This window comes from Mesorhizobium sp. B2-2-4, assembly GCF_006442375.1.
In the GTDB taxonomy this organism is placed as follows: Bacteria; Pseudomonadota; Alphaproteobacteria; order Rhizobiales; family Rhizobiaceae; genus Mesorhizobium.
In genome coordinates this window covers 446123-501445 of sequence record NZ_VFWB01000005.1, presented here as the reverse complement: position 1 = coordinate 501445, position 55323 = coordinate 446123, and the positions used below count along the sequence as shown (strand labels likewise).

Genomic DNA, 55323 nt, shown 5'->3' with positions numbered 1-55323 from the left:
TCCTTGTTCCATTTCTCGCAGCCCTGGTGGATCGCCTCGAAGAACGGATTGTCGAGACCTTTCACCACGATGACGAGCTGCTTCTTGGCCAAAGCCGGCCCGGCGCCCAACGCCATGGCGGCGACGGCGGCGAGCAAAACTGTTTTCCTCATGTCAGTCCTCCCTTGGAAACAGACGGACACGGCGTGCCCGCCACACAGATCGGCCGAATGCGAGATGACAGAAGCAAGCGCTCGTGCCGCCAGGCCAGGCCGATAAGTATTTTCAGATGCGACCAGCCCGGCAACGATGCCGGCACGATCGATAATCCTCTACCGGTTGCCCCGTCAAACGACGTCGTCAAAGCCGGCATATCTTCCTCCGACGCTCAACTAATAACGGCTTGCTGCCAACGTCAATTGCTATTTGTCCTACAAAACGGATTTTTCCCGAAAAGCGGGATCTCATTCGTCCGACAATTGCCCAAATCTTATTCGTCAGACAATTGACGCCCGCGCAGGCATTTGCGTAAATGACCGGGTCGCTGCTTCCGGGAGGAGCTGGGGTAGCGAACCGAAGCCGTCGCCCCTTCCGGGACAGACGGCCAGACATGGGAGGCAAAAGGCTGGTGGCGGTTCTCGAACTCACCAACATCTCGAAGCATTTCGGCGCCATCCAGGCGGTGAACGACGTGTCGCTGTCGATCGAGCCCGGCCAGGTCGTCGGCCTAATGGGTGACAACGGCGCCGGCAAGTCGACGCTGGTCAAGATGATCGCCGGCAATTTCCGCCCGAGCCACGGCACCATGCAGATGGACGGCAAGGATCTGATCCTGCACAAGCCGGTCGAGGCCCGCCAGCACGGCATCGAGATCGTCCACCAGGATCTGGCGCTGTGCAATAATTTGACGGCGGCGGCCAATGTCTATCTCGGCCGCGAACTGCGCCGCGGCGTCGGGCCCTTCCGTATCCTCGACTATGCCGCCATGTACAAGCGCGCCGGCCAGATATTCGCCGAGCTCAAATCCGAGACGCGCCCGCGCGACCTCGTCAAACAGATGTCCGGCGGTCAGCGCCAGGCGGTGGCGATCGCCCGCACCATGCTGTCGCAGGCCAAGATAGTGCTGATGGACGAGCCGACGGCGGCGATTTCGGTCCGTCAGGTCGCCGAAGTCCTCAACCTGATCCGCCATTTGCGCGACCAGGGCATCGCCGTGGTGCTGATCAGCCACCGCATGCCCGACGTTTTCGACGTCGCCGACCGCGTCATCGTCATGCGGCGCGGCAGGAAAGTCGCCGACAAGGCGATCGCCTCGAGTTCGCCCGAGGAAGTGACAGGGCTGATCACCGGCGCCATCGAGCAGGTGGTGTGAGAGCGGCAAAACCGGATTTCATTGCGCTGGCGCGTTTCGCTCCCGGCAGGAAAGGTCGATAATGGCAGTCACCCTTGATCAGACGATCGCGCAGAAACAGCACAGTTTTCTGTCGCGGCTGCTCTCCAGCCAGACGTTCTGGGTGGTGATCGCCGTCATCCTCGCCTGTATCTTCCTGTCCTTTGCCACGGATGCCTTCGCCACCCCGAAGAACCTCTTCAACATCACCCGCAACGTCACCTTCGTCGCCATTGTCGCGCTGGGCATGACCTTCGTCATCATCACCGGCGGCATCGACCTCTCGGTCGGTTCGGTGCTGTGCCTGTGCTCGATGGTGCTGGCCGTTACCATGCATGCCGGGTTTTCGATCGAAGTCGGCATCCTGGCTTCGATCGTCACCGCACTCGTCATCGGCGGCTTCAACGGCATTCTGATCGCCTATCTCGGCTTTCCGCCCTTCGTGGTGACGCTCGGCATGCTGTCGATCGCCCGCAGCCTCGCCATGGTGGCCTCCAACAACACCGTCGTCTTCCAGTTCGGGCCCGATCACGACAAGCTGCTGGCGCTGGGCGGCGGCGCCTGGCTGTTCGGGATCGCCAATCCGGTGCTCTACATGATCCTTTTGGCGCTGATCACCGGCTTCGTCCTGCGCTGGACCAAGTTCGGCCGGCACATCTTCGCCATTGGCGGCAACGAGCATGCGGCGACGCTGACCGGCGTTCCGGTGCGCCAGATCAAGGTCGCGGTCTACATGATCTCGGCGTTGTCGGCGGGAATAGCCGGCATCATCCAGACCGGCTGGCTGGGCGCCGTCACCACCAATCTCGGCAACGGCATGGAGCTGCAGGTCATCGCCGCCACCGTCATCGGCGGCGCCAATCTCGCCGGCGGCGTCGGCACCGCCTTTGGCGCCATCGTGGGTGCCGCCCTCATCGAGGTGATCCGCAACAGCCTCGGCCTGCTCGGTATTAACGCCTTCTGGCAGGGCACCTTCATCGGCGGCGCCATCCTGCTGGCGGTGCTGTTCGACCGCATCCGCAACTTCAGGCGAAGCGACTAAAAGCCTGTCTTCGCCGAAGCGGCGTTCATTTCGGTCCTATCGCTCAGTCTGAAAATCGGCTGAAGCGGCCTGCCGCGAATACCGGGCGTGCGGCTATGCCTTGACGGACACGGAAAACCGGCCGCACAATCCCCAAGCAGGCGAAGGGAGGCCAGTCGCCTGCGGGAGGATATACCCATGACGGAAGCGATCAGGCTCTACTGGGGCCGGTTCGGACATGTTTCTGTCCTGAATGTCGCGAGCGACTTCGTCACCCATGCCCATGTCGAGGCACATCTCATCATCTGGCTGGAAGGCACCGCCGGCGAGATGACCATCGGCCGTGAGACGGTCCTGCTTGGACCTGGCACGGCTGCCGGCATCAACTCGCTGCAGCCGCATAGCCATGTGCTGTCGCACGACGGCACCCCAGGCCTGTTCCTCGCCTTTTACATCGACCCGGACTGGGCACGGCGGCGCCGTGACCTGCCCTCGTCCGCGCCGCTTTTCGCGCAGGCGGCAATCACGCTCGAACCCTGGCTGCACCAGGCTGCTGCCGGCCTGCTCGATCATCTGACCGACAATGAGAGCATCGACGATGTCGCCAATTACGAGATCGAGCGCTTCATCGACTCGGTGCTCGATGCCGCCGACGCTTCAGCTCCGCAGGAGCCGCGTGGCCGCGTGAACACCATGCAGGATTTCCGCGTCCGCAAGGCGATCCAGCTGATGAAAGCCAATGTCTGCGAGCGTATCTCCTTCGATGACGTGGCGCGCAGCGTCGGCCTGTCGCGGCCGCATTTCTTCGCCCTGTTCAAGGAACAGACCAGTTTGACGCCCAACGTCTACTGGAACACGCTGCGCATGGAGGAAGCGGTGCGCCAGCTCCAGTGGTCGCATGAGCCGCTGATATCGGTCGCCTGCAATCTCGGCTTCACCACCCAGGGCAATTTCTCGCGTTTCTTCCGCGACCATGTCGGCGTGCCGCCGACGCTCTATCGCGAAGCGGCGCGAGCAGTGTCCTGACGGGCCGGAAAGCGGCTATTTTCAGACTGATTGATACGTGCCCAAGACGCATTGATAAGCACCGCGACCACGATCGGCCTACCGTCCCAAGCAGAACGTTTGCAGGGGAAAGAGCATATGGCTGATGTCACCATCTCCACCGTCATCGACGCGCCGGTCGAAAAGGTCTGGGCGCGCATCCGCGACTTCAACGGACTGCCGAATTGGCATCCGCGCATGGTCGAAAGCCATATCGAGGACGGCAAGGACGCCACCACGATCGGCTGCGTGCGCAACTTCCAGCTGGCCAGCGGCGCGCGGCTGCGCGAAAAGCTGCTCGATTTCTCCGATGAGAATTTCCTCGTCAGCTATTCGATCCTGGAAACGCCGCAGCCGCTCACCAACCACAGGGCTACGCTGCAATTGCGGCGCGTCACCGACGGCGACCGCACCTATGCCGAATGGACCGCCAGCTTCGACGCAGCACCCGAAGAAGCCGACAAGCTGGCCGAGGGCATGGGCGCCAATGTCTTCCAGGGCGGCTTCAACGCCCTGAAGAGCCATTTCACCGGCCAGGGTTGAGGAGCGGGCCATGGCGCTGGCATTGCAGAGTTTTGCAACGGTGAAAGACGCCAGCGCGGCGCTGAAAGCCGCCGGCACGCGCTATCTCGGCGGTGGCACGCTCGTCTTGCGCGCCGCCAATGAGGGCGACGTTTCGGTCTCCGGCCTTGTCAGGTCGACCGACCCGGCCTTGTCGGTCATCACGGTCTCCGGCGGCACGATCCGCATCGGCGCTTCGGTGACCATGGCGGCGATCGCCCGCCATCCCGAGCTCGGCCAGCTTGCCAAGGCCGCGCGTGCCGTTGGCGGTCCGGCGATCCGCAACATGGCGACCGTCGGCGGCAATCTGTTTGCGCCAAGCCCCTATGGCGATTTCGCAGTCGCCCTGCTGGCGCTGGACGCCATGGTGAGCACCAATGACGGCGAAATGCCGATGGAAGCGTTTCTGGCCAAGCGGGGCGGGAGCCGCGCGATCGTCACCTCGGTCAGCTTCACGCGGCCGGCGCAGGGAAGCTTTCGATTCGTGAAGGTCTCGCGGGTAAAGCCCAAGGGCGTCTCGGTGCTCAGTATCGCCGCTATCCTGGAACAAGCCGGCGACGGCACGATATCCTCGGCGCGCATCGCGCTCGGTTGTATGGCCGACCGGCCGATGCGAGCCAAGACAGCCGAAAAAGCGCTGCTCGGCAGGACACTGGACGCGGACGGCATCGCTTCGGCACTGGCCGCCGCGGGCGACGGCACCGCACCAATCACCGACCCGATCGCCAGCGCCTGGTATCGCGCGCAAGTGCTGCCGGTTCATCTCGGTCGGCTGCTGCTCAGCTAGTCACATTCGGGGCGCGCGCTTGCCCTGCGGGGCAGGCGCGCAAGGAGGAAGAATGGCAAAGGTTCCCGTCCAGTTCACGCTCAACGGTTCTGAGAAGGCCGAATTCGTCGAAAGCGGCACCACGCTGCTCAACGCCTTGCGCGACAAGATCGGCGACACTTCGCCGAAGGGCGGCTGCCATCAAGGCACCTGTGGCGCCTGCTCGGTGATCGTCGACGGTGAGCTCCGGCTGTCCTGTCTGACGCTCGCCGAAACCTGCAACGGCGCTGCCATCACCACCACATCGGGTCTTGCCGAAGGCGGCGTCCTGCATCCGCTGCAGCGCGCCTTTCTCGACGCCTTCGCCACCCAATGCGGCTTCTGCACGCCGGGCATGCTCATGGCGGCCAAGGTGTTGCTCGACCACACGCCCGATCCCAGCCGCGACGATGTCGTCGAAGCGCTGTCGGGCAACATATGCCGCTGTACAGGCTACGAGCCTATCATCCAGGCGGTGCTCACCGCCGCTCGCGCCAACTCGCAGAACGCGGCCTGAGGGAAGCAAGATGGAACTGCGCAAAAGCTATTTTTCGGACGTCCGCAAGGATGACCTCAACGAGATCGGCCAGCCGAGGCCCCGCTCGGATTCGCCCGGCCATGTCACCGGCAAAACCGCCTATTTCGCCGACCGCAACTTTCCCGGCATGCTGCATCTGAAGATGGTGCGCAGCCCGCACCATCATGCCCGCATCCGATCGATCGATACGTCCGAAGCGGAAAAACATCCGGGCGTGGTGAAAATTCTCACCGCCAGGGACGTCCCGCACAATGTCTACACCATCCTGATCCTGATCCAGATCGGGCCGGAGGACGAGGCGGTTCTGGCCGACGGCAAGGTGCGCTGGAAGGGCGAGGCCGTGGTGGCGGTGCTGGCCGAGACGGAGCGCGCCGCCCAGGAAGCCGCGGCCAAGGTCAAGGTCGACTACGAGGTGCTGCCGGCCGTCTTCGACATGGAGGAAGCGCTGAAGCCCGGCGCGCCCCTCGTCAACGAGTATCACGGCCAGAACTACTATCTCTATGACAGCGGCGAGTGCCGCAAGGTGCGCTTCGGCGATGTCGAGGCGGGGTTTGCCGAGGCCGACTACGTCCTCGAACAAAGCTACCAGTCCTCGCCGATAGAGCATGCGCCGACCGAGACCACCGGCTGTATCGTGGCACCGGAGGGCAATGACCGCTTCACCTGCTATACCAACACGCAGGCGATGTTCTTCACCCTCGACAACACGTCGATCATTTTGCAGATGCCGGGCAGCAAGCTGCATTTCGTCGGCGGCACGGTCGGCGGCGGCTTTGGCGGCAAGGTCGATGTCATCGTCGAACCGATCGCGATCCTCGGCGCCAAGCTAACAGGGCGACCGGTCTGTTTTACCTACAGCCGCGAGGAGGAGATGCAGATCTCGTCACCTCGCGCGGCCGAAAAGGTCGTCATCAAGGACGGCGTGATGAAGGACGGCCGCATCGTCGCGCGCAAAGTCACCGGCTACACCGACGCCGGCGCCTACTCCCGCCATTCGCCCTATGGCGCCCAGAAGGGCGCGGGGCACTATCCCGGCCCCTACACCATCCCCAATGTCTGGATCGACACGTACTGCGTCTACACCAACCGCACCCCCTCCTCCGCCATGCGCGGCTTCGGCGTCACCATCGGTGACTTCGCGCTGGAGGTGCAGATGGACAAGCTGGCGCGGCTGATCGGCATGGATCCGCTCGAATTCCGCTTCATCAACGCCTATCGCGACGGCGATATGAAGGCGCATCGCCAGCCGACCGAAGGGGCGGCCCTCATAGAGTGCATGCAGGAGGCTTCGCGGGCGGCCAACTGGCCCGTGGCCGAGAAATACATGGCGATGTCCTCCTACGCGAAGGGAGCTTGACATGGCGATCAGGCACGGACGCGGCGTTGCCGCGATCAATTATCCCACGGGCATGAACCTTGGCGGCGATCCCACCCAGGCGCTGGTGCATTCGACCCCAACCGGCAATTTCATGGTGACCCTATCATCGGTCGATCTCGGCCAGGGCATGAAGCAGATCATGGCGCAGATCTGCGCCGAGACAATTGGCGTGCCGACCGACCGCGTCGTCGTCGACACCGCCGATACCGACACCGGCCCGCACTGCATGGGCACTTTCGCCTCGCGCGGCACGCACCGCGCCGGCAACGCCGTCATCCAGGCGGCGAGGGAAGCCCGCCAGGTGATGCTGGAAGTGGCCGCGGAGGAGTTGGAGGTCAACGCCTCCGACCTCGAGACCGACGGTCAGGGCAACATATTGGTGAAGGGCGCGCCGCAGAAATCGATCTCGATCTTCGACGTCGCTCTGTCGGCGCATTTCAAGCGCGGCCGCTCGATCTCGGGACGCGGCATGTTCCTCATCCCGCGCTCCTATCCGGAGAAGGAGACCGGCGCGATGAAGCCGTCGACCTGTTACGCGCATGCCTGCACGGTGGCCGAGGTCGAGGTCGATGACGAGACCGGCGAGGTGACGGTGCTGACGGTGAAGAACGTCTTCGAGATCGGCCGTGCGCTGAATCCCAAGATGGTCGAGCAGCAGCTGGTCGGCGGCTCCTGGATGGGCATCAGCCATGCGCTCTACGAAACGACCGAGCCCTATTATCCTAACCGTGACCACGGCGGCACCGACTTCAACCAGTATCTGATGCCAGGTCCCGGCGACCTGGCCGAAACCGAGATTATCGTGCTGGAGCGGCCCTCGGCAGATGGTCCTTACGGCGCCAAGGGGCCCGGCGAAATGTGCGCCAATCCACAGATTCCGGCGGTCGCCAATGCCGTTTTCGACGCTGTCGGCGTGCGCATCGACACGCTACCGATCACGCCGGAACGCATTTTGCGTGCGCTCAAGGCGCAAGCGACGACCTGAGAACCGACATGCCCGAGGTAAACGCCGAAACGGTCGCGACTTCGCCAGAAGTGGTCGCCGAGCGCCTCGCTGCCTCGCATTATCTGGCTGATGAAAGCCTGGCGACGGCCATCTTCCTGGCGATCCGGCTGGGCAAGCCGCTGCTGCTCGAAGGCGCTCCGGGCGTCGGCAAGACGGAAGCGGCCAAGGCAATGGCCGAACTGCTCGGCCGCGATCTGGTGCGGTTGCAATGCTATGAAGGCATAGACGCCGCGCATGCACTCTATGAGTGGAACTACCAGCGCCAGCTGCTCGCCATCCGCCATGCCGGCGAGCAAGAAGTCGATATCTACGACGACCGCTTTCTGATCGCCCGCCCGCTGCTGCAGGTCCTGAAGGCGCCGGAGCAGCGCATCCTGCTGGTCGACGAGATCGACCGTTCCGACCACGAATTCGAGGCGCTGCTGTTGGAGTTTCTTTCCGACTTCCAGATCAGCATTCCCGAGCGCGGCACCATCCGCGCCACCACACAGCCGATCGTCATCCTGACCTCCAACCGCACCCGCGAACTCGCCGACGCGCTCCGGCGGCGTTGCGTCTATCACTGGATTGGCTATCCCGATGCCGAGCGTGAGGCGGCCATCATCATGCTGCGCGCCGGCGATGTCGCAGAGGCAACGGCACGCGCCGTGGCCACAGCCGTGCAGACCATCCGCGCGCGTCCACTCGCCAAACCGCCCGGCATCGCCGAGGCGGTCGAATGGGCCAATGCCGCGACCATTCTCGAAAAAGGCGGCAGTCCATGGCCGGAAGCCTTCCGCCGCGCCATCGGCGTGCTGATCAAGGACGAGGAGGATCTGTCCTACATCGCGCCCGAGCTCGGCCGGATCGTCGACGAGGTGCTGGCGTGAGCCGCGACGTCATTCAGCAACGCGGGCGGGACAGCGCCCCCCTCTGTCCTGCCGGACATCTCCCCCGCGCCGCAACGCCCTTGCTCAGCTTCGCTCGCCTGCTGCGCCGCTACGGCTTCGCTATTGCCCCGGAACAAGTCTCCCGTTTCATGCAGGCCGTGACCCTGCTGGGGCCGCGCTCGATGGCGGACATCCGTGAGGCGGCCCTGGCCACACTAGCGCCGCCGCCTGACCGCCGCGACGAATTCGAAGCGCATTTCCAGAGCCATTTCTATGGCAACGCGTCAGCTGTGATCGAAGGCGATGCAGACGAGGAAACGCGCATCAAGGATGATGGCGGTGCCGACGACGAACGGATCGAGGCCGAGCAGAAACAGGAAGGCGGCGAGTTGTCTTCCGCCCTGGAGCAGTTGAGCTCGCGCGACTTCCAGCGCGACGACGACAGTCTGACCGCGTTTCGCCGAAAGCTGTCATCGGCCCTGCCCGCCCGATGTTCCTTCCGCACCGTGCGTACCCATTCGCGCGGCAAGCTCGACCTGCGCCGCTCGCTCAGGGAAATCGTCGGCGCAGATGGCGATGTCCCCTCGCCGCTGCTGCGCCGCCGCCAGACCGTGCCGCGCAAACTGCTGCTCTTGATCGATGTCTCCGGCTCGATGAAGCTGCACACCGCCGACTATCTCAAGCTGGCGCATGCCGCCGTCCAGGGCGCGGACCGCGCCGAGATCTTTACCTTCGGCACGCGGCTCACCCGCATCACCTCGGCATTGCGTATCCGCGACCGCGATCAGGCGCTGGCGCGCGCGGCGGCCCAGGTCGACGATTGGGATGGCGGCACCCGCATGGGACCGACCCTGCTGGCATTCCTCTCGGTGCCGCGCTTTTCGTCGTTCACGCGCGGCGCCGCGGTCGTCATTCTCTCCGACGCGCTGGAGCGCGGCGACCATGCCGAACTGGAGATTGCCATGCGCAGGCTTAGCGCCCGCGCCTTCCGGCTGTCGCTGGCGACCCCGCTGGCCGGCGATCCGCGCTTCCAGCCGGCGACAGCGGCGCTGCGCGCCATCCTGCCCGACCTCGACGATCTGGTCGACGGCTCGTCGCTGGCCGGCCTCACCGATTTCATCCTGTCGCTCGCACGCCCCGCCCCGGCGGCCGCGACCATCTGGAAAAGGGTATCGTGATGCAGAAAGCCATCGACGCGCATTTCCACATCTGGCGCCAGAAGGACCAACCATGGCTGGTCGGCCCGATGGTGCCGCGCATCTTCGGCCCTTACGAACCGATCCGCCGCGACTATCCGATCGATGAATTTTTGGCCGACCAAAAAGGTTCGGGCGTCGAAAAAGCCGTCTATGTCCAGACCAATTGGGCCAAGGAGGATTTCGAGAAGGAGGTCGCCTTCCTGCAGAAGACCGCTGACGAGACCGGCTGGCCGCACGCCATCGTCGGCTATGCCGACATGACGGTGGACGATGTCAGGCCGCAGATCGACCGGTTGATGAAATACAGGCTGCTGCGCGGCGTGCGCATGCAACTGCACTGGCACGAGATCCCGGCCTTCCGCTTCGCCGCCTCGGCCGACCAGGTGATCGACCCCAAGGTCCGCGCCAACGTCGCGCGGCTGAAGGATTACGGCCTGTCCTTCGACCTGCAGCTCTTCCCCGCCCAGATGAAGGACGGGCTGACGCTGGTCGGCGAAAACCCGGAGACGAATTTCATCCTGACCCACGCCGGCATGCTGACCGGCATGGAACCGGAAACCACCGAAGCCTGGAAGGCCGGCCTGCGCACACTGTCGGCGGCGCCCAATCTCTACGCCAAGCTGTCTGGCCTCGGCACCTTCGTTCACCGCAACGACCCGGCGCTGATCGCCTACATCATCGACAATGCGATCGATATTCTTGGCAGCGACCATCTGATGTTCGGCTCGAACTTCCCGATCGAGAAGCTCTGGACCGGCCACGCCGAACTGATCAAGGCGCACCGCGATGCGGTGGAGAAGCATGGCACGGCGGCGGAAGCCGACATTTTCTGGAACGCGGCGGAGAAGGTTTACAGGCCGGTGTAGCGCGTCTTTCCTCACTTCACCTCGAACTGTGGATCGACCGGGATCTGCATTGCCGTCACCAGATGGTTGGTCTGTCCCGCCAACCCGATGATCGACACCAGTTCGCCATGCTGTGCGTCTGTCATGCCCTTGGCGCGCGCCGCCGCGGTGTGCGAATGGACGCAATAGGAGCAGCCATTGGCGGTCGACACCGCGATGTAGATCATCTCCTTGGTCAACGGATCGATCGCACTGTCTGCAACCATCACCGCCTTGAGCTGTTCCCAGATACGCTTCAGCGCCGCAGGATCATTGGCCAGCCCGCGCCAGAAATTATTGACGAAATCGGATTTGCGCGTCGCGCGGATGTCGTCGAACACCGCCTTTAAGGCCGGGATTTTCTCCACCTCGGCATCGCTCAGGAGTCTGGTGGTGGCCATGGTGTTTCCTTTCGTTTTTTCAATGCCGAACGTTTGAATCGGACGCTGAACAGCCGCCGCCAATCCATTCACTTCATTCGCTTATTCGCCTTTTGCGACGCAAACAGCACCGCGAGGGTGTGTCGAGATTCAGGTCAGGCCGAGTCGAAAACGACGGGTTCCGAGAACCGGAGCGGAGCGTACTTGAAGTACGTGAGCGCCGGAAGCGCAGGAAGTCGGCGTTTGCAGGCCGGCCTCACCTGAATACCGACACACTCTCTAATGCACCGCCGCATACATAATCTTCTCCTCCGTCGCCTCGGCCGGCGAAAACTCCTCGACGATACGGCCCTGGCGGCAGACCAGGATCCGGTCGGACAGGTTCATGATCTCCGGCAGGTAGGACGAGATGACGACGACGGCCAGACCCTGGTCGGCTAGCCGGTTGATGATCTGGTGGATCTCGGCGATGGCGCCGACATCGACGCCGCGCGTCGGCTCGTCGAAGATGACGACGCGCGGCTTCTGCACCAGCCCCTTGCCGATCACCACCTTCTGCTGGTTGCCGCCGGAAAGCTCGACCACGCGCGCATTGTCGTTGATCGCCCTGATGTTCAGCGTCTTGGTCCATTCGGCGGAGAGCGCGCGCATCTCCTGCTGATTGATCACCCAGCCTTTTTCGCGGCCGGCCGCCAGCAGCCCGCCGAACAGGTTCTCGGCAATGCCCATCGTCTCGAAAATACCTTCGCTCTTGCGGTCCTCCGTGACGTAGACGATGCCGTCGGCCACCGCTTCGCTCGGCACGAGATAGCGCACCGGCCTGTCGTCCAGCTCGATCGCCCCGCCGCGCAGGAAATCGCGTTTGTAAATGCCGGACACGATCTTGAACGTCTCGGTGCGGCCGGAGCCGATCAGCCCGAAGACGCCGGTGATCTGGCCTTCGAAGATCGAGAACGAATTGTTGCGCACGACATTGCTCATTGAGATATCCTGCACCGACAGCACTTTCTTGCCCGCCTTGCGCAGCTTGGCCTCGTCGCGCTGGCGATAGATCTGCCCCGATAGCGTGCGCCCGACCATGGCGGCAACGATCCGGTCGCGATCGAAGGCCGACGTGTCGTCGGTGATGACCAACTCGCCATCGCGCAGGATGGTGATGCGGTCGGCAATCAGCAGCGCCTCCTCCAACGCATGGCTGATGAAGACGATGGAGACGCCGCGCGCCTTGAGCCGCCGAATCAGCGCGAAGAAGTGCCGCTTCTCCTCCGGCGTCAACGTCGCGGTCGGCTCGTCGAAGATAATGATCTCGGCATTGTGGTGCACGGCGCGCGCGATCTCGACCATCTGGCGCTTGGCCGCGCCAAGCGTCGCCACCATGGCGTTCGGGTCGACCGGAAAATTCAGCGACTGCAGGAACTGCTGCGCCGAAATGTAGGTGCCGCGCAGCCGGTTGAGGAATTTCTCGGTGCCGAGATAGAGGTTCTGCGCCACCGTCATCGACGGCACCAGGCTGGTCTCCTGGAACACCATTGCGATGCCCGCCTCGAGCGCCGCATGCGGCGAGGCGTAAGCGATCTCGCGTCCCTTGTGGAACATCTTGCCCGAACTGGCGTCGACCACTCCGGCGATGATCTTGGTCAGCGTCGACTTGCCGGCGCCGTTTTCGCCGAGCAGCGCGTGGATCTCGCCCTTGCGCAATTCGAAGCTGACATTCTTGACCGCGGGCACGCCGCGATAATTTTTGGTGACATTCTCCAGGCGCACGATTGGTTCCATCAAAACCCCCCGGCATCGACAGCCAACACGCAGTCGCCGCCCTTCGAGGCGACGAACAGTTCGCCATCTTTTTCAACCACGCTGCAAATGCCGTGACGTATGCCGTTGGCGCGGCTGTGCAGGCTGAACCGAGGCTGCATCTTCTGGTCGAGCCTGACCACCAGACCGTAGGAGCGGCTCGGCGACCAGGGCTTGTGGATGCCCATCGTGCGGATGCCGCCGCATTGCAGCGGTTCGAGGAAGCTGCGGCTTGAGGCCAGAGCCGGTGCGATCCAATAGGCCGGCGGCACCTGCTCGATCATGTCCTGACGGTAATGCGTCTCCTGCAGCACGAATTCGATCAGCCGGTTGCGCGGCGCAAACAGGGTCAGCCAGGCGCCGCCATCGGCTGCCGGCGACAGCCGCGCGGGATAGCCGGGCAGATGGGTCAACACCGTCGAGCGGCTGCCGCTTGCCGCCTCGAAGCGGATGAGCTGATGGCGCCAGCTCTCGCTCACCAGCACATCCCCCCCGACGGGATGGAGCCCATAGGGAAAGGCGATGGCGCCGGCCACCTTGCGGAAGGTCCCGCCTGCCGCATCCTGCTTCCAAAGCGATCCGGACGCGCCTTTCTTCATCAGGTCGGCCGCCCATTGTGATGGTGCGAATTCGGCCGAACCATTGGCCAGCCACAGAGCGCCGTCACCGGGATAGGCGAGCGCGGTGATGCAGCTGACACCAGCCGGTAGCGAAACATCCCTACCGCCGACCAGGAGCTTGCCGCTTTCCAATCCGACCGTCAGCTCACCCGATGGCGAGAACGCCAGCGCGGTAACGGTGGACGCAAAGGTCTCGACCAACTTGGGCGCGGTACCGGCGGCAATCGAATAAACGGCGTTGCCGCTGGAAGCGAGCAGCTTGTCGCCAGAGATCAGCAGATTGTCCGGTTCGGTCAGTTCGGCAAACGCCGGCGCATCGTCAAGCTGCGTGTTGGGTCGGAAAGCGCCATCCAGCGGCGGGATCGTCACCGCCTTGCCGCGAAATAAATCCAGGATGGGATCGAGGATCATCGCTTTGCTCCCCAATAGGAAGCCGGGCTGGTCCAGTTCGGATCGGCACCCGAGATCTTGTAGCGGCCGATGCGGTTGTTGAGGATGCCGCCGACGAACAGAAAACCCTTGTGCTCGCGCATCGAGGTGACCATCGGATGCGCGCCGCCCGAGAGGTCGCCCATCGCTTCGACGATGTCGCCCTCCTCCGTGAATTTCACCACGCCCCCGGTGTTGATGTTGGGGAACAGCCATTCGTCCTGCGGCAGCCGGCGTGTCATGCGCTTGCGCATGTCGGGATGGCGCAGCGACAGGTCGAAGCTCGGGGTGCGCATGCCGAGCCACGCCATCCAGTAATTGCCGTCGGAAGCGCGGTTGATGTTGTCGGGGTAGCCCGGCATGTCCCGGATGACGCATTCGGCGGTGCCGGCCTTCGGCCCTTCCAGCCAGTAGCGATGCACACGGCAGGCCCAGCTCTCGGCGAAGAACAGCGACTTGCCATCATGCGCCATGCACACGCCGTTGGTGTAGCGGTAGCCGTCGAGCAGCGTCCTGGTCGATCCGTCCTTCGGATCATAGACCAGCAGGCGGCCGGTGGCGCGGTTCTCGATCGAATCCAGCGCCCAGTCATGCGCGTCGTAGCGCTTGGTCGAGTCGGTGAAATAGATGCGGCCGTCCGGTGCTATGTCGCAGTCGTTGGGATCGCGCAGCCGTGCGTCGTCGACGACCGATGTCCAGGAGCGCGACGTTTCGGCCGACAGGCGTTTGACCTCACGATCGGGCGAGACGGAATAGAGCCCCATGGCGCCGACACAACTGATCAGATTGCCTGATTTGTCGAAGGCAAGGCCGAGCGGAAAGCCGCCGATATGAGCGAACACTTCCGACTTCACATAGTCCGGTGCGAAGAAGCGGACGATCTCGCCATGGCGCGTGCCGCAATAGAGGTGGTCGTCACGGTCGAGGATGACATCTTCCGGTCCCTCCAGTTCGCCGAGCCCGATATGGTCGGCGCCCGACAGCCTGTCGTCGAGTTCGTATGATGTGCCGGAGCCGGGCGCCGCCGACTGCGTCTCGCCCATCCTGAGATAGACCGGCGCGACATAGACCTCGTTCAGCACCTTGTGGCGGTTCTTCAGCCAGCGGATGTCGATCGTCACCGCCACCGCCAGCATCATGCCCAGCACCATCTGGTTGGTGCCGGTGCCGTAGCCCAGCCTGATCAGACCGTTGGTCATGCTGAGCACGATGATGGCGCCCATCAGCCCCTTGATCACCGAGCCGCGCCCGCCGCCGAGGCTGACGCCGCCGACCACCGCCGCGGTCAGCGCCATGATCTCAAGGTTGAGGCCGGTGCCCGGCCCTGCTCCGCTCAGCCGGCAAGCTATGAGGAAGCCGCCGATCGAGGCGCAGAAGCCTGAGAAGACATAAGTCATGAACACGGTGCGGCGCACACGGATGCCGGCATTGTGGGCAGAGCGCCGGGAGCCGCCAACCGCCAGCACATGCCAGCCGGGCCGCGAGCGCGTCAGCGCGATATGAGTGACGATGGCGAGGATAATGGCCAACCACACCGAGACCGACAGGCCCCAGAAGGTGCCGTCGCCGATGAAGTCGAGCACATCGGAGGTGGCTTGGGACAGCTGCACATCGGCGGCATAGGTGGTGACCAGGATGTCGAACAGCGCCCGCCCGAAAATGAAGGTCACCAGCGTGGTGAGGAAGGCGCGCAGCCTGAGGTATCCGACGAGATAGCCGTTGACGGCGCCGAAGACGAGGCCGGCGGCAAGCGAAGCGGCCAGCGCCAGCCAGATCGACTGTTCGAGGATGAAGAAGACATAGACGGCCGAAAAGCAGGACAGCGCAAAGATCGAGCCGACCGACAGGTCGATGCCGCCGCCAAGCATCACCACCGTCATGCCGGTGACGACCATCGAGAATTCACCGAGCTGGCGGGTCGATTCCTGCAGCGAGGTCAGTTTGAAGAAGCCCGGAATGATCGAACCGAACACGCCGAGTGTTGCCACCAGTGCCAGGAAGGGAATGGCATTGTCGGTCCAGCGCTTGGTCAGTATCTCGCCGACCAGATGGTCGGGCACGAGATTGTAGCGCCAGGCCTGGAGGCGTTCGCGAAAGGACATCAGGTCACTGCTATTGCGAGAGAAGAGAAAAAGGTGGCGGGGTAATCGCTCCGGAGCAATTCTCAACTTCGCCGCTGCCCCTCATCCGCCTGCCGGCACCTTCTCCCCGTGAAGAACGGGGAGAAGGGATAAGCTCCAGCGTCGACACCCCCTCTCCCCGTTTCACGAAGAGAGGGTAAGGTGAGGGGCAGCGCCGAGGTTGGAGATTGTCCACGTACAACCCGGCCGCCATATTGATATCAGGCGTAAACTCGCGACCTACTTCGCCGCAGCTTCCGCTTGCAGCGCCTTCAGGTCCCAGCAGCTGTCGGGCTTGAGGTCGGCCTTGGTCGTCGCCTTCTCCAGCGTGTAGATGTAGGTGTGCGACGTGCCGGCCGGCTGGCCGCTCTGCAGCAGGAACTTTATGATGGCGTTCATGTCCCCCGACTGCCGGGCAAGGTCGGTCATGACAACCGCGCCATAAGTGCCGTCCTGCAGCTTGTCGCAGTCGGCCGCCTTTTCGCCGCCTCCGGTGGTGACCAGAAAAACCTTGCCCTCGAGCTTGGCATCACGGATCGCGGCCGACGCGCCAGTAGCATCACCATCCCAGAAGTCGATGATCGAGCAGATGTCGGGGTTCTGCTGCAGCATCGTCGTCGTGACATTGCGCGAGGTGGTCGCATCCCAGTTGGAGTCGGGCTTGGCCACGACCTGAAACTCGGGATGCTTTTCCAGTACCTTCATGATGCCGGCGTACTGATAAAGGCTGGAGGAGTTCGCTTGATCGCCCTGCACAAGGCCGATCTTTTTGGACGAGTTCTCGCCGCAGCCCTTGATCGCGGCTTCCGCCTCGAGTTGGCCGAGCCGGTCCCAATCGCTGCCGACAAAGGCATCGGCCGGGAAATTGGCGGGATTGTCGACCAGGATCACGTAGGTGCCGGCTGCCTGCGCCTTCTTCATCAGCTTGGAGTAGGAATTGAGGTCGGGCGCGTGGATGATCAGCACGTCAGGCCTGGTGTCGGAGGAGATGGCATCGGTGATCGCCTGCGCGCCGGCATCGACGACCCAGTTCGGATCGCGCGTCTCGAACGTGCCGCCCCAGGCCTCGACTTCGGTCTTCAGATAGTGCGCCCAGCCCTGCGCCAGGTCGAAGCCCATCGCCAGCGGCACCAGCATGACGCGTTTGCTCTTGAGTGCCTGCGCATAGGCAGCGGGGCCCGGATCGTCGGCAGCGAAGCTCGGCGCCACGAACGCGGTGACCGCAAGCGCCGTCGCGGCGGCCATCAATGTTTTGATCAGTTTCATGTCACATCCTCTGGTTGGTCGTTGTTATTTACGGCCGGCCCCAACCGTCCGCTTTGGTTTAGTCTTCCTGTTTGAGCATGATCTTTTCCGAAAAGTTCCCACTTTTCGGGATCATGCTCTAGATGTCGCCCTGCTGCGCCGTCTGTTCGTCACGCGGATTGATGATGCCGTCGACGATGATGGCACCGAGCAGGATCGCCGCCTTGATCAGGTTTTGGTAGAGCAGCGGAATGTCGATGATGGTCATCGCATTGAGCAGGATGCCGATCAGCGCCGCTCCGACCAGCACGTTTCGCACCCCGCCTCGTCCGCCCGAAAGCCCGATGCCCCCGATCACCGCCACCAGCACGATGTCGTAGAGCAGCGTCGAGTTGACGACGCGGGTGTTGATCGAATGCAGGCTGGCCGCTGTCAGCAGGCCGGCGATCAGCGCCACGAAGGCGGAAAGCACATAGCGCAGCACCAGCATCGGCCGCACTGGAATACCGATGTTGCGCGCGGCGACCGGATTATCGCCGGCGAAATAGATGTAGCGGCCCCATTTGGTGTAGCGCAGGAACAGGAAGAACAGGAAAGCCAGTGCAGCGAAGACGAACACCTCGATGGGAATGTCGAGGAAGCGCAGGCCGCCAAGCAGTTCCACCCAATGGCCCTGCGGCACCGGAACCGCATCCTGCGTGATCAGTTGCGAGCGCACATAGCCGAAGACGAAGGAGCCGGTGGCAAGCGTCACGAAGATCGCCGGCACGTCGGCGTAAGCGACGAGAAAGCCGTTGAGCAGGCCGATGGCGAGCACGCCGGCCAGCACATAGGCGAAGGCGAGCCCGTCAGGCGTTCCTGAATTCATCAACTGCAGATACCAGGCGACCGACATCGCCATGATCGCCACCGCCGAGAGGTCGATGCCACGGCCAATGATGACGACCGCCATGCCCAATGCCAATATGCCCAGTACCGAGACCGAACGAACGATGGCAACGAGATTGTTCGGAGCGATGAAGCCCGGCAGGCCTATGGCCGCGGCAATGAACAGCATCACCGCTATGGCAAAGACAATACCTTCCTGGTTCAGGCTCTTGAAACTCGGCCGACCGATCGCGTTCATTGTCTGTCTTCACCCCGGCGGCAGCGCTGCCGCCCCTGGGAAGAAAGCTAATCGGCTCAACGTCGGTTCGTCAAATGAATCCGCGTTCAAAACACGGACTGCCGACGAGACTCGCGATGTGGACGCATTGATTGCTGATGCTGGCGCAATGCCCGGAAACTTCAGCACTTTTGGCAATTGTTTGCGCCATCCCTGCGTCTTGCGCAAGCACGACACCAAGGCGCAAGGCGAAGATGGAATTTAACCCTGCGGTGGATGGGAAAATTCGATTTCAGTTCCCGGCCATGTGGCCGGAAACCTCGGCGCCGGCGGTCCTCGGCAACACCAGGAAACGGAACGACGCCACCAGCCCGATGACGCCGATCACCAGGAAGGTGACTCGAAAATCGACGAGGTCCAGCGCCGGCTGGGCCCTGGCGATCTGCGACAGGTTGAGGATCGCCGCAGCTATCGCCACACCGAACAGCATTGCCACCTGCTGCAGCATCGAGGACAGGGTCGCCGCCGAGCTGCGCTGCGCCGCGGCGACATCGGCGAAGGCCAGCGTGTTCAGCGCCGTGAACTGCATGGAACGCGACAGGCCGGCGATCAGCATCAGCCCCACCACGAGCGCCTGCGGCGTCTGCGGCGAGATCGCCGCGCAGGCCATGATCGATGCGGACGCAATGACGCCGTTGACGACCATCACCGAACGAAAGCCGAAGTGGCGCAGCATCGGCGTCGTCACCGTCTTCATCCCGAGATTGCCGAGGAAATAGGCCAGGATCATCATGCCGGCATCGACCGGGCTCATGCCAAAGCCGACCTGGAACAAAAGCGGCAGCAGGAACGGCGTGGCGTTGATCGCGACGCGGAATATGGTGCCGGCCGCAAGCGTCGAGATGGCGAAGGTCAGCACCTTGAACGAGGACAGGTCGAGCAGCGCATGGGGCGCGCGCCGGAGATGCCGCACCGCCAACCAGCCGATGACGATCCCTGCCGCGACCAGCAGCACCGTCGGCAGCACGCCGTCGTCGGGATGCGCGATACGCTCGAGGCCGCAGAGAAGGCAAGCAAGTCCCGCCGATGTCAGGAAGAAACCCGGCCAGTCGAGTGGCTTGGGATCGGCTTCACGGTCACCGGGGATGAAGCGGGCGACCAGCGCCAGCCCGATCAGCCCAAGCGGGATGTTGATGAAGAAATTCCAGTGCCAGGAGAGATAGGTGGTGATGAAACCGCCAAGCACCGGACCAACGACAGGCGCGAACAGCGCCGGCCAGGTGATGAGCGCGGTTGCGTTGAGCAGTTCCGATTTTGACGCGTTGCGCAGCACCAGGATGCGGCCGACCGGCGTCATCAATGCGCTGCCCAGCCCTTGCGCGGCGCGCGCCGCGACGAACTCGGTGAGATTCTCGGAGAAGCCGCAGGCGAGCGAAGCCAGCGTGAACAGTGCGATCGCCATCAGGAAGATGTTGCGCGCGCCGAACCGGTCGGCGAGCCAGCCCGACAGCGGCACGAACACCGCCATGGTCAGCATGTAGATGGTGATGCCGATGCTCATCGCCACCGCCGGCACGCCGAAGGAGGCGCCCATCTGCGGCAGCGACGTCGAGATGATCGTCGAATCCAAGAGCTGCATGAAGAAGGCAATGGCGACGATCAGCGCCACACGCCGCGAACTGCTGGCTGGGTCGGCTAAAACTTCAGTCTCGGGGATGGCAGTCATGACGGACCGCTTTGAACAGCATTTGGCCGGCGACGTCCAGGCAAGGGCCAACAAACTTTCGTGTCGCGGCGCGGCCTGTTATGGATGAACGGGGCGGCCGAGGAACGCGCACGCATGAAGACCGGCCTGGTGGCACAAGGCAACGGCCAGACGGTGATCGAGCCGCGCGTTCATCTAGAGCCTGATCCCTCTTTCCACGGCCATTTCAATGTCTTGCGCGGCTACGTGGCGCCGCTCGATGCGGCGGGCGTGAAGATCGTTGGCGACTATGTCGATAACTACCTGCACGGCCTGCCCTCCGAATTCGGCATCCTCAATCTGTTCGATCCGCGCACCGGCGCGCCGCGCGCCATCCTAGACGCCACCGTTATCACCGACATGCGCACCGGCGCCGTCACCGCGATCGGCGCCAGGCATCTGGCGCGCAGGAATTCGAAGGTGCTTGCCCATATCGGCGCGCGCGGCACGGCCTACTGGAACGTGCGGCTGCTCGACCACCTCTTCGACTTCGACGAGATCCGTGTCCATTCGCGCCGGCCGGAAAGCCGCGACGGCTTTGCCGCCAGGCTCTCCACCGATCTCGGCAAGCCGGTCAAGGCGGTGGCCGATTGGCAAAGTTGCGTCGAGGGCGCCGACATCGTCGTCGAGGCCTCGCGGCTGCCGGAACCGCAGCCGCTGCTGAAGACCGAGTGGATCAAGCGTGGCACGCTGGTAGTGCCCTATGGCACGATGAGCGCGGTCCGAAATACCTGTCGCCGGTCGGCGGCGCATCGGCCGGCTTCGTGCCGCTGCAGAAGACGGTAACATCGATCCTGGCCGCCATCCGCCACAAGGCCAATCCGGTGATGCTCGATTTCCTGCCCGTCTCCGAGGGCGTCGAGGACCATGCCACGCAGACGCCGCTGGCCGTTTCGAAATGCGCCGCCATGATTGCACTGTGGCGCCGGTTGATCGCCTTCGAACTGATGGCGGCCGCCCAGGCCGTCGATCTGCGCGACGGGCTGACGCTGGCGCCGCGCACAGCCGCTATCCATACGGCGATACGCGCGCTGGTGCCGGCGCTGAAGGAGGATCGGCCGCTCGGCATCGAAGCCGAAGCGCTGCATACAGCGCTTGCCAGCGACAGATGGCAGCCGACCTTAGCCCCGACCGACCTTGTCCAGGAACAGGCGTAGCTCGGCCGGGTCCATGTGCACCACATGCCTGTCCTCGGGATAGACGCCGCTGTTGACGTCGGCGACATATTCGGAGAATGCAGCCACCCGCTCCGCCTGCAACCGATCATATTCAGCGGCGAAGTTGCGATAGACCTTGGAGTGTCGTGGCATGTGGCCCCGATTCTGCCCGAGGATATCTTCGGCGAACAGATATTGCGCGTCGCAACCGGTGCCCGCGCCCATCGACAGCATGATCAGCGAGGTACGCTCGGAGATCGCCTTGGCGACCTCGACCGGCACCACTTCGATTTCGGCGCCGATGGCGCCGGCGGCCTCGAGCTGTTTCACCGCTTCGAACACCTGCATGGCGGCGCCGGCGGTCTTGCCTACCGCCTTGAAGCCGCCGGTCCACGTCGCGCGGGATGGAATGAGGCCGACATGGCCGATGACGGGGATGGCATCGTCCGCCATCCGCTTGATGGTGGCGTAGCCCGCGCTGCAATAGACCGCGTCGGCGCCGGCCTTGTAGAGCCGGAAAGCCCAACGCAGGAAATCATCCGATGTGCCGATTTCGTAGAAATTGTCTCCCGGCATGGTGAACAGGCTCGGTGCCGCATCGCGGTATTGCGGGTTGAGCACGAGTTCCGGCGGCACGGAGACGATATCGACCCCTGCCCGCTCGGCAGCTTCCGCTTCGTCCAGGGTCAGCACGCGCAGCATGGTCAGCTGACGCTTGCCTTTCATGGCGCGCAGGTCGGCGACGGTCGGTCTCTTTCGGCTCATTAAACGTTCCTCTTTTGCTTGCCGCGGTGCCGGATCGGTGTGCCGCGCTTCAGATCTCGATCATCACCTTGCCAGCTTCGATCTTCACCGGATAGGTCGCAAGATTGACGCAGACCGGCGCGCCCTTGGCCTGGCCGGTCTTATAGTTGAAGCGGCCATTGTGCTTGGGACATTCGATGATGTCGTCCATCACCAGCCCGTCGGCGAGATGTGCCTTCTCATGCGTGCAGAAACCGTCGGTGGCGAAGAATTCATTGTCCGGGGAGCGATAGATCGCGAAGGTTCGGCCACCGTGGTCGAAGCGGATGACATCCTCTTCCTCGACATCGTCCACCGCACACGCTTCAATCCAATCGACCATCTCTGTCTCCCGCAACCATTCGCGATCCTTATTCAGCCGCCGCCGACATGTCGAACTCATGGAATTCGCCGCGATAGGGCCTGGCCGTCGGCGGCAGCTCGCGCTTGAGGTAGTAGTCCTCGTATTTCAGCTGCCTGAGCAGGACCGGCCAGACCTCGCGATAGGCATGCCACATCGACGGGTTCGGCACGGGCAGGTCGTGCTTGATCAGCTCATGCAGCCTGGGCAGCGCATGATAGGGCACCATCGGGAACATGTGGTGCTCCACATGATAGTTCATGTTCCAGTAGATGAACCGGCTGATCGGGTTCATGTAGACGGTGCGCGTGTTGAGCCGGTGGTCGACGACATTGTCGGCCAGCCCGATATGCTGCAGCAGGCCGGTGGTCACCATGTGCCAGGTGCCGTAGAGGCGCGGCAACCCAATCAGCACCACCGGTATCCATGACCTGAGGACGACCGCGACAGCGATCGTCGCAATGTACACGGCAACATGCCACCGCGCGGCCGTCACGGCCTTTGCCCATTCCATTTCCGGAACATAGCTCTTTTCCTCGTCGGACAGCTTGCCGAACGCCTGGCGCACGAGCGTCGGCAGCGAGTAGCGGAAATCGAGGATGCCGGTGAAGGCCAGCGCCGCCTTCAACAGGTCCGGCGGCCGCATGACGGCGATCTCGGCATCGCGGCCGACGATGATGGTGTCGGTGTGGTGGCGGGCATGGCTCCAGCGCCATTGCACTGGATTGCGCATCAGCATGAAGGAAGCGATGTGGTACACGACATCGTTCATCCAGCGCGTGCGGAAGGCCGTGCCATGGCCGCATTCGTGCCAGCGCGAATCACTCGACGAGCCGTAGAGCACGCCGTAGACGAACAGGAACGGCACCACCCACCATGAGCCCCAGAACCAGATGATGCCGGCGGCCGAGCCCAGGATCGCAACAATCCAGATGATGGTGTCGCGGATCGCCGGCCCGTCGGAACGCTGCATCAGCTCCTTCATCACCTTGCGGGGGACATCGGTGTGGTACCATTCGGCGGAGGCCAGGCCGGTCTCGATCGCGGCCCTGGTGCTTTCACCGACCAGGCTGTAATCCCGCTTTTTTGCCATCGTCTTCACACGGGCCTCCAAACTTCTCGCACCGCTCGCAATCCGGCCCGCCGGCCGGAGGGCTTGCTTTGAATACATGTCGCGCTCATGCCGGGCCCGCCAGTCTCCGGAAATTGCCGGAGGGCCGAGGATAATCCTGTTCGGGCTGGCGGGCGATTGCCGCAATCCTGTCTTCGGCGCCGGCGATAGCTTCCCTGCCGTCCAGGACCCGGAACACGGCATCGTAGGCGCGGCCTTCGTCATGCTCCAGCCAGATCATCTCGCCGCGTTCGCGCGCGGCGAGATCGCCGAGCACATGATGCGTCGATGGCTCGATACCCAGCGCATACTGTCCGGCCTGGAAATTCTGCCATTGATAGGCGCAAGGCAGCTGGTCTTTCCGCGTCACCATTTCGAAGCCGAGGCCGAGCCGGTCGTTGACCACCGCCACTGGTACCTCGCCCTTTCCATCGGCGTCCATTTCATGCTGCCAGACCTGTTCGCTGAACCCCATTCGCGGTTCCGGCACGGTGCGGTAGCCGACCTTCTGCGCCTCATAGCGCTCGCCGGCATGGCCGGCCCAAACCACGTCGCGGATTGGCGCGAGGTAGCGCGAGCCCTCGTCAAGCAGGGGATGACTGACATTCACATGGTAGAAATACATATGCGGCGTGCGATTGAAGCCATGGTTCACGACGCGGTCGGACAGCCGGATCTCGTTGCCGCCGACATCCGCCTCGATCCGCCGGATCAGATGCAGATCCTCGCCGAATACCGCCGATTGCTGGACGATGCCTTCGGCCCACAGCACGCAGCGGTCGCCGTCCCACGCCTCACCGTAGCCGGTCAGCCGCGCCGGGATGGTGCCGACACGGCCATGCAGCGAATGGATCACGGTCTTCTTGCCGGGATAGTTGTAGTTCTCGGCCGGCACCTCTTCCCGACCCAGTATATGGTCGAGGCCGCAGGTGACCAGCAAACCGGAAAAGGAGCGCGCCCAGGCCAGCCCCCCTTCCCCCTCATAGTCGTGAAGACCGGGGTTGCGAAAACCGCCCGGCGAGTGCCAGCCGATCGCCTGGCCCTTGAAGTCGCAATCGGCGATGTCGAGCGCGCGGTCGACGAGTGCGGTGAAGCGCAGGCCGGAGCCGGTGCGGAACTCCAGCATGCGGACACCGCGCTCCACCCCGTCGCCGAGCGTCATCAGCCGCACGCCGGCGAACTGCGACAGCATGCCGGAGCGTTCCGAGACCTGCCGGCGCGAGAGCGTCTTGCCGTAAAGCTCTACCATGCCGTCACTGCGCCCTCTTCATCAGAGCCGACAGGTCGGCGCCGGTGATGATGCTTTCCACGGTCAGCAGATCGGTATCGGCGACCGTCTGCTCGGCAACGATCTCGCCGCGGCGCATGACGATGATGCGGTCGGCAACCTCGAACACGTGATGGATGTTGTGGGTGATGAGCAGCACCGAATGGCCGGCCTGACGCATCTCCTTGACGAAGCGCAGCACGCCATGGGTTTCCTCGACGCCGAGATTGTTGGTCGGCTCGTCGAGGATGATCACCTTGGCGGCGAACTGCATGGCCCGCGAAATGGCGATCGACTGGCGCTCGCCGCCCGACAGCGTTGAGACCAGCGCGTCGGCGTCGAGTTTCTTCGAGATGCCGACGCGCTTCAGCAGGGAGGAGGCAGCATCGCGCAGCTTGGCGAGATCGAGCGGCGCAAACACGCCCAACCATTTGAAATTGACCGGTTCGCGGCCGAGGAAGAGGTTGCGCGCGATACTGAGATCCGGCGCCAGCGACGTATCCTGGTGGATGGTCTCGATGCCGAGATCCATCGCGTCGCGCGTCGAGCGGATCGAAACCTTCTGCCCGCGCACATAGATGTCACCGCGATCGACCGGGAAGACGCCGGAGATCGCCTTGATCAGCGTCGATTTGCCGGCGCCATTGTCGCCGAGCAGGGCCACTATCTCGCCTTCTCTCAGCGTCAGCGAGGCATTCTTCAGCGCGCGCACGCTGCCGAAGGATTTTTGCAGGTTCTGCAGCCGAAGCACTTCTTGCATCATAGTCAGCTCCTTGCCGCGTTTTTCTGCAGCAAAGCATGCAGGATGAGCATGGCGAGGATGATCACGCCGACGAAGATGTTGTAGGCGAGGCCGGGCACGCCGACGAGCACGATGCCGTTACGGATGGCGCGCAGCATCAGCGCGCCGACGATGGTGCCCAGGATGGTGCCGCGTCCGCCGGTCAGCGCCGTGCCGCCAACCACCACCATGGCGATCACTTCGAGCTCATAGCCTGTGCCGGCCACCGGCGAAGCGGCCGAAATACGAAAGGCGCTGATCATGCCGGCAAGCCCGGCCAGCACCGAGGTGGCGATGAACAGCCATATCTTGACGGCGTCCGCCGGCACGCCGCGGGCCACTGCCGCGTTGCGGTTGGAACCGATGGCGCTGATCCAGTTGCCGAGCTTGGCATAGCGCAGGACGTAGATTGCCAGCAACGACAGGCCGACGAACCACCACAGCGAGGTGTAGAAGCGGAACGAGCCGATATTGAAGCTGCCGGCAAGCAGCGTCACGAAGAAGCCAGGCTGGTCCCACGACTTCAGCGGGAAACCCTGCGTGATGTAGAGGGCCGCGCCGCGCACGATCAGCAGCATGGACAGGGTCACCAGGAATGACGAGATGCCGATCTTGGTGACGATCACCCCATTGATCGCCCCAATCGCGATGCACAGTAAAAGTCCAGCCAGAAGGGCGACGCCGATATCCACCCCGCCGTTCTGCACCAGAAGCATCACGACCACTGGCGCCAGGCCGAATACGGCACCGACCGACAGGTCGAACTCGCCGGCCGTCAGAAGCAGCGTCATGCCGAGCGCGATGATGCCGAGCTCGGGCAGGAACGCCATCATGTTGGAGATGTTGAGCGGCGACAGGAAATTGCCGTCCGCGATCGCGAATACCACGAGAAGGACGACGAGGATGATGAACGAGGAAAATTGCGGCGAGCGCATCAGCCTCGACCTGCTCCTGGCGCTTGCTGCGCCCTCTTCCGCGGTGACTGCCATGACGTTCTGAACCATGCTGTTTGCAGGCGCCCGCCGCCGGCGCGGCGGGCGTCCATTTTCACTTCTTGTCGTAGAGTTTGAGGATCGGCTCGACGCTCGACGCGTCGTAGAGACCGAAAGTGTGGATGTCGTAGCCGATTGGCTCGCCCGAGGCGGCAAGCCCGAGCAGTGCTACCGGCATGAAGCCCTGCGCCGATGGGTACTGCCAGGCCGCAGCGTTGACGAAACCGTCCTGGACGGCTTGCGCCGTCTCCTTCGAATTGCCCCAGCCGACGACCGGGATTTTGCCTGCCGGCACGCCGGCGCCGTCGAAGACCCGCTTGACGCTGGCCGCCACGGAATCGCCGAGCGCGATGATCGCCGGCGGATTGTTGGCAACCATATAGTCGGTCATCCTGGCGATGATGCCGGCCGGATCGGTGCCGCAATCGACCACGTCATATTTGATGCCGAGCGGATCGAAGACGCTGGCGATGCCTTCGGTCTCGAGCTGCTGGTAGCTTGCGCCGGGGACTTCGACCGGCAGAAAGACCTTGTCACCCTGCTTCACCATTTTGTGGTCGACAAGATACTTTGCCCAGATCGTGCCGGCCTCCTTCAGGTCGGCGCCGACATAGGCCTGCCGCCCCGTCGCCGGATCGTCGGTGTTGAAGAACACGATCGGGATGCCGGCGGCCTTCGCCGCCTTGACCTCCTCGGTCCACAGGCCAGGCTGCGCCGAGGTGGTGGCGATGCCATCGGGCTTGGCGGCAAGCGCGGAATTGAAGGCTTCCTTCTGCGCCGCCATGTCGCCGCCGCTGAAGGAGATCTTGCAGGTCACCTTGAGCTGGTCGCAGGCCTTTGTGGCGCCGGCGTTCCAGTCGATCCAGAACGCATCCGACGGGCCGCCATGCGACAGTAGATAAAAGGTCTTCTGGCCGTCCTGTGCCTGCGCGGCCGACCCGAACGCGATGCCGGCAAGCACAGTCGCGGCGGCCGCCAATTTCAATGCAGATTTCAACATTGCTTTCCTCCTTGTTTGGAGCCGTGCCGCCATGCACAGGCGGCGCGGCCGGCCGTCACAGGCCGTTGGCGCGGAACTTCCCGTCGAGGAATGTCTTGGCGCGCGGCACGTCGTCTTCCGACAGGTGCTCGATGATGACCGGAATGTTCGGGTGCTTCTCGGCAAGCCGCTGAAGATAAAGGTCGTAGTTGAGCGAGCCGAGGCCGGGCGCCGGCAGTTCGATCTCGCCGACGCCGCGGAAGGTGTGGCTTTCCATGGCATCCTCATCGCCGATGTCGGCGTGCTTTTCCGACTTGTCGCTGCCCGAGCGCTTGACGTCCTTGGCATGCGCTATCTTGATTTTGTCCGTCAACGTGTCGAACACCTGGTTCAGGATCTGGTCCATCCTGTCGATGTTGTGCGTCTCGAAGTAGTTGGTCGGGTCCATCAAGAGGCCCAGGCCGGGATGGTCGACCTGCGCGAACATCTTGACCGTTTCCTCGACCGAGCCGACGACGTTGTTGACATAGGTTTCGAGCAGGAAGACCGCGCCATGGTCATAGGCGGTTTGCGCAAGATCAGCGATCACCTTGCGGCATTCCTCGAACCCCTCCTCGGTCTTGTTCTTGGGGTGGTGCACCCAGTCGGATTCGGTGTTGTAGGTGCCGGTTTCCGAGATCACGTAGGGCGAGCCGAAATGGCGGGCGTTGCGGATGATTTCCTTGAGGTAGCCGACGCGCTTGTCGCGCTCTGCCTTGTCGGGATGGATGATGTTGGTGTAGCCCGACACGCAGCAGACCGGCAGGTTGTGGTCGCGGAAGACATCGCGCACGGTCTTGGCCTTGTCCTTGGTGATCTGTCCGGCCGACAGGTCGATATCCCTGAAATGCAGGTCGAGCTGCACCGTGTTGAAACCGAGCCCGCGGATCTTCTTCGCCGTCTCTTCGAGGCCGTACGGGAAATAGCCCGTGAAAATACCTGCCTGCATCATGGTGTGAATTCCTCCCTGTAAGCGATTCAGTTACCAGTGATTTCAATTGATCGGGTTGTCGAGATTTCGGAAAGCTTGACCGTGCGGCCCGAAGCGATCGAGCGATAGCCCGCCTCTACCAGCGCCATGGTCTTGACGTTGTCGGCGACGGAAAGCGCCGGTGGCGTACCTGTCTTCACGGCGTGCTGGAGTTGTTCCATCACGCCGATGAAAGCATGCGGGAACCACATCGTGTCCCAGCTTGGGCTGACCCACTCGCCATCCGTCGTCTCGGCCGAGGCATAGGTGAGCGTCGAGGCCGCACCGGTCGGCCAGCCGATCGTGCCCTTGGCGACGCCCTTGGTGCCGTCGACGCGCCAGTTGATGTGCTGGTCGTCCTTGTAGCCTTCTTGCCGCGGACCGGACCAGACATCCTCCAGCGACACGGCGAGCACGCCGGACGGGAAGCGCAGCGTCGAGACGGTGATGCCGTCGGTGTGTTCGAAAGTCGTGCGCGGATCCTTGCGCGTCAGCGTGGTGATCTCATCGGGATCGCCGAACAGGAAACGCAGCACGTCGAGATGATGCACGCTCATATTGGCAAGCGTCAGCCGGTCGTACTCCTCGAGGAAGCCTTGCCAGTGCGGGATCGCATGCATGTCGATCTGCGCGAAGACGACGTCGCCGAGCGCGCCGCTGTCGATGATCTGCTTCAGCACGCGCATCGACTGGTCGTAGCGCATGTTCTGGTTGACCGAGAGGATCTTGCCCGCCTTCGCCGCCTCGTCGCGCAGCTTCACCGCTTCCTCGACCGACAGCGCCAGCGGCTTCTGCGCCAGGATCGCCTTGATGTGCTTCTGCTTCAGCGCGTGGCGGATCAGCGCCGGCTGCTGGTCCGGCGGGAAAGCCAGGTCGATGATCTCGACTTGCGGATCCTCGATTAGTCGTTCCGGCGTGTCGTGGACGGTCGGAATGCCCCAGCGCGTGGCGACCTTCTGCGCATTCGCCCTTGTACGCGAAGCGATCGCCACGACAGGAAAGCCTGCTTCCTTATAGGCCGCGAGATGGCATTCGGCCATGATCATGCCGGCGCCGACGCAGCCGATCTTGAATTCCCTGGTGCGAACCTTCACGTCCGGCTCGAAGCCTTTGCCTGCCAATCTCTTCCTCCCAGAATTCTGTCTTCGCGGCCGTCGTCATCTCGCCAACGCGCTTCCAGATGCTAGCAACCGGAGCCGCGGCATGCGGATCGGATCAGGCATTGGAATTCCTCCCTCAGGGCCAATGTTTCCTCCACAGCCATGAGGGACATTGACGGCAGTACGGGAAGGCTGTCAACATCATAAATAATCAAAACACCTCATAACATCGCAACGAGGCAGGGAAATGCGTCATACGGAGATCCATCTAGCGCTCATGATGCCTCGATTTGATGGGAAATCTATTTTCCCATGCCGACGCGATCCTGCCGGGCGATCTGATTTAGCCTGGCTGCTTGCGCATCGGCCAAGGCCGGATACATCATTTCCCATCAGAATCGCGGATGGCGAAGAGCAGTCGCCACCCGGCCGGCGGTCGGCATTGCGTGATCCTGATGCATTGAGGAGATGAAAGACGGTGCGTTCCACCCTGACTGACATAGCCCGGGAAGCCGGCGTTTCCGCCGCCACCGTCGACCGTGTTCTCAACAACCGTCCGGGTGTGCGGGCGCGCACGCGCGAAATCGTGCTCGAAATGGCGCGGCGTCTTGGCTACATCGCCGAAGGCGCGAACGGGGCGCCTCTCAAGCCCTTGTCCGGCGATGTCATCCGGCTCGACTTCGCGCTGCCGGCCGGCACCAATTCCTTCATCAAGATGCTGCATCGCCACATCGAAGCCCAAGCCTTGGCGCGGCCGGATCTCGATGTCCACATCGCCACCATAGAGGGCTTCAATCCCGACCGGCTCGCACGCCTTTTGCAGGATCTGCGCGGCCAGACTCAGGGCGTCGGCGTCATCGCGCTCGACCATCCGACGGTGCGCGAGGCGATCCGCTCGCTGTCGGCCAACGACGTCAAGGTGGTGACCATCGCCTCCGACATCCTGCATGTGCCAAGGGTCGCGTATATCGGCATCGACAACCGCGCCGCCGGGCGCCTGGCCGGCTATCTGCTCAACCGTTTCATGGGGTCGGAACGTCCTGGCAAGGTGGCGCTGTTCGCCGGCTCGCTCTCCTATCGCGGCCATGAGGAACGCGAGATGGGATTCCGGCACATATTGGCCGAGGAATCGCCCAATCTGGAGATTGTCGAAATGCGCGAGATGCTTGACGACCGCGAAAAGGCCTATTCGGAGGCATCAGCCCTTCTGGAGCGGCACCCCGACCTGGCCGCGATCTACAATGTCGGCGCGGGCAACACCGGCATTGCCCGCGCGCTCAAGGAGCGCGGCCGTGCGATATCGATGGTTTTCCTCGGCCATGAGGTAACCGAAGGCACCAAGGAGCTTCTGCTCGACGGCACGCTCGACGCGGTCATCGACCAGAACCCGCGCGTCGAAGCGCGCGAAGCGCTCAACACCTTGACCCATGCGGTCCGGAGACTGCCTTACGAATTGCATCAGCCGAGGCTCCAGGTGATCTTCAAGGAGAACATCCCGGAAATCTGATACTCTCTGAAATGGAGCGGCGCCGGAACCCCTGCCCGTTCAGCACGCCCGCTACTGGACGGCCGCGACTTCCGCGCCGGCCGCGTCGACAAAGCTCTTGTCGATCCATTTGCCGTAGTCGATCGAGCCCTTCAAAAGCCCGGCACCGGCCATGAATTTCTCTTCGCCCTTGAGCGCCTCGATCGCATCGTCGGTCAGCCTCGGATCCTGGTGAAAGACGCCGTCCGCATAGGTCTTGCGTACCGATTTCTCCGACGACTTGGTCGCCTCGACGAATGTCTTGATCGTCTCGTCGGGATGGGCATCGGCCCAGCGCGAAATCTCGATGTCGACCTTCAGCAGCCGCTTGACCAGGTCGGGATATTTCGCCGCGAAGGCGCCGTTGACCGAAATGACGTTCGGCACGTTCCATTCCGGATGGGTGCTGGTGTCGAAGAGCACCCGTGCCTCGCCGGTGTCGACCAGCTTGGCCGCGGTCGAATCCGTTTCGACGAGGGCGTCGATGTCGCCGCGCAGCAGTGCCGGGCCGGATGCCTCGAAAGGCAGGTTCAATCCCTCTACATCACCGGTCGTCAGGCCGACGCTGTTCAGCGCCTTGCTGAAATTCGAGTGCCGCACCGTACCGGTGAGATAGGCGACCTTCTTGCCTTTGAGGTCCTGCAGCGTCTTCAGTGGAGAGTCGGATTTGACCACGATATACGAGCCGCCCGACCGCACATAGCTCGACAGGCCAATCAGCTTGACATCGGCGCCGGAGGCGGCGACGCGCAACGCGGGATTGTTGCCGGTATAGGTGAATTCGATGGCGCCTGTCGCAAGCGCCGTCGTCGCCTCGGAGCCGCCATTGAAGGTGACAAGTTCGACCTTGATGCCGTCCTTGGCGAACTCCTTTTCCCACCAGCCGTCCTTCTGTGCGAGGACGAATTTGAGGTGCCCCGGCGCGGTGCTGCCGATGCGGATGAATTCGGGCTTGTCCTGCGCGAAGGCGGGCATGCCGCCAAGGCCGATGACGACGGCAATGGCGCCCTTCAGGAACAGCCGGCGAAATCCGTCGAATGCAATGTTGGACATGAGGAAAATCCTTGCTGATTGGAATGAGTGAACGGCTCAGATGAGCGAGGACTCGGACTGGCCTTTCCAGGCGGTCGCCCAGCGCTCGAACCAGACGAGCAAATAGTTGACGGTGAGCCCGATGACGGTCAGCGTCAGGATGCCGGCATACATGTCCGCCGTTTCCATCATCAACTGCGAGTTCTGAATAAGGAAACCGAGGCCGGATTTGGCCGCCAGCATCTCGGCGCCGATCACCGCGAACAGCGACGACTTCACCGCCAGCCTTGCGCCGGCGACAACAGAGGGGATGCTGGCCGGCAGGATAACCTTCCGGAACAGGTCGAAGTCGGACGTACCCATCGAGCGCGCCGCCTTGATCAGCAGCGGATCGACCGACTTGACGCCGCTGATCGTGTTGACCAGCAGAAAGAAGACCGAGGAGTAGAAGGTGATCGCCACCTTCGATTCCTCGCCGATGCCGAGCAAAAGGATGAACACCGGAAGCAGCGCGAATTGCGAGGTGTTGCGCAGCGTCTGCACAAGCAGGTCAGAGACCTTCTCGAACAGCGAGTAGCGCCCCATCAGCAGGCCGAGCGGAATGGCCACCACCACGCCGAGAGCGAAGCCGATCGCAGCGCGCTGCAGGCTGATGCCGATATGTTCGACCAGAACGCCCGAGGCGAGCAGGTTCCACCAAGCGACCAGCACCTCGCTCAGCGGCGGAAAGAAGATGCGGTTCAGCCAGCCGAGCCGTGGCGCGATTTCCCACACGAGAAAGAACAGGCCGAGCAGCGGCAAGCCGTAAAGGAAAGTCCCGTGGCTCGTCCCTTTGCGCCGGACCTTGGCACTGTGGGCGGTGATGGCCGGGACTCTTGCGGCGGCCGCCGTCTCGCCGGCGCCGGCAAACAGATGAAGAGCGCCGGCAGGGCCGAACTTTTCGGTAAGATAAGCCATGGCTCTACCTCCTCAATGACTGAAGGCTGGCGACAGCGTCCAGTCCTTTTGCGCCTTGTTGACCTCATCGCGCAGCGCGTCCCAGACGCGGCCGCGATATCCGTTGAATCCGGCGCTGGCGCGGATGTCCCCGTCGCGCGGCCGTGGCAGGTCGATGTCTATGATCTCCTTCACCGCGCCCGGCCGCGCCGTCATCACCACCACGCGGTCAGCGAGGAAGATTGCCTCGTCGATCGAATGGGTAACGAAGATCACTGTTGTCTTGATCTTGCCCCAGATCCGCAGCAACTCGCCCTGCAGGAGCTCGCGCGTCTGCTGGTCGAGTGCGGCGAAGGGTTCATCCATCAAAAGCACTTCCGGGTTGCTCGCCAAGGCGCGGGCGATCGCCACGCGCTGCTGCATGCCCCCGGAGAGCTGGTTGGGGAAACGGTCCTCGAAACCGGCAAGACCGAACAACGACAACAAATGGAGCGCCGTCACCGTGCGCTCGGCCTTGGCGACGCCACGCACCTCCAGCGCGTATTCGATGTTGGCCAGCGCCGTGCGCCAGGGAAACAGCGCATATTGTTGGAAGACATAGCCGGTCTTAGGATCCGGCCTGGTGATGCGCCGGCCGTCGAGCTGGACATCGCCGCCGCTCGCCTGCGTCAGCCCGCCGATGATGTCGAGCAGCACAGATTTGCCCGAGCCGCTCGGGCCGACCAAAGTGATGAACTCGCCTTTGCGGATCGAAAGATCGACGCCGTCGAGCACGGTGATGCGGTCGGTCTCCTCGCCGTCGACGGTGACGAACTGCCCCGGCTTGAGCAGAAAGGTCTTCTTGATATCGCTGACGACGATGCGGTCCATGTCCTGTCGCTTCCTATTGCGCCACGCGGATGCGGTGCGTCGGGTCGAATTCAGAGCCGCCGGCCTTGCCGCGCTTCCAGCCGAGCGCGCGGGCGTAGCCGCCGAACAGTTGACGTGCCTCGACCTGCGCTTCCGTGATGCCGGTCGGCCCCTCGGCGAACTCGGCCACGTAAAGCGCGTCGGTCGGGCAGTAGATTTCACAGAGAAAGCAGGTCTGGCAGTCGTCCTGACGGGCGATCACAGGCGCGCCGTCCTTGGTAGCGTCGAACACATTGGTCGGGCACACCTTGACGCAGATGTCGCATTCGACGCAGCGCGCGGCCGAGACGATCTCGATCATGACGCCAGCTCCGCCAGGCGCACCGGCGCCCCGGCAATGCGGAAATCGTCGACGCCGGTGATGACCAGCCGATGCGCGAGGGCCGGGTTCTTGCCCGGCTGATCGGTGCGCCGATGCATGCCGCGGCTTTCTGTCCGATGCAGCGCGGCCGCCACCGACCAGCGCCCCGCGGCGACGATCGACGCCGCCTCGCGCGCGCGGACCCGGTCCACCCCTTCGCCCCGCAGATGGTCGCGCACGTCGCGCCAGACACTCTCCAGCCGCCCCCGGCTTTTCTCCAAGCTCTCGCCGTTGCGGAAGAAATTTTTGTCGAGCGGCGTCACCTCGTTGCGCACCGCCTCGATGACCTCGCCTGCAGCGATGTCGGCACGCGGCGAGGCCGCCGGGCGCAGGCCGGCCTGGCCGAGTGGTTCGACGGTGTCGCGGAACGCCCTGCCGCCGCGACGCTTCGAATGGGTCGAGGCGCCCTTGCCCGCCCACCAGCCGCTGGCCAGCGCCCAGGAGGAATTGACGGCGCCGCCGCCCGATACCGCTCCGGTCATGATCTCGCGGCTGGCGGCGTCGCCTGCGACATAGAGGCCCGGCACGCCGGTGGCGCAGTCGTCGGAGACGATGTCGATGCCGCCGGTGCCGCGCACCGTGCCTTCGGCGCGCAGGGTGATGCGGAACAGCTCGGTGAACGGGTCGACACCGGCGCGGTCATAAGGCACGAAGCAGTTCGGCTGCCCTTGGCGCAACCAGCCTTGCAGCGCCGGCTCCGCCTGATCGAGCCGCGCATAGACCGGTCCCTCGATCAATGCGCGCGCCACCTCGTCCTCGCGGTCACCGATACCGTTGCGCAGCGGCTCACCGGTAGGGCCCAGGATCGGCGATCCATCCTCGCGATGGAATGAGGCCCAGCGGAACGGCAGCCCCTTGTTCAGCGAAGACCCAAAGGGCGCCAACGTGTATTTGCCGGTAAACTCGATGCCCGACAGGCTGGCGCCGGCCTCCGCCGCCATCAGATAGCCGTCGCCGGTCAGTCCAGTCCCGCCGAGGATGCGCTCACGGAAAGCGCAGCCGCCGGTCGCCAGCACCACTGCGTTGGCGTCGACGCGCCAGTCCTGGCCGGCCTGCCGGCCGATACCGGCCGCGCCTACGACGGCATCGCCATCCGACAGGAGTTCCAGCGCCGGATGATGGTCGAGCACGGTAACGCCAGCCAGAAGCACACGGCGGCGCATGAAGCGCATGTAGTCGGGCCCGCGCAGATTGGCGATGTAGAGCCGGCCGTCATCCTCGCTCGGGAACGGATAGCCCCACTCGGAAAGCCTGAGCAGGTTGCGATAGGCCGTGTCGACGCAGCGCAGCATCCAGCGCTGGTCCGCAAGCTCGCCGGTGCGCTGCCAGCGTCGCTCGACCACCGCATGCCTGTTGTCGCCCGGCGGTACGCACCAGGTACCCGTATTGGACGGCGCGGTGGCGCCGCTGGTGCCGAGATAGCCCTTGTCGGCCAGCACCACCTGCGCGCCGCTTTCGGCAGCAGCGACCGCCGCCCAGGCTGCGGACGGGCCTCCGCCCAGCACGAGCACGTCGGTCTGGAGTTGCAGCCTGTCGGACGCGGATCTTTGAGGCATGGACATGGATGCTCTGCGAAGGAGTGCGAGGCGCTAAGCAGCGCGCGCAGCGCCCGAGAACCACGCCGGCTCATTGCCGGCGCTCCATTTGATGTTGCAGCCGATCGACGGCACCTGGCCGGCGGCGGGCCTGCCGCCCTCCAGCACCGCGTCGACCGCCGCGCGCAGGTCGTTACCCGTCACCGCCTTGCCATTGCCCGGCCGCGCATCGTCGAACTGGCCATGATAGGCAAGCCGCCGGTCGGCGCCGAACAGGAAGAAGTCGGGTGTACAGGCCGCGCCATAGGCTTTCGCCGTCTGCTGCGAGGCATCCTTGAGATAGGGGAAGGAATAGCCGAATTTCTCCACTTCCTCGCCGATGCGGGCCAGCGTCTCTTCGGGATGCGCCTCATGGTCGTTGGCATTGATGGCCACCACTTGCAGCCCCTTGCCCGCATATTCCCTGGCGAAAGCGGCAAGCTGCTCGCGGATCAGCACGACGAAAGGGCAGCGGTTGGAGATGAAGGCGACGAGCAAGGCAGGCTTTGCATCGAAATCGCCGAGCCGGTGCAGCACGCCTTGTGCGTCGGGCAGCAGGAAATCGGCCGCTTTGGTGCCAAGCTCGATCGAGTTGGATTCTGTCTTCGGCATCGATGCGCTCCCTTCTTGCTGCCGCTCAGACGGACCATGCCGTGCAGCGCCGGACGAAGTTAGTCTATGAATTTAGTAGAATTATAGGCTAGACAACCCGCCTCCGGTCAACCGCGCCGCTTGGAATATCGTGCCAATGTTTCGGGCCGGGCGAAAAGTTTGTTCGAACGGAAGGCCGTTTTGAAAGAAATGAGATTTGGCGGGGAGCGAAGCGCCAACTGCCTTCGTCGTCCGCGTCGAGCTTGGTCAGGAAACGGTTTCCTTGCGGACAATTGCCCTGTCATCCCCGCCGACGCGTATCGCGATCCGCTCGCCGGAAACAATGCCGTCAATCTCGCAGACCACCAGCGGCATGCTGATCCCGTAGAGAAATTCCGCGACGATGGCGCCCACTGCCAGGATCGGGTCAGGCCGTTCCAGGAGGATGCCGGCCGGCGCCGTGCCCCTGCGGATTGCCTCGGCCAGCACCGAGGATGAGGACGAGGAGCCGCGCCCGCTCGGCATGATCAGGATTTTCCCGGCGACGTTCTGGCCGAGGCCAGGATGCGAGTGATCCATTATGTCGCCTGTCGTGGCATCAACGCCGCCCCAGAAGCTCAGCGGTTTCGAGAATACCAACGCCCGGCCCTCGGCACTCCCGGCCAGTTGGAAGGTGCCGGATCGCTGGACGACGCCCGGTTCCACCGGCGCGGTCATGACGCGCCCCGCACGACATGCCCCACCGCGGCGGAGCGGATGCAATCCGCCATATCCGCAAACGCAACCGTCACGCCGATATTGCCCGGAGCGTAATGCGCCCATTTGCCGGAATTGGTCATCACCACGCCGTCGAGCCGTTCCAGAATCGCAGTGACATAGGTGCAGGTGTCGGCGACGGGGATCAGGCCGAACGCCTGTGTGCCATCAAGCGCGCCCTCCTCCTGCAATCGCGTCAGCGTCGCGCGACCGGTGTTGACATAGATCGGGATGCCCCTGCCCGGCGCGATGGCACGCAGCAAGGGCAGCAGGCGCATCCATTCCGCATGCGAGAAATGCGGAGTGCCCAGCGACACGGCCGCCAGCGGCGCCCCGTCGGGTACGCGCGACAGCCTGGCCAGTGCATGATCGATATCGGCGCGCGTGATGCGGATCGTCTCTTCCGGCGCTTGACCATGGAACGCCTCGTCGAGCGTTCCCGCTTCCGGCGTGATGCCGACCGCATGGAACAGCGCCACGGCGCCGGTAGTCGCTGCTGCCGCGCCCAGCGCCTTCAGCTGGTCCTCGTCGCGCGGCCGTGGCAGACCTGTGACAACCGGAACGCGATCGCCGCTGGCTTGCCCGATGATCAGTCCGACGCCGACGAACAGGGCGTCGCTCGGCTCTGGCTCAGCAAAGTTCAGCTCGAACAGGATGCGGCCGCGCCGGTTCTCGCTCAGATGCAGGCCCCAGGCCGGCGCGCGGCCCGTCATGGCGCAGCACAGGTCGATGAAATCGCCATAGCGGTTGGTGCGCGCGCCGATCACCGAATTTGCAAACACGATGGCATTGGATTCGCCCCAGGCGATCTGCTGCCCGAAACCTGGCCGGAACCGCGTCTGGTAGGGCGCGCAGGTGAAGGTCGCCTGGCAGCCGAGCTCGATATGCGCCTTCATCAGCCGCCGCGCCGGCGCTTCCTCCGCCGCCGGCATCTTCACCATGCCGGGATGGATGAGATCGAATGAGCCGACATTGAGCGTCGTCGGCACCTGCACGCGGCCGCCGCCCTCGACCAGCCGTTCGACGAAATCGAGCCCTGCCGTGCCATGGTAGAGGCAGCCATCGATATGGGCGCCGGCAATGTCGAGGAGGCTGTCCGCTCCGACGGCTTTGGAGAAGGCGACGAGGATCTTCATGGCCGCGGCCGCCGACGGCCCTTGCTCGCCGTCGAGCATGGATTGGTCCTCGGCAGTCAATTCCAACGTCATTGCCGCTCTGGCCCCTACTCGATCTTATGGCGCGAAGGAACGCCAGCAGTTCAGTGAACTACCCCGCAGGGATCAACACCGTGCTCTGCGGCGACCAGCGTAGTACGACATGCTGACCTTCCGCCAGCCTGTCAGCGCCGGTGTTCTGGACGATGACCTTCAGCGTCTGGCCGGCACGCTCGACAAAGTAGGTGCTGTTGTTGCCGGCGAAGATGCGTTTGGAAACCTGGCCCTTCAGTATGTTGGCATCGCCCTCCGAAGTTCCGGCATCAAGGGCAATCCGAATACGCTCCGGACGCACGGCGCAGCTTGCCTTTGCGCCGGCGGCAAGCCTGGCGCCGGCCCCGGCGGCGATCGTCGTGCCGTCCGCTAAGCGGATGCCGTTGCCGGTGGTATCGCCGCGAAAGATGTTGGCATCCCCGAGGAAGATGGCGGCGAATTCGCTTTTCGGCCTGTCGTAGATCTCCTCCGGCGGCCCTTCCTGCACCAGCCGGCCATCGCGCAAGATACCGATGCGGTCGCTCATCGTCAGCGCCTCTTCCTGGTCGTGGGTGACGAAAATGGTTGTGATGCCGATCTCGCGCTGGATGCGCTTGAGCTCGATTTGCATGTCGACGCGCAGCGCCTTGTCGAGGGCGCCGAGCGGCTCGTCGAGCAAAAGCACGCGTGGCTTGGTGACGATGGCGCGCGCCAGCGCGACCCGCTGGCGCTGGCCGCCGGAGAGCTGATGCGGCTTGCGACCGCCGAGCGAGCCGAGCTGAACGAGGTCGAGCGCGCGTTGCACCTCGGTGGCAATCGCCGCCTTGGCCTCGCCGCGCACCGACAGGCCGAAGGCGACATTGTCGGCGACGCTCATATTGGGGAACAGCGCGTAGTTCTGGAACACCATGCCGATGCGCCGCTTCTCGACCGGTACCCGCTCGACGCTCTCGCCGCCGATGGCGATGCGGCCGCTGTCGGGAAAATCGAAGCCGGCGATTTGCCTGAGCAGCGTGGTCTTGCCGCTGCCTGATGGCCCAAGCAGCGCGTAGAAGCCGCCATCGACGAAATCGATCGAGACGTCGTCCAACGCCTTGTGCGCGCCGAAGCTGCGCGAGACGTTTGATACCTGGACGCCCGCCATTATTTCTCTCCGCCGAATTTGAAGAAGCGCGCTGTGAGCAGCATCAGCGCCATCGACACCACGATGATGATGGTGGAGACCGCGTTGATCTCGGGCGTGAAACCCTTGCGGATCGCGGCGTAGATCTCGACCGGCAGCGTCGTCTGCCCCGGCGTCGCCAGGAAGTAGGACACCACGAACTGGTCGAACGACACGGCGAACGCAAACAAGCCGCCCGCGATCACACCCGGCATGATCCAGGGCAGCGTAACGCGGTTCGTCACCTGCCACTGGTTGGCCCCGAGCGAGCGTGCCGCCTCTTCCAGCTCCGGCGCGAAGGTTTGCAGCCGGGCCGAGACGACGACGATGACATAGGGCAGCGCCAGCGCGACATGGCCGAGCAGGATGGCGAACAGGCCGCGTCCAATGCCGATGCCGAAGAAGAAGATCAGCATCGCCGTGCCGGTGATCAGCCAGGGAATGGCGATCGGTGGGAACAACAGCGCCTGCAGGAATTTCTTGCCGCGGAATTCATTGCGGTAGAGCGCCAGGGACGCCGCCGAGCCGAGCACGGTTGAGATGACCGTGGTGATGACGGCGATCTCGATGCTGTTCCAGGTGGCGGCGATGAGCTGGTCGTTCTGCCACAGCGAGGCGTACCATTCCGTCGTCCACTCGAATGGCAGCTGGTAGAATGGCGAGACGTTGAACGACATCAGCGCCATGATAATGATGGGCAAATACAGGAAGGCGAGCAGCACCGCGATATAGAGGCGGCCGAGCCACTCCAGGATACGCGTCGTCGCCATCACGCCACCCTCCGCAGCACCGGTGCGGCCAGCGCCAGAATGATCAGCACGACGGCCAGCAGAATGAAGGAGAGTGCGGCCCCCAGCGGCCAGTTGAACACGGCGACGAACTGGTCCTCGATCACCGTGCCGTAAAAGGTGCCGCTGCGGCCGCCGACGATCCGCGGCTCCATGAAGGAGCCGACGACGGGCACGAATATGAGGGCCGCGCCCGCCACCAGGCCCGGCATCGATAGCGGGACAATGACCCGCTTCAGCACCTGCAGCCGCGAGGCGCCGAGCGAGCGTCCGGCCTCGAGCAATGAATCGTCGATCGCCTGCAAAGTGAGATAGCAGGTCAGCACCATGTAGGGCACATAGGAGTGCACCAGTCCGATGATGATCGCCGGATAGGAATACATGAGGTCGATGTTGATCTTGAACGGCAGCACAGCGTTGAGCGCGGTGTCGAGAATGCCGCCTTCGCGCAAAACCATCGCCCAGGAGAAGATGCGCACCAGCCCGTTCGACCAGAACGGCAGGATGACGAGCAGGAAGATCGCCTCGCGGCTGCGCCCCTTCAGCACCTTGGCCAGTACATAAGCCGCGGGATAGCCGATGACGATGCACCACAAGGTCACCTCGAGGCCGAGGCGCAGCGAGGCAAGCAGCAGTGTCAGGTACAGGCTTTGCGAGAAGAAGGCGGCGTAGTTGCCAAGCGTGAACGCCCACGGCTTTCCCGTCAGCGGCAGGTCGGTCATGAACGAGAAGAACACCATGGCCGACAACGGCAGGAAGATCGCCACCGTCAGCCAGAGATAGGCGGGCGCCAGCAGCGGCAGTGCCGACCTCAGCCCGCCGCGCACTGCGACCGCACCCTCTGCTGCCATGCTATCCTCCTCCCCGGATTGGAAGGACCAACCGGCGCGAACGCCGGCTGGCCCTGGCGCGGGTTTTACTTCACGTCGACCTTGAGCTGCTGCCAGAGCGCCAGATAGGCCTTGCGCTGCGCATCGGTGATCGGAGCCTGGAACTGGATGCGCTTGGCGACTGTGGGATCACCCATCACCTTGCGGTTGAACGAATCCTCGGGCAACGCTTCCACCGCCTTGGTGTTGGCCGACACCGGTGCACCGACCTTGGTGACCCATTCGACATAGAATTTCGGATCGATCATGTAATTGATGAAGGCTTCGGCGCCCGCGACATTCTTGGAGCCAACCGGGATGGAGAAGGCGTCCAGCCAGGCGACGGCGCCTTCCTGCGGGATCACGAGCGAGACCGGCAGCTTGAAATGCGTCTTGGCGCGGTCGGCCGAACCGCTCCAATAGGTGCCGATGTCGATCTGGTTGGAAGCCACCATCTGGTTCCAGTCGTTCTCCGAGCTCCAGAAGGTCTTGATCTGCGGCATCAGCGAGGTGAGCTTCGTCTTGACCGCGTCCATATCCTTGATGTCGTTGATGTTCTGGCCCGTCGCGATGGCGCCGAACTGCACCGCCTCGACGGCGTCGTCGCGGATGACGACGCGGCCCTTGTGGGCGGGGTTCCACATTTCGGCGATCGACGTCGGCGGCTTGTCGAAGGACTTTTCGTTGATGGCAAGGGCGGTCAGGCCCCACACCCACGGCACGCCATAGACCTTGCCGTCATGGTCGAGCATCGGCGAGCTCGCCTTGTCCTTGCTGATGTCGGCATAGTTGGGCAGCTTGGAGGTGTCGATCGGCTGGATCAGCTTTTCAGCCATTGCCTGGTCGTTGAAGGCGGCGTTGATCATGACGACGTCATAGAGACCAGGATTGGTGCGGATCTTGGTCAGCATTTCCTGTTCGGAATTGAAGAAGTCGTTGACCACCTTATGGCCGGTCGCCTTCTCGAAGGCGGCGATCGCCCATGGCTCGTCGGCGCCGTAGCCCTTCCAGTTGAGCACATGCACTTCATCGGCCTTGGCGGCAAAGGTAAGTGCGGAGGTGAAGACGGCCGTCGCCGTCAAAAGAGCAGTCAGGTCAGGCATGCGCATGTTCGTTCCTCTCTTTGTTTGCCCGCTTCCCGGGCTTTGTCAGGCTGTCTGATGGGCCTTCCGGTCCTGGCCTCGCGCGCCGGTCGAGGGACCGTCGGCACGACTCAGGAAAGTCTGGATTTCCGCGTCGGCGGGCGCGGATGAACCGCCATGGCGGGTGACCGAAATGGCCGCCGCCGCATTGGCGTAGCGCACCGCCTCGAAAGGCGGCATGCCACGCGCGAGCGCACTTACGAAGGCGCCAATATGAGTGTCGCCGGCGCCGTTGGTGTCGACCGCCACCACCTTGAAACCGGGAATGGTTCGGGCGGAGCCGCCCGCCAGTCGGATATGGCAGCCCTTGGCGCCGCAGCGGATGACGACGCCGTCGGCGTTGGGACAATGATCGGCAAGCAATCGCGCCGCAAGGGCGTCGGCATCGCCCGGGCCGGCAATGTCGGTGGCTTCCGTCGCGTTGCAGCTCAGCCATGTCGTGCGGGCGAGCACCCGCGACAGGGTGGCGCGCGAAATGTCCGAAACGACCGGCGTCGGGTCGAGGACAAGTGGAATGTCCGCCGGCAGCGTCTCGATCCAGTCGGTGAGCGCCTCGCGGCTGCCGGGATAGCTCAGCGTGTAGCCTGACGTGAACACCCAATCCTCGGGTGCCACCAGAACCGGCGCCATCAGATCGAGGCTGAGCACGCTCTCCGCCCCCGGCCACGACACGAAAGTGCGTTCGGCATCGCTGGAGATCATGGCGACGCAATTGCCGCTGTCCATCAGTGGCGATGGCTGGATCAGCGTCTCGATGCCTTCGGCACTGAAGGCGGCGCGCAGGAAGTCGCCATTGGGTCCGCTGCCGAGCTGGCCTGCGAATACCACCTTCATGCCGGTGCGGATTGCCGCGACCATCATGTTGAAACCGCCGCCGGCGACCTGGGCGTAGCTCGAAGCCGTCTTCTCCGTGCCCGGCGCCGGCAAGGCATCGATACGGTAGACATAGTCGACCACCGCGCTGCCGATATGGACGAGACGCGCGCTCATGCCGCCGCGTCCTTGCCGGGGCCGGCCTGCTCCAGGCGACTGTTCGAAGTCCGCGCCGCGACGAGATCGGCGGCGAGCGCACGAACGCCCGCCATGTCAAAGCCTTTGAGGCGGGCGATGCGGTCCTGCGGCAATCGTGAAAGGCCGGTGCAGGCGCCGGCCATGCCTGCGGCGATGGCGCCGATCGTGTCGGTGTCGCCGCCGAGATTGGCGCTGATGACCGCCGCTTGCCAAGCATCGCCGCCGGCGACCTCCAGCACAGCAAAAGCGGCCGGAACGGACTCCTGGCTGGCAACGCCGGTGCCGACCAGATCGGTGATCAGCCGGACCGCATCTTGCGGCGCCTTGCCGCGGATCAGATCCTGCGCCCAGGCGACGCGCGCGGCGATGTCGCCGCCGGTCACCCAGTGGCCGTGTGTCGCCCCCCGCCTCGCCGCCGCGACGGCGCTGTCGGACGCGGCGCGCCAGTCGCCGCCGGCGATGCCGCGGCTGACGGCGGCCGCGACCGCCGCGGCGGAGGCAATGGCGATCGAGGTGTTGTGTGTCGCCCGGCAGGTTTCGGCCACCTTGTCGACGAGCGCATCCAGCGGCTCCGGCTGCATCATGATGCCGAGCGGCGCGATGCGCATGGCCGCGCCATTGGTGTCGCCGCCGCGCCCAGCCTCCTCGGCTGGCACGCCCTTGTTGATGGCGTCGATGGCGCGCTTGGTCGACGGTCCCAAAAGGTCGTAGCTGCCGCGCGCCTTGACCTCGCGCTCCCAGTCGAGCAGCGCGTTGACCCAGCGCGCATGGTCGAAGCGGTCGCCTGAGGCAACCAGGATGCGGCCGAGCAGCAGCGCCTGCTCGGTATCGTCGGTGATAGTCCCGGCCGGCAGCCCTTTCGACACCGGATGATCGGCAAAGGGCGAGACGAAATCCTCGACATGGCCGTAGAGTTCGGCGATGCGCTGAGGCGACAGAAGCTGCGTCGGCATGCCGAGCGCGTCGCCCAGCGCCCCGCCGACGAGCGCACCCATGGCGCGGTCCATCTCAAGCTCGTTCTCCGGCATCGCTCAGAACCTCATATGCAGCGCGAAATGGGCGGGATTGAGCAGGCTGGTGACATATTCGACCGGCCGCTCATCGGCCGCACGCGTCAGGCGACGGCCGCGCAGGAAGGGTGTGCCTTGCGGGCACCCGAGGATAGCGGCGTCATGGGCGTTCAACATCTCGATGTCGACCCACTCCTCGCCATGGTCGGGTACAAGCCCCGCTTCGCGTAGCGTCTGGTGCAGCGAGCCTTCGCGCAAGCCCCGCAGAGGCACGTCCTCCAGCTCTGGCGACAGCGGCAGGCGGCTGCGTTCGATGGAGATGGCATGGCCGTCGCTGGCATTGGTGCGGACCCGGTCGACGGCGATGAAGAGCGGACTTTCGACGCCTAACAGCACGGCAAGGTCGTGGTCTTCGATCACCTCCAGCCGCAGCGTCCGCGTTTCGGCGTTGGCGCCGGCATTGGCCAGCGCGCGCGACCATCCGATCGCATCATCGACAGGCTTGCCGTCAAAGGTGACGAAGGATCCGATGCCGACCTTTGTGGTGATCAGCCCGCGGCTGGACAGTTCCTCCAGCCCCTTGCGCACCGTGTTGCGGCTGACGGAAAAGCGTTGGACGAGTTCATTTTCGCTTTGCAGACGGTCGCCGAAACCCAGCACGCCGGAACGGATCTCGTGTTCGAGAACGGTGGCGATCTGCTCGGGCTTGCCCGTGCCGGGAGACAGTTTGATCGCGCTCCGCTTCATATAAGTACCTGTATAGTGAACCTGTCTAGTCTTGTTTAATCTCTCCTCGTATAGCGGGCTTGTCAATGGGACGGGTCATGTGCCCCGATGCACTGCTTTCGACGATCCGCCGGCCGCAGGCGGCAACGAAGAAGGAATTTCCCCATTGCTGGACGCGTCGCACCGTGTCGCGATCCTGCTGCGGTGACCCTACCGGCAGAAGAAGGAAAGCCCGCTCCGGGAACCGGGGCGGGCCTTGGAGGAGGACAAGGGTGGGACCTCTCCTCTTGCTTTCCACGGGGGGTGTGGACCAAAATCACCTTACGGGAGTTTCGCCAGACGCCGGATCACAAGCCTGTTTGCCCGCATCACGATCCGGTGCGCGCCGGCATCGACATGGTCACAGGATCGCGATCAGCGGCCAATGCATGTCGCCCAAACAATGCATGTCGCCCAAAAGCGGGCTCTCGCCTTGTGAGAACGACGTGCACGACGCGCTTTAGATGCGTCCAAGCACGACCAGAATAATGACGATCAGCAACACAAGCCCCAGCCCGCCGCCACCATAATAACCGGTTCCGTAGAACGGACCGCCGCCGAGGCCGCTGAAGCCGCCGAGCAGGGCGAGGATAAGGATGATGATAAGGATGGTTCCAAGACTCATGGCTTCCACTCCCGCAGGCACTTGCGCGCCGGTTCGGCACTTCTGGGTTGAGAATGTTGCTCACAGACAACGCTTTGAACGCGTTCGCGTTCCACCTAATGCATGACGTCGAGAAGGCGACGGCGCAATTCGTGCAGCAGTCCTGCCGCAATGGCGGGGCTTTCCGACCGGCCGACGCGCAGGATACGATAAAGCTGAAGGAACGTGATTACGGCGTAAACGGCGAGATTGTAGAAGGATAAAGCCGACAGCAAAAACAGGCGGTTGAGCGTCAAGATCGGATCCACTTCGACTTATCTCGATCTTGCATCGTCAGATCTGTGAGAGCGGATTTGCAATTCATGCTTGCATTTCTGGAACAAATAAGGAACAGTAGGGAACCTAGCTGCCAAGGCGGATTAAAGTTTTGGGGGGACCAGCGATATGATGAGGTGGAAGGATGCGCGGCTCCTCGCCGCCGCGATCGCGATGACAAGCCTTGCGCCCGACCGGTGGCCCTCAGCCGGGCTTGGCGCCGCTCTCGCCCGGAACACGCCTGCGCTCGCAGCCGAGAAGGATTATGCAACCTGCTTCGGCGAGGACATCGAGCCGGACAAGCGCATTGTTGCCTGCTCCGCGATTGCGGAGGACGCCGCAGAGCCGGCGCGCAGCCGCGCCACAGCCTATTTCCAACGGGGCGTCGCTCTCGGCGACCAGAAGCAATACGACCGATCGATCGCCGACTACAGCGAGGCGATCGCGCTCGATCCGAACGACGCTTCCGCGTATCTCAACCGCGGCGCCGACTGGTTCAGCAATGGAGACGACGACCGTGCGATCGCGGACTTCAACATCGCCATCAGCCTGGAGCCGTCTTCCAGCGATGCCTACAGCAACCGTGGCCTCGCCTTCCTGCACAAGGGCAAGATCGACGCGGCCATCATCGATTTCCAACAGGCAATCGAGGCGGACCCTCAGAATGGCAAGGCGCATGCGGGCCTGGGCATCGCCTGGGACAGGATGGGCGACCCGAAACAGGCCCTGGCCGAGTATGACGAGGCGGTCCGTATCGATCCCAACAATATATTGGCCAATGTCAAACGCGGTATCGCCCGCGCCGCCGAGAGTGAGTTCGATCCCACTGTCACCGATGACGATGCTGAACAGGCGCCCGGCGAGGACTTATCCGCCGCCAAGGATACGACCAGCAATCGCGCAGCCGCAAAGACCTTGATCGAGCGTGCGGGGATGCGGCTGTCGAAATATGGCCTCGAAGGCGCGCTTCTCGATTTCGACAAGGCGATCAGCCTCGATCCCGACAATGCGGACGCCTATCTCGGGCGCAGCCGCGCAAGGACACTCAAGGGAGACAGCGCCGGAGCGGCGGCGGATTGCCTGCGCGCCATCGAGCTTGATCCGACGCGGGCAGGAAGCTGCGGCGCTCAGCTCGCCGCCGACCAAAGCAAGCCGGCACCGTTGCCGGACACCCAACAGCAAAAGCAGCGAGCCGTCGTTCCGGATATCACTGCTACCCAAGACACGCTGGCCGCAAGGGTTCTGGAGGCGACCGATCCGCGCGCCCTCGAAGCGATCCTTGGCGGCGATGCCTTCCTGGACATGGGCAAGTACGATCAGGCGATCGGCGCCTACAACAAAGCGATTGCGCTCGATCCGAACAACCGGTTCGCCTATTACGGCCGCGGCAAGGCCCAGGCCGCCAAACGCGTTTACGAGCAAGCGATCGCCGATTACGACACGGTCATCCAGCTCGCCCCCAATTTTGCTGCGGCTCATTCTCGCCGGGGCCTCGCCAAGATCACGTCAGGCGATGCCGAAGGCGCTCTTGCCGATTGCAGCCGGGCTTCAACACTCGATCCAAAAGCGCGCGACGCCTACTTCTGCATGGGCATGGCCTGGCACGCCAAGGGCGACGCGGGGCGCGCGATTGCCGCCTATTCGGTAGCCATCGAGATCGATCCGAAAGACGACGCCAGCCATTACGGGCGCGGCATGGCGCGTGCTGACAGGAAGGACTATGACGAGGCAATCGCCGACTTCGGCCAGGCGATCAAGCTCGATCCCGACAATCGCGATTACGCGGTCGCCCGCAAGGCGGCTGTGGCTGCGAAGGGACAGGGCGATATGGCGGCCGCCACGCTCGGCGCCGTCAGCTCGGCGGCGGCCACCGCCAGTTCAGCCGCCGGTTCGGCCGCACCGAGCGATACTGATTCGGCCGCCAAGGCGCTTTTCGCCAAGGGTCGGAGGCTGCATGAGAAAAATGACTATGACGGCGCCATAGCCCTGTATGGCAAGGCGATCGCACTGGTCCCGGCATTTCATGACGCCTATCTGGCCCGGGCCATAGCTTGGGAGGCCAAGAACGATTATGCTCATGCTGTTGCCGATTACACGCAGGCGATCGCGATCAATCCGAATATAGCCGAGACCTACTACAGTCGCGGCCAGAACCTCAGTTTCCAGGAAAACTACGACGGGGCGTTTGCCGACTTCGAAAAGGCCATCAATCTCAACCCCGCGGACGCAAGGGTCTATGCCGATCGAGGCCTCCTATGGATGGGAGGGCACGAGGACGTCGCCGCGCTGCACGATTTCGAAAAGGCCATCAGCCTCGATCACAAGAACCCCTTTGGCTATTTCGGTCGAGGCGTGATCCGAACCAGCAGAGCGGACTATGAAGGGGCCATCGCGGATTTCAGCCAGGCGATAAGGCTTAAGCCGGATTTCGCAACCGCCTACGAGGCGCGGAGCCGGGCGTGGGAAGCCAAGGGCAACCGCAAGCGTGCTCAGGCCGATCGCAAGAAGGCACTGAGCCTTGGGGTAGATTAGACGGGCTTTTCGGGAGGGCGCGGATTTTGCGTTGGAGTGGTTTGGGCGTAATGGCAGTCGCCGCTCTGTGCTTTATTGCGGTAAAGGTTTTGCCTTGGGCGCAGCTCTGACGAGGCTGACGAAAGGCAATCAGCTTGAGCAGCGCTGGCGCCCGATGCGGTTTGATCCCTACCCCAAATAGAAGTTACTGAAATAGTTGCCAAAATCCGGTTGCCGGGCAACGGGCTCGCCGTCCCCGTTCCGGAGGATGCCGGCGGCGAAGAGATAGGAACCGATCGCTTCCATCTTGGCCGGGTCCATGCTGCCTATGGCGCCGTTTCGCCGGCGCAGATAGTGCCCGTCGATCAGCGTCTTCAGCGAGGCGTGGATCAATGCCGGATTGGTCAGGGCGTCCTTGTTGGCGGCGATCAGCAGTGTGGCCGCTTCTTCGGGATGATCGACGGTGAACTGGTAGCCGCGCCGCGTTGCCCGTATGAAGCCCGACGCCAATTCCGGATTTGCACGCAGATACGCATCGCTAGAGGAGATCAGCGTGGTGTGCTCGTCGGGCACGCCGTAGTCGGCATAGACGAAGCTTCGCTGTTTGACGCCTTTCAGTTCTGCCTCGACGCCTTCCCAGGTCGAGACCTCCAACGTGAAGTCGACCGAACCGTTGGCCAGCGCCTCATAGGCGGACGTGCCGAGCGTCACCGTTTCGAAAGCCCCCTTGCCGCCGTCGTGACGGATGATGGTCGAGATCAGCGCGTTTTCCCAGGCACTGCCGAAACCGCCATAGGTCAGGCCGTCAAGATCCCTGGGGGTTTTGATCTCGTCACGCGCTGCATTGAACACCAGCCGTCCGGTTTCGGACTGCACCACGGCATAGACCGCCTTGAGATCGGCGCCGGCGGTTTTCTGGGTGAAGAGGCCGATGGAGCCGTTGATGCCGAAATCGGCAACGCGGTTGGCAACCAGCGTGCCTGCACCGGTATCGCTGTAGGGCAGGATGTCGACCTCGAGGCCGGCCTCGCTGTAAAACCCTTTGTCGCGAGCGACGAACAGGCCGATATGGTTGGTGTTGACCGTCCAGTCCAGCGCCACCGTTACTTTCCGGGCGGCCGCCTGGGCAAGAGATCGGCCTGGCCGGGCTACAAGGGGAAGGCCGGCAGCGGCAGTGAGCAGCAAGGCTTGCCGGCGCGTCAGGTCAGTCATGGTCCGTGTCCTTCTGGTGGCTCGGGTTGAGGAGGATGTCGAGGATCTCGGCTTCGAGGGTGCCGGCCTGCCGTGCAGCGCCGCCGGCCAGTTCGCGTGGACGCGGCAGCGGCACGGTGATCTCAGCGACGACGCGCGCCGGCCGCGCCGAAAGCACATAGATGCGGTCGGACAGGAACACAGCTTCGCGCACGTCGTGGGTGATCAGCAGCGCCGTCCAGCAGTGGCGCCGCCACATCTGTTCCAACCAGCGTTGCATGGCGGCGCGGGTCAGCGCATCGAGTGCGCCGAACGGCTCGTCGAGCAGCAGCATATCGCGTTCCTGCACCACGGTGCGCAGCAAGGCCGCGCGCTGGCGCATGCCGCCGGAAAGCTGCGCCGGAAAATGCCGTTCGAAACCGGCAAGCCCGAATTCCTCGAACAGCGGAGCAACGCGAGCGCGGGCAGCCTTGCGCCTGACACCTTGCACCTCAAGCCCGAGCGTGGCGTTGTCAAGAATGCGCCGCCAAGGCATCAACGCGTCGCGCTGCGGCATGAAAGCGAAATGCCGGCCGTGGTCATCGAGCGGCTTGCCGTCGAAGAATATCTCGCCCTCGCCGTGAAGCGCGCCGGTCAGAAGCTGGAACAGCGTCGACTTGCCGGCGCCGGAGGGGCCCAGAATGGAGACGAATTCGCCGGCGCCGACGCTGAGCGAAATGTCGGCAAGCACGTCGAGTCCTTCGAAGGCCTTGCGCACATGTCGCAGTTCGAGCCGGTTCATCGCCACGGCCCCTTTCCTGCGGCCCGCCCGCCGGCGGTCCGTTCCCATGGCATGGCAAGGCGCTGGACCAGCATCGTCAGCCCGAACAGGACGAGCGTCAGCACGGCGCTGACGGCGACGGCGGCCAGCACCAGGTCCGGGCGGAAGTTGTTCTTGGCGTTGAGCATGTAGATGCCGAGGCCCTTCGCCGCGCCCGCATATTCGGCGAAGATGGCGCCCACGACAGCATAGGTGATCGAGATCCTGACACCGGCGAAGAAGTAGGGCAGCGCCGAGGGCAGCCGCGCCAGGACGAAGACACGCCAGCGCCCTGCCCCCATGGCGCGCAGCATTTGGCCGATCTCAGCCTCCGTCGCCTCATATCCTTCGGCCAAAGCCACCAACATCGGAAAGAAGGTGACCAGCGCCACCAGCATGATCTTGGGCATCAGCCCAAAGCCGAACCACAGCACCACCAGCGGTGCAATCGCCACCAGCGGCAAGGTCTGGCTGACCACGAAGACCGGAAAAAGGGCGCGCCGCAATGGCTGGGAGAAGTCGATCAATATCGACATCGCAAAGGCACCGCCGAGCGAACAGGCAAAGCCTGCGAGCGTGGCACGGAGGGTTGGCACGGCGTTATCGGCCAGCGCGTGCCGGTTGAGCATTGCCTGAGCGAAGACGCGCGATGGCGCCGGGAGGATTGTCGGCTTGATGCCACCAAAGCGCGCATAGAGTTCCCACGCGGCTAGCAGCAGCCCCACCGAAAGCATCGCCGGAGCGGTTCTGGCGATGAGGTCCACGATCGGACGCGAAGGGGCGAACGGGGAGGACACGCAGGTACCCGGAGCGGATGGCGCGGGGCGCGCCGTCAGACGGCGGTGGGGCTGTTGGCCGAGACGGTGACGTCGAGCGTTACGTGGCCGGCACCCGGCCCGAAGCGGCAAAAGGCCTCGTTGAGTGCGGTAAAAATGGCGCCTGCGTCGCCGCGCAACTTTGTGCAGAAATGCTTGGAGCGCTCATATACGCCCGACTGCTTCAGGAAGTCGATGCAGCCATAGATCTCGTCCATGTGGTCGTCGGTGCCCATGACATAAAGCGAGAACTGCGCCGCCGCCGGCTGGCCGGTGGCGGCCACGCCGCGCACGGCGGCGATAGCGGCTTCCTTGCGCGGGCCGAGCGGCCCGGCAGGTCCGCCAAACGCGTCGGAGCGGCAGATCGGATCGTCCGGCTCGCCCGGGCAGCCGCGCGAGATGGCGGCCGAAAGCACGCAATGCTTGCCGCTGCGCGCTGCCGCCACGAACAGGTCGCGCATGGCAGGAAACAGCACCTCGGGCGGCCCGACAAGCAAGGTCGAGATATCGTCGGTCTCGATCCGCAGTCGATCACGATAGGGGTCCAGTGCCCCGAGCGCGCCAAGGATGACGCCGACAAAATCGCCGGACATGGGATATAGGGAAATCTGTGCGCCTGAAAACATCGCCCGCCTCGCTCCGCTGGTATTACCCAGATCAGCTTCTAGGGTCTGTGGGCTTGCCGCCCCCGTCTCAGCCCCGACCGTACGGAGCACCCCTGTGGATGGACGCGTTAAAGCACCAATCGGGCGGCTATGAAAGCTGTTTTTTCAGGACCATCGCCGGAAATGCATTGCGCCAGGCCTGATTTATGGGCGGTTCCGTCGGGCCCGGTCTTGAGGGAAATTTGTCCGGAACCTTAGCCACGACGAGTGGTTGTCCCTATAGTCGCAAACGCGACGAACTTCGTGGAAACGAGCGAAGACTTCACAGAAATGGAGACAAACCATGCTCATGAAAATCCTCGCAGCTTCGGCTCTTACCATTGGTCTCGCGACTTCGGCGATGGCGCAAAGTGCTGGCGGAAACGGCGCCAATAATGGGCCCGGCAGCGGCCAGTCGGTCACGGTCGACCCGAACACGCCGGCATAGCCGAACACGGTGGATCCTGGCACGACCGGCAGCACGACCGTCATGCCCGACGGCATGAATTCGAACGCGGACCGGAACTGTCCGGCCAGCCCACAAGGTGCTCAGCCGGATGCCAGCCACACCGCTCCGGGCACCGCTTCGCCGACTGTCAACGACAAGCATTGCGGCAAGTAGCCATTCGCCGAAACTGCTGGAGAACGCCACGGGGCGTCTGTTCCGTGGCGTTTCCGTCTCTTTATGTTTCACCCTCGCCGAACAGGCAGGCGCCTGAGACGTAAACCGCCATCGGCCTTCGTCTCGGTTCGGGCGCCGTCTACGAAACAGCCTTTTCGCGAACCGGCAGCTTCCAGCCCGGCCTGACGAAATGACAGGTGTAGCCGTTCGGGTATTTCTGCAGATAGTCCTGATGCTCGGGTTCGGCTTCCCAGAACGCGCCGGCCGGAGCCACCTCGGTGACCACCTTGCCGGGCCACAGGTCCGAGGCGTCGACGTCGGCGATAGTGTCTTCGGCGACGCGCTTCTGCTCATCGGTGGTGTAGTAGATCGCCGAACGGTAGCTCATCCCCACATCGTTGCCCTGGCGGTTGCGTGTCGTCGGATCATGAATCTGGAAGAAGAACTCCAGCAGCGTACGGTAGCTCACACTGGCGGGATCGAAATTGATCTCGATGGCTTCGGCATGGGTGCCATGGTTTCGGTAGGTGGCATCAGGCACGTCGCCGCCGCTGTAGCCGACGCGCGTGGACAGGACGCCCGGGATGCGTCGGATCAGATCCTGCATGCCCCAGAAACAGCCGCCGGCAAGCACCGCGCGTTCGCTTGAAGTCGCCATATCAAATCTCCCCAAAGCAACTCCGGGAAAGGTTGTAGCCGTTTCCGTCGGAATTGCGCACGATAAAACTGGAGGCCCGGCGCTATGACAGCCGCTCCAGGATTTCCCATAGATGGGCATTGTCGTCGGCTTCGTCCAGTCGATGGGCGCGTCCTGCTGCCGATCACCACGGACGCGCGGCGTCACTCCCCAGGCCTGAACCTGCGCACCACGACCTCGAATACGATATCCGATATCCACATCGCGCAGACGCCGATGAGGAATGCGGCCGCCAGGGTCGTGGTGTCGTCATTGGCCATCGGCAGGCCCATGGCGCGGGAATACTGGACCACGGGCAGCGTCAGATAGGCGGCGGCTAGCGCGCCGCAGATCGGCGAGGCCACCATCTCGCGCGGTTTGTAGCGGTGGCGCGACAGCGCGCGCAATATGCCGCCAGAAAGGCCGGCGACCACCACCGGCACCTTGATACCGAGCAGGTCGAAAAGATCATGCATCATTTCATTGTCTCGCGATCAGGAAACAGAATGACCGATCCGGCACCGAAGATGAGCGGTCCCCGAGCAGCAGGGCCCGAATCGAGCGGCAACACGATCGTCATGGCTTCCACCCGCACAGTTTCTCGCCCTTGCGGTTGTGCGCCAGCAGCGTCCGGACTTCCGCATCCGACAGTGCTGCGACGGCGGATGCGGACAAGCGCAGCGGGCTCGAGACCGCGCAAAATCCGCCGGTGACGGTGGTGCAGCCGGCTACCGCGACAAGTGCTGCGGCCGCTGCGACAATCAATCCCTTGCCCATGACCTGAGCTCCTTTCGGGCAGTGGCGGCGGGTAGCGCGCCGATGTCGTTGTCAACCTGGTCGGCGACGTCGCGCGCCGCCGCCTCGGCCGCGGCCTGCCGACTACGTTCGGCGCGCTCGCCGGCAAGCCGCTGGCGAACACCCCAGCCAAACGCAGCGACGATGGCTGCGCCGATGCCGAGAACGGTCGAATTGCTGAGCAGGAAGGAGAGGAGCGCGCTCATTGGTTTGGCGCGTCCTTGACGAGATAGCCGACGGCAAAGACGGCTAGCGGCAGCAGCGTGGCCCATGTCTCGGCATCGTACCAGGATGGCCAGACATTGCGCACGAAGACGCCGGAAATCGAAACGGCGGCGGCGGCGATGGTCGCGGCCGTCAGTTTGTTGGTCGGGCGGATGGTCGGCTGGGTTGTGGTGGCCATGATCAGAACATTCCTTGCAAGGCGGCGGCGATGTGGTGCCAGGCGGCGTAGGCGACGAGCAGGCACGCGACAATGATCCCGCCCGCCTTGGTGGCAGCTGGGATGTTGGCGCCGGCAGGCGCCGCCGCGACCGGTTCGACGGCATCTACGGCAGCAGCGCCGCCCGGCGCCGCCGCAGCAGCGGCCGGTGCAGGATCTGGCCGCGTGGCCGATGCCTCGCCTGCCCCGACAGCCGTCAGCAGCAGCGCCTGTGCGCGGACGGATCCGACCCGCCTCGACCAGCCTTTGCCGAAAGTCGGCCAGGTCGGAAGCCGCTTCAGGAAAGCCAGGCGGGCATCGCAGAGATTGTCGATGACGACGGCGGCCGGTCTGGAACCGACGGCAGCGAGCGTCTCGGGCCCGATGCGGCCGTCCGGGGCGGTGCCGACCACTGCTTGAAGATATTTCGCCGCCCTGCTTGGCCCACTGTTCACGGCATAGTCGAACACCGCGTAATCCACGCCGTCGGGCAACTCGGCGCCAGCCACCGCATCCCAGTAGAAGCGGCGGTACACCGTGGCGAGTTGGGCATCGCTGATCTTCCTGAGATCCGCCTTGGCGGCATCCGCCTTCACGTAGCGGCGGAAATTGGCGAGCGTGACGCCCTTCATGGTGGCGCCGCCCGGATCGGCCGGATTGT

General features: G+C 63.7%; 57 protein-coding genes, 3 pseudogenes and 1 riboswitch (2 of these 61 only partly in view). Of the genes and pseudogenes, 16 read left to right on the top strand and 44 right to left on the bottom strand.

Annotated features, from left to right (window positions below; genetic code table 11):
* Positions 1 to 152: the start of a sugar-binding protein gene (locus tag FJ959_RS16000; RefSeq protein ID WP_140580041.1), read on the bottom strand. The gene continues 838 nt to the left of window position 1, outside the view; the window shows 152 of its 990 coding nt (coding positions 1–152); it begins with the start codon at positions 150 to 152; the stop codon falls past the left edge of the window.
* A gap of 455 nt (positions 153 to 607) precedes the next feature.
* Between FJ959_RS16000 and FJ959_RS15995 the strand changes: the two genes are divergently transcribed.
* From FJ959_RS15995 to FJ959_RS15945, 11 genes are all read left to right on the top strand, one after another.
* Positions 608 to 1351, top strand: coding sequence for an ATP-binding cassette domain-containing protein (locus tag FJ959_RS15995; RefSeq protein ID WP_140500157.1), 744 nt, complete (start codon positions 608 to 610; stop codon positions 1349 to 1351).
* Positions 1352 to 1412: 61 nt separating this feature from the next.
* Positions 1413 to 2411: an ABC transporter permease gene (locus tag FJ959_RS15990; protein ID WP_140580042.1), complete on the top strand. Its 999-nt coding sequence runs from the start codon at positions 1413 to 1415 to the stop codon at positions 2409 to 2411.
* Between the two features lie 177 nt (positions 2412 to 2588).
* A complete protein-coding gene (locus tag FJ959_RS15985) occupies positions 2589 to 3416 on the top strand; it encodes an AraC family transcriptional regulator (protein ID WP_140630792.1) in 828 nt (275 codons plus the stop codon).
* 117 nt (positions 3417 to 3533) lie between these two features.
* A complete protein-coding gene (locus tag FJ959_RS15980) occupies positions 3534 to 3977 on the top strand; it encodes an SRPBCC family protein (RefSeq protein WP_140567548.1) in 444 nt (147 codons plus the stop codon).
* A 10-nt stretch (positions 3978 to 3987) separates the two neighbouring features.
* Positions 3988 to 4782 carry an FAD binding domain-containing protein gene (locus FJ959_RS15975; RefSeq protein WP_140499860.1) on the top strand — a complete coding sequence of 265 codons (795 nt, stop codon included), beginning with the start codon at positions 3988 to 3990 and terminating at the stop codon, positions 4780 to 4782.
* A gap of 52 nt (positions 4783 to 4834) precedes the next feature.
* Positions 4835 to 5317, top strand: a complete 483-nt coding sequence (locus FJ959_RS15970) for a (2Fe-2S)-binding protein (protein ID WP_140499861.1) — start codon at positions 4835 to 4837, stop codon at positions 5315 to 5317.
* A gap of 10 nt (positions 5318 to 5327) precedes the next feature.
* Positions 5328 to 6695: a xanthine dehydrogenase family protein molybdopterin-binding subunit gene (locus FJ959_RS32525; RefSeq protein WP_140499863.1), complete on the top strand. Its 1368-nt coding sequence runs from the start codon at positions 5328 to 5330 to the stop codon at positions 6693 to 6695.
* A 1-nt stretch (position 6696) separates the two neighbouring features.
* Entirely contained in the window at positions 6697 to 7701 is a 1005-nt protein-coding gene (locus tag FJ959_RS32520; protein WP_140630790.1) for a molybdopterin cofactor-binding domain-containing protein, read from the top strand.
* Between the two features lie 8 nt (positions 7702 to 7709).
* On the top strand, positions 7710 to 8591 hold the full coding sequence (locus FJ959_RS15955) for a MoxR family ATPase (protein WP_140630787.1): 882 nt from the start codon (positions 7710 to 7712) through the stop codon (positions 8589 to 8591).
* A gap of 101 nt (positions 8592 to 8692) precedes the next feature.
* Complete coding sequence (locus FJ959_RS15950; protein ID WP_181167242.1) at positions 8693 to 9769, top strand: VWA domain-containing protein; 1077 nt, start codon at positions 8693 to 8695, stop codon at positions 9767 to 9769.
* The gene (locus FJ959_RS15945) at positions 9769 to 10656 is read left to right on the top strand and encodes an amidohydrolase (protein WP_181167664.1); all 888 of its coding nucleotides are present in this window, start codon (positions 9769 to 9771) and stop codon (positions 10654 to 10656) included. Before FJ959_RS15950 ends, FJ959_RS15945 begins: the two co-directional genes overlap by 1 nt.
* Before the next feature lie 11 nt (positions 10657 to 10667).
* On the opposite strand, the gene FJ959_RS15940 is transcribed toward FJ959_RS15945, so the two are convergent.
* The 7 genes from FJ959_RS15940 to FJ959_RS15910 form a co-directional block, all read right to left on the bottom strand.
* Positions 10668 to 11075: a carboxymuconolactone decarboxylase family protein gene (locus tag FJ959_RS15940; protein WP_140499869.1), complete on the bottom strand. Its 408-nt coding sequence runs from the start codon at positions 11073 to 11075 to the stop codon at positions 10668 to 10670.
* A 258-nt stretch (positions 11076 to 11333) separates the two neighbouring features.
* A complete protein-coding gene (locus FJ959_RS15935; protein ID WP_140567554.1) occupies positions 11334 to 12830 on the bottom strand; it encodes a sugar ABC transporter ATP-binding protein in 1497 nt (498 codons plus the stop codon).
* On the bottom strand, positions 12830 to 13879 hold the full coding sequence (locus FJ959_RS15930) for a hypothetical protein (RefSeq protein WP_140630784.1): 1050 nt from the start codon (positions 13877 to 13879) through the stop codon (positions 12830 to 12832). The genes FJ959_RS15935 and FJ959_RS15930 overlap by 1 nt, the downstream gene beginning before the upstream one ends.
* Positions 13876 to 15999, bottom strand: a complete 2124-nt coding sequence (locus FJ959_RS15925) for an SMP-30/gluconolactonase/LRE family protein (protein WP_140521557.1) — start codon at positions 15997 to 15999, stop codon at positions 13876 to 13878. The genes FJ959_RS15930 and FJ959_RS15925 overlap by 4 nt, the downstream gene beginning before the upstream one ends.
* A 258-nt stretch (positions 16000 to 16257) precedes the next feature.
* On the bottom strand, positions 16258 to 17283 hold the full coding sequence (locus FJ959_RS15920) for a sugar ABC transporter substrate-binding protein (RefSeq protein ID WP_140557939.1): 1026 nt from the start codon (positions 17281 to 17283) through the stop codon (positions 16258 to 16260).
* Positions 17284 to 17401: 118 nt separating this feature from the next.
* The gene (locus tag FJ959_RS15915; protein WP_140499878.1) at positions 17402 to 18388 is read right to left on the bottom strand and encodes an ABC transporter permease; all 987 of its coding nucleotides are present in this window, start codon (positions 18386 to 18388) and stop codon (positions 17402 to 17404) included.
* A gap of 271 nt (positions 18389 to 18659) precedes the next feature.
* Positions 18660 to 20093, bottom strand: coding sequence for a DHA2 family efflux MFS transporter permease subunit (locus FJ959_RS15910; protein WP_140630781.1), 1434 nt, complete (start codon positions 20091 to 20093; stop codon positions 18660 to 18662).
* An 84-nt stretch (positions 20094 to 20177) separates the two neighbouring features.
* Here FJ959_RS15910 and FJ959_RS15905 point away from each other — a divergent pair.
* A pseudogene (locus tag FJ959_RS15905) lies at positions 20178 to 20834 on the top strand (ornithine cyclodeaminase family protein); the annotation flags it as partial.
* A pseudogene (locus FJ959_RS15900) lies at positions 20834 to 21268 on the top strand (aromatic amino acid lyase); the annotation flags it as partial. The pseudogenes FJ959_RS15905 and FJ959_RS15900, both read left to right, overlap by 1 nt.
* On the opposite strand, the gene FJ959_RS15895 reads toward FJ959_RS15900, so the two are convergent.
* The 9 genes from FJ959_RS15895 to FJ959_RS15855 form a co-directional block, all read right to left on the bottom strand.
* The gene (locus FJ959_RS15895; protein WP_140557936.1) at positions 21233 to 22033 is read right to left on the bottom strand and encodes a 3-methyl-2-oxobutanoate hydroxymethyltransferase; all 801 of its coding nucleotides are present in this window, start codon (positions 22031 to 22033) and stop codon (positions 21233 to 21235) included. The pseudogene FJ959_RS15900 and the gene FJ959_RS15895 sit on opposite strands and share 36 nt — an antisense overlap.
* Before the next feature lie 49 nt (positions 22034 to 22082).
* Entirely contained in the window at positions 22083 to 22394 is a 312-nt protein-coding gene (locus FJ959_RS15890; RefSeq protein WP_140515869.1) for a MocE family 2Fe-2S type ferredoxin, read from the bottom strand.
* 28 nt (positions 22395 to 22422) lie between these two features.
* Positions 22423 to 23505 (bottom strand): fatty acid desaturase family protein, encoded by a 1083-nt coding sequence (locus tag FJ959_RS15885; RefSeq protein WP_140516296.1) that lies wholly within the window; start codon positions 23503 to 23505, stop codon positions 22423 to 22425.
* An 85-nt stretch (positions 23506 to 23590) separates the two neighbouring features.
* On the bottom strand, positions 23591 to 24772 hold the full coding sequence (locus FJ959_RS15880) for an aldose 1-epimerase family protein (protein ID WP_140630778.1): 1182 nt from the start codon (positions 24770 to 24772) through the stop codon (positions 23591 to 23593).
* A gap of 4 nt (positions 24773 to 24776) precedes the next feature.
* Positions 24777 to 25553 carry an ATP-binding cassette domain-containing protein gene (locus FJ959_RS15875; protein WP_140499887.1) on the bottom strand — a complete coding sequence of 259 codons (777 nt, stop codon included), beginning with the start codon at positions 25551 to 25553 and terminating at the stop codon, positions 24777 to 24779.
* Positions 25554 to 25555: 2 nt separating this feature from the next.
* Entirely contained in the window at positions 25556 to 26575 is a 1020-nt protein-coding gene (locus FJ959_RS15870) for an ABC transporter permease (protein WP_181165269.1), read from the bottom strand.
* A 43-nt stretch (positions 26576 to 26618) separates the two neighbouring features.
* Entirely contained in the window at positions 26619 to 27563 is a 945-nt protein-coding gene (locus FJ959_RS15865) for a substrate-binding domain-containing protein (protein ID WP_140630775.1), read from the bottom strand.
* Between the two features lie 55 nt (positions 27564 to 27618).
* On the bottom strand, positions 27619 to 28533 hold the full coding sequence (locus FJ959_RS15860; protein WP_140567567.1) for a sugar phosphate isomerase/epimerase: 915 nt from the start codon (positions 28531 to 28533) through the stop codon (positions 27619 to 27621).
* Between the two features lie 26 nt (positions 28534 to 28559).
* Positions 28560 to 29672: a Gfo/Idh/MocA family oxidoreductase gene (locus tag FJ959_RS15855; RefSeq protein WP_140630773.1), complete on the bottom strand. Its 1113-nt coding sequence runs from the start codon at positions 29670 to 29672 to the stop codon at positions 28560 to 28562.
* Positions 29673 to 30129: 457 nt separating this feature from the next.
* On the opposite strand from FJ959_RS15855, the gene FJ959_RS15850 reads away from it, so the two are divergent.
* The gene (locus tag FJ959_RS15850) at positions 30130 to 31158 is read left to right on the top strand and encodes a LacI family DNA-binding transcriptional regulator (RefSeq protein ID WP_140515875.1); all 1029 of its coding nucleotides are present in this window, start codon (positions 30130 to 30132) and stop codon (positions 31156 to 31158) included.
* 51 nt (positions 31159 to 31209) lie between these two features.
* Here FJ959_RS15850 and FJ959_RS15845 read toward each other — a convergent pair whose 3' ends face one another.
* The 17 genes from FJ959_RS15845 to FJ959_RS32315 form a co-directional block, all read right to left on the bottom strand.
* A complete protein-coding gene (locus FJ959_RS15845; protein ID WP_140582289.1) occupies positions 31210 to 32229 on the bottom strand; it encodes an aliphatic sulfonate ABC transporter substrate-binding protein in 1020 nt (339 codons plus the stop codon).
* Positions 32230 to 32265: 36 nt separating this feature from the next.
* Entirely contained in the window at positions 32266 to 33165 is a 900-nt protein-coding gene (locus FJ959_RS15840) for an ABC transporter permease (RefSeq protein WP_140582292.1), read from the bottom strand.
* 12 nt (positions 33166 to 33177) lie between these two features.
* Positions 33178 to 34014 carry an ABC transporter ATP-binding protein gene (locus FJ959_RS15835; protein WP_140630770.1) on the bottom strand — a complete coding sequence of 279 codons (837 nt, stop codon included), beginning with the start codon at positions 34012 to 34014 and terminating at the stop codon, positions 33178 to 33180.
* A gap of 13 nt (positions 34015 to 34027) precedes the next feature.
* The gene (locus FJ959_RS15830; protein WP_140499901.1) at positions 34028 to 34354 is read right to left on the bottom strand and encodes a ferredoxin family protein; all 327 of its coding nucleotides are present in this window, start codon (positions 34352 to 34354) and stop codon (positions 34028 to 34030) included.
* On the bottom strand, positions 34351 to 35976 hold the full coding sequence (locus FJ959_RS15825; RefSeq protein WP_140630767.1) for an FAD-binding protein: 1626 nt from the start codon (positions 35974 to 35976) through the stop codon (positions 34351 to 34353). Before FJ959_RS15825 ends, FJ959_RS15830 begins: the two co-directional genes overlap by 4 nt.
* A gap of 27 nt (positions 35977 to 36003) precedes the next feature.
* On the bottom strand, positions 36004 to 36600 hold the full coding sequence (locus FJ959_RS15820) for a thioredoxin family protein (protein ID WP_140515885.1): 597 nt from the start codon (positions 36598 to 36600) through the stop codon (positions 36004 to 36006).
* 246 nt (positions 36601 to 36846) lie between these two features.
* A complete protein-coding gene (locus FJ959_RS15815) occupies positions 36847 to 37296 on the bottom strand; it encodes a DUF126 domain-containing protein (RefSeq protein ID WP_140557923.1) in 450 nt (149 codons plus the stop codon).
* A complete protein-coding gene (locus FJ959_RS15810) occupies positions 37293 to 38543 on the bottom strand; it encodes an aconitase X (protein ID WP_140630765.1) in 1251 nt (416 codons plus the stop codon). Before FJ959_RS15810 ends, FJ959_RS15815 begins: the two co-directional genes overlap by 4 nt.
* A gap of 58 nt (positions 38544 to 38601) precedes the next feature.
* The gene (locus FJ959_RS15805; RefSeq protein WP_140515891.1) at positions 38602 to 39666 is read right to left on the bottom strand and encodes an ABC transporter ATP-binding protein; all 1065 of its coding nucleotides are present in this window, start codon (positions 39664 to 39666) and stop codon (positions 38602 to 38604) included.
* Positions 39666 to 40454: an ABC transporter permease gene (locus FJ959_RS15800; RefSeq protein WP_140499911.1), complete on the bottom strand. Its 789-nt coding sequence runs from the start codon at positions 40452 to 40454 to the stop codon at positions 39666 to 39668. Before FJ959_RS15800 ends, FJ959_RS15805 begins: the two co-directional genes overlap by 1 nt.
* A complete protein-coding gene (locus tag FJ959_RS15795; RefSeq protein WP_140630762.1) occupies positions 40454 to 41323 on the bottom strand; it encodes an ABC transporter permease in 870 nt (289 codons plus the stop codon). The genes FJ959_RS15800 and FJ959_RS15795 overlap by 1 nt, the downstream gene beginning before the upstream one ends.
* Positions 41324 to 41388: 65 nt before the next feature.
* Positions 41389 to 42450, bottom strand: coding sequence for an ABC transporter substrate-binding protein (locus tag FJ959_RS15790; protein WP_140623050.1), 1062 nt, complete (start codon positions 42448 to 42450; stop codon positions 41389 to 41391).
* A gap of 39 nt (positions 42451 to 42489) precedes the next feature.
* Positions 42490 to 43473, bottom strand: coding sequence for a PfkB family carbohydrate kinase (locus FJ959_RS15785; RefSeq protein ID WP_140630760.1), 984 nt, complete (start codon positions 43471 to 43473; stop codon positions 42490 to 42492).
* Positions 43470 to 44522, bottom strand: coding sequence for an ADP-ribosylglycohydrolase family protein (locus tag FJ959_RS15780; RefSeq protein ID WP_140630757.1), 1053 nt, complete (start codon positions 44520 to 44522; stop codon positions 43470 to 43472). Before FJ959_RS15780 ends, FJ959_RS15785 begins: the two co-directional genes overlap by 4 nt.
* Before the next feature lie 3 nt (positions 44523 to 44525).
* Positions 44526 to 45251: a GntR family transcriptional regulator gene (locus tag FJ959_RS15775; RefSeq protein ID WP_140557916.1), complete on the bottom strand. Its 726-nt coding sequence runs from the start codon at positions 45249 to 45251 to the stop codon at positions 44526 to 44528.
* Positions 45252 to 45729: 478 nt separating this feature from the next.
* Positions 45730 to 45894 carry a DUF3309 family protein gene (locus tag FJ959_RS15770; RefSeq protein ID WP_023757858.1) on the bottom strand — a complete coding sequence of 55 codons (165 nt, stop codon included), beginning with the start codon at positions 45892 to 45894 and terminating at the stop codon, positions 45730 to 45732.
* 95 nt (positions 45895 to 45989) lie between these two features.
* On the bottom strand, positions 45990 to 46169 hold the full coding sequence (locus tag FJ959_RS32315; protein ID WP_246678933.1) for a hypothetical protein: 180 nt from the start codon (positions 46167 to 46169) through the stop codon (positions 45990 to 45992).
* Positions 46170 to 46317: 148 nt separating this feature from the next.
* Between FJ959_RS32315 and FJ959_RS15760 the strand changes: the two genes are divergently transcribed.
* The gene (locus FJ959_RS15760) at positions 46318 to 48720 is read left to right on the top strand and encodes a tetratricopeptide repeat protein (protein ID WP_140630754.1); all 2403 of its coding nucleotides are present in this window, start codon (positions 46318 to 46320) and stop codon (positions 48718 to 48720) included.
* Positions 48721 to 48888: 168 nt separating this feature from the next.
* Here FJ959_RS15760 and FJ959_RS15755 read toward each other — a convergent pair whose 3' ends face one another.
* The 4 genes from FJ959_RS15755 to FJ959_RS15740 all read right to left on the bottom strand — a co-directional run bounded on the left by FJ959_RS15755 (position 48889) and on the right by FJ959_RS15740 (position 52130).
* Positions 48889 to 49911, bottom strand: a complete 1023-nt coding sequence (locus FJ959_RS15755) for an ABC transporter substrate-binding protein (RefSeq protein ID WP_140521542.1) — start codon at positions 49909 to 49911, stop codon at positions 48889 to 48891.
* Positions 49904 to 50671 (bottom strand): ABC transporter ATP-binding protein, encoded by a 768-nt coding sequence (locus tag FJ959_RS15750; protein WP_140500163.1) that lies wholly within the window; start codon positions 50669 to 50671, stop codon positions 49904 to 49906. The genes FJ959_RS15755 and FJ959_RS15750 overlap by 8 nt, the downstream gene beginning before the upstream one ends.
* On the bottom strand, positions 50668 to 51486 hold the full coding sequence (locus FJ959_RS15745; protein ID WP_246678932.1) for an ABC transporter permease: 819 nt from the start codon (positions 51484 to 51486) through the stop codon (positions 50668 to 50670). The genes FJ959_RS15750 and FJ959_RS15745 overlap by 4 nt, the downstream gene beginning before the upstream one ends.
* A gap of 35 nt (positions 51487 to 51521) precedes the next feature.
* A complete protein-coding gene (locus FJ959_RS15740; RefSeq protein ID WP_140630751.1) occupies positions 51522 to 52130 on the bottom strand; it encodes a YkoF family thiamine/hydroxymethylpyrimidine-binding protein in 609 nt (202 codons plus the stop codon).
* A riboswitch (TPP riboswitch) is annotated at positions 52121 to 52234 on the bottom strand. Its footprint overlaps the gene before it by 10 nt.
* A gap of 218 nt (positions 52235 to 52452) precedes the next feature.
* Here FJ959_RS15740 and FJ959_RS15735 point away from each other — a divergent pair.
* Positions 52453 to 52770, top strand: a pseudogene (locus FJ959_RS15735) (hypothetical protein).
* Between the two features lie 139 nt (positions 52771 to 52909).
* Here the strand turns inward: FJ959_RS15735 and msrA are convergent.
* From msrA to FJ959_RS15705, 6 genes are all read right to left on the bottom strand, one after another.
* Positions 52910 to 53428, bottom strand: a complete 519-nt coding sequence (msrA, locus tag FJ959_RS15730; protein ID WP_140630750.1) for a peptide-methionine (S)-S-oxide reductase MsrA — start codon at positions 53426 to 53428, stop codon at positions 52910 to 52912.
* A 182-nt stretch (positions 53429 to 53610) separates the two neighbouring features.
* Entirely contained in the window at positions 53611 to 53922 is a 312-nt protein-coding gene (locus FJ959_RS15725; protein WP_140500166.1) for a hypothetical protein, read from the bottom strand.
* Positions 53923 to 54022: 100 nt separating this feature from the next.
* Complete coding sequence (locus FJ959_RS15720) at positions 54023 to 54223, bottom strand: hypothetical protein (protein WP_140499930.1); 201 nt, start codon at positions 54221 to 54223, stop codon at positions 54023 to 54025.
* Positions 54208 to 54447 carry an ABC transporter permease gene (locus FJ959_RS15715; RefSeq protein WP_140499931.1) on the bottom strand — a complete coding sequence of 80 codons (240 nt, stop codon included), beginning with the start codon at positions 54445 to 54447 and terminating at the stop codon, positions 54208 to 54210. Before FJ959_RS15715 ends, FJ959_RS15720 begins: the two co-directional genes overlap by 16 nt.
* Positions 54444 to 54644, bottom strand: a complete 201-nt coding sequence (locus tag FJ959_RS15710; protein WP_140499933.1) for a hypothetical protein — start codon at positions 54642 to 54644, stop codon at positions 54444 to 54446. Before FJ959_RS15710 ends, FJ959_RS15715 begins: the two co-directional genes overlap by 4 nt.
* 2 nt (positions 54645 to 54646) lie before the next feature.
* Positions 54647 to 55323, bottom strand: partial view of a glycosyl hydrolase 108 family protein gene (locus FJ959_RS15705; protein ID WP_140630747.1) — the 3' portion only. The gene runs 61 nt beyond the window's last position; the window shows 677 of its 738 coding nt (coding positions 62–738); the start codon falls outside the window, past its right edge; it ends in the stop codon at positions 54647 to 54649.

Excerpts from the sequence above, each read along its gene's own strand:
- FJ959_RS15990 (WP_140580042.1), top strand. The coding sequence starts at position 1,413 with ATGGCAGTCACCCTTGATCAGACGATCGCGCAGAAACAGCACAGTTTT.
- FJ959_RS15985 (WP_140630792.1), top strand. The coding sequence starts at position 2,589 with ATGACGGAAGCGATCAGGCTCTACTGGGGCCGGTTCGGACATGTTTCT.
- FJ959_RS15980 (WP_140567548.1), top strand. The coding sequence starts at position 3,534 with ATGGCTGATGTCACCATCTCCACCGTCATCGACGCGCCGGTCGAAAAG.
- FJ959_RS15975 (WP_140499860.1), top strand. The coding sequence starts at position 3,988 with ATGGCGCTGGCATTGCAGAGTTTTGCAACGGTGAAAGACGCCAGCGCG.
- FJ959_RS15970 (WP_140499861.1), top strand. The coding sequence starts at position 4,835 with ATGGCAAAGGTTCCCGTCCAGTTCACGCTCAACGGTTCTGAGAAGGCC.
- FJ959_RS32525 (WP_140499863.1), top strand. The coding sequence starts at position 5,328 with ATGGAACTGCGCAAAAGCTATTTTTCGGACGTCCGCAAGGATGACCTC.
- FJ959_RS32520 (WP_140630790.1), top strand. The coding sequence starts at position 6,697 with ATGGCGATCAGGCACGGACGCGGCGTTGCCGCGATCAATTATCCCACG.
- FJ959_RS15955 (WP_140630787.1), top strand. The coding sequence starts at position 7,710 with ATGCCCGAGGTAAACGCCGAAACGGTCGCGACTTCGCCAGAAGTGGTC.
- FJ959_RS15945 (WP_181167664.1), top strand. The coding sequence starts at position 9,769 with ATGCAGAAAGCCATCGACGCGCATTTCCACATCTGGCGCCAGAAGGAC.
- FJ959_RS15940 (WP_140499869.1), bottom strand. The coding sequence starts at position 11,075 with ATGGCCACCACCAGACTCCTGAGCGATGCCGAGGTGGAGAAAATCCCG.
- FJ959_RS15935 (WP_140567554.1), bottom strand. The coding sequence starts at position 12,830 with ATGGAACCAATCGTGCGCCTGGAGAATGTCACCAAAAATTATCGCGGC.
- FJ959_RS15930 (WP_140630784.1), bottom strand. The coding sequence starts at position 13,879 with ATGATCCTCGATCCCATCCTGGATTTATTTCGCGGCAAGGCGGTGACG.
- FJ959_RS15925 (WP_140521557.1), bottom strand. The coding sequence starts at position 15,999 with ATGTCCTTTCGCGAACGCCTCCAGGCCTGGCGCTACAATCTCGTGCCC.
- FJ959_RS15920 (WP_140557939.1), bottom strand. The coding sequence starts at position 17,283 with ATGAAACTGATCAAAACATTGATGGCCGCCGCGACGGCGCTTGCGGTC.
- FJ959_RS15915 (WP_140499878.1), bottom strand. The coding sequence starts at position 18,388 with ATGAACGCGATCGGTCGGCCGAGTTTCAAGAGCCTGAACCAGGAAGGT.
- FJ959_RS15910 (WP_140630781.1), bottom strand. The coding sequence starts at position 20,093 with ATGACTGCCATCCCCGAGACTGAAGTTTTAGCCGACCCAGCCAGCAGT.
- FJ959_RS15895 (WP_140557936.1), bottom strand. The coding sequence starts at position 22,033 with ATGAGCCGAAAGAGACCGACCGTCGCCGACCTGCGCGCCATGAAAGGC.
- FJ959_RS15890 (WP_140515869.1), bottom strand. The coding sequence starts at position 22,394 with ATGGTCGATTGGATTGAAGCGTGTGCGGTGGACGATGTCGAGGAAGAG.
- FJ959_RS15885 (WP_140516296.1), bottom strand. The coding sequence starts at position 23,505 with ATGGCAAAAAAGCGGGATTACAGCCTGGTCGGTGAAAGCACCAGGGCC.
- FJ959_RS15880 (WP_140630778.1), bottom strand. The coding sequence starts at position 24,772 with ATGGTAGAGCTTTACGGCAAGACGCTCTCGCGCCGGCAGGTCTCGGAA.
- FJ959_RS15875 (WP_140499887.1), bottom strand. The coding sequence starts at position 25,553 with ATGATGCAAGAAGTGCTTCGGCTGCAGAACCTGCAAAAATCCTTCGGC.
- FJ959_RS15870 (WP_181165269.1), bottom strand. The coding sequence starts at position 26,575 with ATGGTTCAGAACGTCATGGCAGTCACCGCGGAAGAGGGCGCAGCAAGC.
- FJ959_RS15865 (WP_140630775.1), bottom strand. The coding sequence starts at position 27,563 with ATGTTGAAATCTGCATTGAAATTGGCGGCCGCCGCGACTGTGCTTGCC.
- FJ959_RS15860 (WP_140567567.1), bottom strand. The coding sequence starts at position 28,533 with ATGATGCAGGCAGGTATTTTCACGGGCTATTTCCCGTACGGCCTCGAA.
- FJ959_RS15845 (WP_140582289.1), bottom strand. The coding sequence starts at position 32,229 with ATGTCCAACATTGCATTCGACGGATTTCGCCGGCTGTTCCTGAAGGGC.
- FJ959_RS15840 (WP_140582292.1), bottom strand. The coding sequence starts at position 33,165 with ATGGCTTATCTTACCGAAAAGTTCGGCCCTGCCGGCGCTCTTCATCTG.
- FJ959_RS15835 (WP_140630770.1), bottom strand. The coding sequence starts at position 34,014 with ATGGACCGCATCGTCGTCAGCGATATCAAGAAGACCTTTCTGCTCAAG.
- FJ959_RS15830 (WP_140499901.1), bottom strand. The coding sequence starts at position 34,354 with ATGATCGAGATCGTCTCGGCCGCGCGCTGCGTCGAATGCGACATCTGC.
- FJ959_RS15825 (WP_140630767.1), bottom strand. The coding sequence starts at position 35,976 with ATGTCCATGCCTCAAAGATCCGCGTCCGACAGGCTGCAACTCCAGACC.
- FJ959_RS15820 (WP_140515885.1), bottom strand. The coding sequence starts at position 36,600 with ATGCCGAAGACAGAATCCAACTCGATCGAGCTTGGCACCAAAGCGGCC.
- FJ959_RS15815 (WP_140557923.1), bottom strand. The coding sequence starts at position 37,296 with ATGACCGCGCCGGTGGAACCGGGCGTCGTCCAGCGATCCGGCACCTTC.
- FJ959_RS15810 (WP_140630765.1), bottom strand. The coding sequence starts at position 38,543 with ATGACGTTGGAATTGACTGCCGAGGACCAATCCATGCTCGACGGCGAG.
- FJ959_RS15805 (WP_140515891.1), bottom strand. The coding sequence starts at position 39,666 with ATGGCGGGCGTCCAGGTATCAAACGTCTCGCGCAGCTTCGGCGCGCAC.
- FJ959_RS15800 (WP_140499911.1), bottom strand. The coding sequence starts at position 40,454 with ATGGCGACGACGCGTATCCTGGAGTGGCTCGGCCGCCTCTATATCGCG.
- FJ959_RS15795 (WP_140630762.1), bottom strand. The coding sequence starts at position 41,323 with ATGGCAGCAGAGGGTGCGGTCGCAGTGCGCGGCGGGCTGAGGTCGGCA.
- FJ959_RS15790 (WP_140623050.1), bottom strand. The coding sequence starts at position 42,450 with ATGCGCATGCCTGACCTGACTGCTCTTTTGACGGCGACGGCCGTCTTC.
- FJ959_RS15785 (WP_140630760.1), bottom strand. The coding sequence starts at position 43,473 with ATGAGCGCGCGTCTCGTCCATATCGGCAGCGCGGTGGTCGACTATGTC.
- FJ959_RS15780 (WP_140630757.1), bottom strand. The coding sequence starts at position 44,522 with ATGCCGGAGAACGAGCTTGAGATGGACCGCGCCATGGGTGCGCTCGTC.
- FJ959_RS15775 (WP_140557916.1), bottom strand. The coding sequence starts at position 45,251 with ATGAAGCGGAGCGCGATCAAACTGTCTCCCGGCACGGGCAAGCCCGAG.
- FJ959_RS15770 (WP_023757858.1), bottom strand. The coding sequence starts at position 45,894 with ATGAGTCTTGGAACCATCCTTATCATCATCCTTATCCTCGCCCTGCTC.
- FJ959_RS15760 (WP_140630754.1), top strand. The coding sequence starts at position 46,318 with ATGATGAGGTGGAAGGATGCGCGGCTCCTCGCCGCCGCGATCGCGATG.
- FJ959_RS15755 (WP_140521542.1), bottom strand. The coding sequence starts at position 49,911 with ATGACTGACCTGACGCGCCGGCAAGCCTTGCTGCTCACTGCCGCTGCC.
- FJ959_RS15750 (WP_140500163.1), bottom strand. The coding sequence starts at position 50,671 with ATGAACCGGCTCGAACTGCGACATGTGCGCAAGGCCTTCGAAGGACTC.
- FJ959_RS15740 (WP_140630751.1), bottom strand. The coding sequence starts at position 52,130 with ATGTTTTCAGGCGCACAGATTTCCCTATATCCCATGTCCGGCGATTTT.
- msrA (WP_140630750.1), bottom strand. The coding sequence starts at position 53,428 with ATGGCGACTTCAAGCGAACGCGCGGTGCTTGCCGGCGGCTGTTTCTGG.
- FJ959_RS15725 (WP_140500166.1), bottom strand. The coding sequence starts at position 53,922 with ATGCATGATCTTTTCGACCTGCTCGGTATCAAGGTGCCGGTGGTGGTC.
- FJ959_RS15720 (WP_140499930.1), bottom strand. The coding sequence starts at position 54,223 with ATGGGCAAGGGATTGATTGTCGCAGCGGCCGCAGCACTTGTCGCGGTA.
- FJ959_RS15715 (WP_140499931.1), bottom strand. The coding sequence starts at position 54,447 with ATGAGCGCGCTCCTCTCCTTCCTGCTCAGCAATTCGACCGTTCTCGGC.
- FJ959_RS15710 (WP_140499933.1), bottom strand. The coding sequence starts at position 54,644 with ATGGCCACCACAACCCAGCCGACCATCCGCCCGACCAACAAACTGACG.